At 72.6% G+C, this 56,376-nt stretch carries 51 protein-coding genes and 2 pseudogenes (1 of these 53 only partly in view); 23 read left to right on the forward strand and 30 right to left on the reverse strand.

What is annotated here, in order from left to right; all coding sequences use genetic code 11:
* Positions 1-191 precede the first annotated feature (191 nt).
* The gene (locus BU204_RS24805) at positions 192-824 is read left to right on the forward strand and encodes a response regulator (protein ID WP_075128224.1); all 633 of its coding nucleotides are present in this window, start codon (positions 192-194) and stop codon (positions 822-824) included.
* A gap of 28 nt (positions 825-852) precedes the next feature.
* Here BU204_RS24805 and BU204_RS24810 read toward each other — a convergent pair whose 3' ends face one another.
* The 3 genes and pseudogenes from BU204_RS24810 to BU204_RS24820 form a co-directional block, all read right to left on the reverse strand.
* Entirely contained in the window at positions 853-2,577 is a 1,725-nt protein-coding gene (locus BU204_RS24810) for a sensor histidine kinase (RefSeq protein ID WP_075128159.1), read from the reverse strand.
* Between the two features lie 58 nt (positions 2,578-2,635).
* Positions 2,636-3,748: an acetate/propionate family kinase gene (locus tag BU204_RS24815; RefSeq protein ID WP_075128160.1), complete on the reverse strand. Its 1,113-nt coding sequence runs from the start codon at positions 3,746-3,748 to the stop codon at positions 2,636-2,638.
* Between the two features lie 9 nt (positions 3,749-3,757).
* A pseudogene (locus BU204_RS24820) lies at positions 3,758-6,125 on the reverse strand (phosphoketolase family protein).
* A 173-nt stretch (positions 6,126-6,298) separates the two neighbouring features.
* On the opposite strand from BU204_RS24820, the gene BU204_RS24825 reads away from it, so the two are divergent.
* Positions 6,299-7,564, forward strand: coding sequence for a serine/threonine-protein kinase (locus tag BU204_RS24825; RefSeq protein WP_083661602.1), 1,266 nt, complete (start codon positions 6,299-6,301; stop codon positions 7,562-7,564).
* A 189-nt stretch (positions 7,565-7,753) separates the two neighbouring features.
* Here BU204_RS24825 and BU204_RS41990 read toward each other — a convergent pair whose 3' ends face one another.
* From BU204_RS41990 to BU204_RS24840, 3 genes are read right to left on the reverse strand one after another with little or no spacing between them, the layout of a single operon-like run.
* On the reverse strand, positions 7,754-7,885 hold the full coding sequence (locus BU204_RS41990; RefSeq protein WP_269844658.1) for a hypothetical protein: 132 nt from the start codon (positions 7,883-7,885) through the stop codon (positions 7,754-7,756).
* Positions 7,882-8,385 (reverse strand): hypothetical protein, encoded by a 504-nt coding sequence (locus BU204_RS40875; protein ID WP_075128161.1) that lies wholly within the window; start codon positions 8,383-8,385, stop codon positions 7,882-7,884. The genes BU204_RS41990 and BU204_RS40875 overlap by 4 nt, the downstream gene beginning before the upstream one ends.
* Positions 8,382-9,080, reverse strand: coding sequence for a hemerythrin domain-containing protein (locus tag BU204_RS24840; protein WP_083661604.1), 699 nt, complete (start codon positions 9,078-9,080; stop codon positions 8,382-8,384). The genes BU204_RS40875 and BU204_RS24840 overlap by 4 nt, the downstream gene beginning before the upstream one ends.
* A gap of 110 nt (positions 9,081-9,190) precedes the next feature.
* Between BU204_RS24840 and BU204_RS24845 the strand changes: the two genes are divergently transcribed.
* Positions 9,191-10,795 (forward strand): RecQ family ATP-dependent DNA helicase, encoded by a 1,605-nt coding sequence (locus BU204_RS24845; RefSeq protein ID WP_075128162.1) that lies wholly within the window; start codon positions 9,191-9,193, stop codon positions 10,793-10,795.
* Positions 10,796-10,850: 55 nt separating this feature from the next.
* On the opposite strand, the gene BU204_RS24850 is transcribed toward BU204_RS24845, so the two are convergent.
* On the reverse strand, positions 10,851-12,092 hold the full coding sequence (locus BU204_RS24850) for a glycosyltransferase (RefSeq protein ID WP_075128163.1): 1,242 nt from the start codon (positions 12,090-12,092) through the stop codon (positions 10,851-10,853).
* 124 nt (positions 12,093-12,216) lie between these two features.
* Positions 12,217-13,422 (reverse strand): ANTAR domain-containing protein, encoded by a 1,206-nt coding sequence (locus BU204_RS24855; RefSeq protein WP_083661605.1) that lies wholly within the window; start codon positions 13,420-13,422, stop codon positions 12,217-12,219.
* A gap of 137 nt (positions 13,423-13,559) precedes the next feature.
* Between BU204_RS24855 and BU204_RS24860 the strand changes: the two genes are divergently transcribed.
* Positions 13,560-14,051, forward strand: a complete 492-nt coding sequence (locus tag BU204_RS24860; RefSeq protein ID WP_075128164.1) for a DUF4383 domain-containing protein — start codon at positions 13,560-13,562, stop codon at positions 14,049-14,051.
* A 20-nt stretch (positions 14,052-14,071) separates the two neighbouring features.
* Here BU204_RS24860 and BU204_RS24865 read toward each other — a convergent pair whose 3' ends face one another.
* Positions 14,072-15,295: a cytochrome P450 gene (locus tag BU204_RS24865; RefSeq protein ID WP_075128165.1), complete on the reverse strand. Its 1,224-nt coding sequence runs from the start codon at positions 15,293-15,295 to the stop codon at positions 14,072-14,074.
* Between the two features lie 112 nt (positions 15,296-15,407).
* Between BU204_RS24865 and BU204_RS24870 the strand changes: the two genes are divergently transcribed.
* Both BU204_RS24870 and BU204_RS24875 read left to right on the forward strand, forming a co-directional pair.
* Positions 15,408-15,797 (forward strand): ATP-binding protein, encoded by a 390-nt coding sequence (locus BU204_RS24870; protein ID WP_075128228.1) that lies wholly within the window; start codon positions 15,408-15,410, stop codon positions 15,795-15,797.
* 215 nt (positions 15,798-16,012) lie between these two features.
* Positions 16,013-17,230, forward strand: coding sequence for a cytochrome P450 (locus tag BU204_RS24875; protein WP_075128166.1), 1,218 nt, complete (start codon positions 16,013-16,015; stop codon positions 17,228-17,230).
* Between the two features lie 57 nt (positions 17,231-17,287).
* Here BU204_RS24875 and BU204_RS24880 read toward each other — a convergent pair whose 3' ends face one another.
* From BU204_RS24880 to BU204_RS24920, 9 genes are all read right to left on the reverse strand, one after another.
* Entirely contained in the window at positions 17,288-18,535 is a 1,248-nt protein-coding gene (locus BU204_RS24880; protein WP_233160578.1) for a cytochrome P450, read from the reverse strand.
* Positions 18,535-19,140 carry a GTP-binding protein gene (locus BU204_RS24885; RefSeq protein WP_075128167.1) on the reverse strand — a complete coding sequence of 202 codons (606 nt, stop codon included), beginning with the start codon at positions 19,138-19,140 and terminating at the stop codon, positions 18,535-18,537. The genes BU204_RS24880 and BU204_RS24885 overlap by 1 nt, the downstream gene beginning before the upstream one ends.
* Positions 19,121-19,483 carry a DUF742 domain-containing protein gene (locus BU204_RS24890; protein ID WP_075128168.1) on the reverse strand — a complete coding sequence of 121 codons (363 nt, stop codon included), beginning with the start codon at positions 19,481-19,483 and terminating at the stop codon, positions 19,121-19,123. Before BU204_RS24890 ends, BU204_RS24885 begins: the two co-directional genes overlap by 20 nt.
* The gene (locus BU204_RS24895) at positions 19,480-19,899 is read right to left on the reverse strand and encodes a roadblock/LC7 domain-containing protein (RefSeq protein ID WP_075128169.1); all 420 of its coding nucleotides are present in this window, start codon (positions 19,897-19,899) and stop codon (positions 19,480-19,482) included. Before BU204_RS24895 ends, BU204_RS24890 begins: the two co-directional genes overlap by 4 nt.
* Positions 19,896-21,314: a sensor histidine kinase gene (locus tag BU204_RS24900; protein WP_083661606.1), complete on the reverse strand. Its 1,419-nt coding sequence runs from the start codon at positions 21,312-21,314 to the stop codon at positions 19,896-19,898. The genes BU204_RS24895 and BU204_RS24900 overlap by 4 nt, the downstream gene beginning before the upstream one ends.
* 161 nt (positions 21,315-21,475) lie before the next feature.
* Entirely contained in the window at positions 21,476-23,635 is a 2,160-nt protein-coding gene (locus tag BU204_RS24905; protein WP_075128170.1) for a putative bifunctional diguanylate cyclase/phosphodiesterase, read from the reverse strand.
* 73 nt (positions 23,636-23,708) lie between these two features.
* Positions 23,709-25,406, reverse strand: a complete 1,698-nt coding sequence (gene ilvD, locus BU204_RS24910) for a dihydroxy-acid dehydratase (protein ID WP_075128171.1) — start codon at positions 25,404-25,406, stop codon at positions 23,709-23,711.
* 70 nt (positions 25,407-25,476) lie between these two features.
* Entirely contained in the window at positions 25,477-25,785 is a 309-nt protein-coding gene (locus BU204_RS24915) for an AzlD domain-containing protein (protein ID WP_075128172.1), read from the reverse strand.
* Complete coding sequence (locus BU204_RS24920) at positions 25,782-26,450, reverse strand: AzlC family ABC transporter permease (RefSeq protein ID WP_075128173.1); 669 nt, start codon at positions 26,448-26,450, stop codon at positions 25,782-25,784. The genes BU204_RS24915 and BU204_RS24920 overlap by 4 nt, the downstream gene beginning before the upstream one ends.
* Before the next feature lie 65 nt (positions 26,451-26,515).
* On the opposite strand from BU204_RS24920, the gene BU204_RS24925 reads away from it, so the two are divergent.
* Positions 26,516-27,088 (forward strand): CGNR zinc finger domain-containing protein, encoded by a 573-nt coding sequence (locus BU204_RS24925; RefSeq protein ID WP_075128174.1) that lies wholly within the window; start codon positions 26,516-26,518, stop codon positions 27,086-27,088.
* Positions 27,089-27,096: 8 nt separating this feature from the next.
* Here BU204_RS24925 and BU204_RS24930 read toward each other — a convergent pair whose 3' ends face one another.
* Positions 27,097-27,279, reverse strand: a complete 183-nt coding sequence (locus BU204_RS24930; protein ID WP_075128175.1) for a PspC domain-containing protein — start codon at positions 27,277-27,279, stop codon at positions 27,097-27,099.
* Positions 27,280-27,448: 169 nt separating this feature from the next.
* On the opposite strand from BU204_RS24930, the gene BU204_RS24935 reads away from it, so the two are divergent.
* The gene (locus BU204_RS24935; RefSeq protein WP_075128176.1) at positions 27,449-30,280 is read left to right on the forward strand and encodes a response regulator; all 2,832 of its coding nucleotides are present in this window, start codon (positions 27,449-27,451) and stop codon (positions 30,278-30,280) included.
* A 40-nt stretch (positions 30,281-30,320) separates the two neighbouring features.
* Here the strand turns inward: BU204_RS24935 and BU204_RS40220 are convergent, their stop codons facing one another.
* Positions 30,321-30,488: a hypothetical protein gene (locus tag BU204_RS40220; protein WP_158073506.1), complete on the reverse strand. Its 168-nt coding sequence runs from the start codon at positions 30,486-30,488 to the stop codon at positions 30,321-30,323.
* A gap of 185 nt (positions 30,489-30,673) precedes the next feature.
* Between BU204_RS40220 and BU204_RS24940 the strand changes: the two genes are divergently transcribed.
* Positions 30,674-32,272 carry an MFS transporter gene (locus BU204_RS24940; RefSeq protein ID WP_075128177.1) on the forward strand — a complete coding sequence of 533 codons (1,599 nt, stop codon included), beginning with the start codon at positions 30,674-30,676 and terminating at the stop codon, positions 32,270-32,272.
* 108 nt (positions 32,273-32,380) lie between these two features.
* The gene (locus tag BU204_RS24945) at positions 32,381-32,881 is read left to right on the forward strand and encodes an STAS domain-containing protein (RefSeq protein WP_075128178.1); all 501 of its coding nucleotides are present in this window, start codon (positions 32,381-32,383) and stop codon (positions 32,879-32,881) included.
* Here BU204_RS24945 and BU204_RS24950 read toward each other — a convergent pair.
* Entirely contained in the window at positions 32,809-33,342 is a 534-nt protein-coding gene (locus tag BU204_RS24950) for a 2'-5' RNA ligase family protein (RefSeq protein ID WP_075128179.1), read from the reverse strand. The genes BU204_RS24945 and BU204_RS24950 overlap by 73 nt on opposite strands.
* A 20-nt stretch (positions 33,343-33,362) precedes the next feature.
* A complete protein-coding gene (locus BU204_RS24955; RefSeq protein WP_075128180.1) occupies positions 33,363-33,908 on the reverse strand; it encodes a hypothetical protein in 546 nt (181 codons plus the stop codon).
* A gap of 64 nt (positions 33,909-33,972) precedes the next feature.
* On the opposite strand from BU204_RS24955, the gene BU204_RS24960 reads away from it, so the two are divergent.
* Both BU204_RS24960 and BU204_RS40880 read left to right on the forward strand, forming a co-directional pair.
* Positions 33,973-34,395 (forward strand): MarR family winged helix-turn-helix transcriptional regulator, encoded by a 423-nt coding sequence (locus tag BU204_RS24960; protein WP_075128181.1) that lies wholly within the window; start codon positions 33,973-33,975, stop codon positions 34,393-34,395.
* Between the two features lie 107 nt (positions 34,396-34,502).
* The gene (locus BU204_RS40880) at positions 34,503-35,402 is read left to right on the forward strand and encodes a hypothetical protein (protein WP_198942992.1); all 900 of its coding nucleotides are present in this window, start codon (positions 34,503-34,505) and stop codon (positions 35,400-35,402) included.
* A gap of 21 nt (positions 35,403-35,423) precedes the next feature.
* On the opposite strand, the gene BU204_RS24970 is transcribed toward BU204_RS40880, so the two are convergent.
* Positions 35,424-35,963 carry a DinB family protein gene (locus BU204_RS24970; RefSeq protein ID WP_075128182.1) on the reverse strand — a complete coding sequence of 180 codons (540 nt, stop codon included), beginning with the start codon at positions 35,961-35,963 and terminating at the stop codon, positions 35,424-35,426.
* 107 nt (positions 35,964-36,070) lie between these two features.
* A complete protein-coding gene (locus tag BU204_RS24975) occupies positions 36,071-37,093 on the reverse strand; it encodes an NAD(P)/FAD-dependent oxidoreductase (RefSeq protein ID WP_075128231.1) in 1,023 nt (340 codons plus the stop codon).
* Between the two features lie 88 nt (positions 37,094-37,181).
* Between BU204_RS24975 and BU204_RS24980 the strand changes: the two genes are divergently transcribed.
* Positions 37,182-37,772 (forward strand): helix-turn-helix domain-containing protein, encoded by a 591-nt coding sequence (locus tag BU204_RS24980; protein WP_075128183.1) that lies wholly within the window; start codon positions 37,182-37,184, stop codon positions 37,770-37,772.
* Here BU204_RS24980 and BU204_RS24985 read toward each other — a convergent pair.
* A complete protein-coding gene (locus BU204_RS24985) occupies positions 37,769-38,659 on the reverse strand; it encodes an aminoglycoside phosphotransferase family protein (protein ID WP_143229722.1) in 891 nt (296 codons plus the stop codon). The two genes, BU204_RS24980 and BU204_RS24985, sit on opposite strands and share 4 nt — an antisense overlap.
* Positions 38,660-38,695: 36 nt before the next feature.
* Here BU204_RS24985 and BU204_RS24990 point away from each other — a divergent pair, with 36 nt between their 5' ends.
* Entirely contained in the window at positions 38,696-39,205 is a 510-nt protein-coding gene (locus BU204_RS24990; protein WP_075128185.1) for a hypothetical protein, read from the forward strand.
* On the opposite strand, the gene BU204_RS24995 is transcribed toward BU204_RS24990, so the two are convergent.
* From BU204_RS24995 to BU204_RS25010, 3 genes are read right to left on the reverse strand one after another with little or no spacing between them, the layout of a single operon-like run.
* Positions 39,202-40,416: a hypothetical protein gene (locus BU204_RS24995; protein ID WP_143229717.1), complete on the reverse strand. Its 1,215-nt coding sequence runs from the start codon at positions 40,414-40,416 to the stop codon at positions 39,202-39,204. The genes BU204_RS24990 and BU204_RS24995 overlap by 4 nt on opposite strands.
* A gap of 57 nt (positions 40,417-40,473) precedes the next feature.
* Positions 40,474-41,133 (reverse strand): transcriptional repressor LexA, encoded by a 660-nt coding sequence (gene lexA / locus BU204_RS25005; RefSeq protein WP_143229718.1) that lies wholly within the window; start codon positions 41,131-41,133, stop codon positions 40,474-40,476.
* A gap of 55 nt (positions 41,134-41,188) precedes the next feature.
* Positions 41,189-41,911 (reverse strand): S1 family peptidase, encoded by a 723-nt coding sequence (locus BU204_RS25010; RefSeq protein WP_075128188.1) that lies wholly within the window; start codon positions 41,909-41,911, stop codon positions 41,189-41,191.
* A gap of 215 nt (positions 41,912-42,126) precedes the next feature.
* On the opposite strand from BU204_RS25010, the pseudogene BU204_RS25015 reads away from it, so the two are divergent.
* A pseudogene (locus BU204_RS25015) lies at positions 42,127-42,996 on the forward strand (NAD(P)-dependent oxidoreductase); the annotation flags it as partial.
* Positions 42,997-43,006: 10 nt separating this feature from the next.
* On the opposite strand, the gene BU204_RS25020 reads toward BU204_RS25015, so the two are convergent.
* Positions 43,007-43,831 (reverse strand): S1 family peptidase, encoded by an 825-nt coding sequence (locus BU204_RS25020; RefSeq protein WP_158073507.1) that lies wholly within the window; start codon positions 43,829-43,831, stop codon positions 43,007-43,009.
* A gap of 189 nt (positions 43,832-44,020) precedes the next feature.
* Between BU204_RS25020 and BU204_RS25025 the strand changes: the two genes are divergently transcribed.
* The 8 genes from BU204_RS25025 (at position 44,021) to BU204_RS25060 (ending at position 56,077) form a co-directional block, all read left to right on the forward strand.
* Positions 44,021-44,584: an RNA polymerase sigma factor gene (locus BU204_RS25025; protein WP_198942994.1), complete on the forward strand. Its 564-nt coding sequence runs from the start codon at positions 44,021-44,023 to the stop codon at positions 44,582-44,584.
* Entirely contained in the window at positions 44,581-45,762 is a 1,182-nt protein-coding gene (locus tag BU204_RS25030) for a CU044_5270 family protein (RefSeq protein ID WP_075128190.1), read from the forward strand. The genes BU204_RS25025 and BU204_RS25030 overlap by 4 nt, the downstream gene beginning before the upstream one ends.
* Positions 45,759-48,359, forward strand: a complete 2,601-nt coding sequence (locus BU204_RS25035) for a S8 family peptidase (RefSeq protein WP_075128191.1) — start codon at positions 45,759-45,761, stop codon at positions 48,357-48,359. The genes BU204_RS25030 and BU204_RS25035 overlap by 4 nt, the downstream gene beginning before the upstream one ends.
* A complete protein-coding gene (locus BU204_RS25040; protein ID WP_075128192.1) occupies positions 48,356-49,495 on the forward strand; it encodes a hypothetical protein in 1,140 nt (379 codons plus the stop codon). The genes BU204_RS25035 and BU204_RS25040 overlap by 4 nt, the downstream gene beginning before the upstream one ends.
* Before the next feature lie 79 nt (positions 49,496-49,574).
* Entirely contained in the window at positions 49,575-51,077 is a 1,503-nt protein-coding gene (locus tag BU204_RS25045; RefSeq protein WP_075128193.1) for a sensor histidine kinase, read from the forward strand.
* The gene (locus BU204_RS25050) at positions 51,074-51,721 is read left to right on the forward strand and encodes a response regulator (protein WP_075128194.1); all 648 of its coding nucleotides are present in this window, start codon (positions 51,074-51,076) and stop codon (positions 51,719-51,721) included. The genes BU204_RS25045 and BU204_RS25050 overlap by 4 nt, the downstream gene beginning before the upstream one ends.
* A gap of 68 nt (positions 51,722-51,789) precedes the next feature.
* Complete coding sequence (locus tag BU204_RS25055) at positions 51,790-52,887, forward strand: alpha/beta hydrolase family protein (protein ID WP_083661610.1); 1,098 nt, start codon at positions 51,790-51,792, stop codon at positions 52,885-52,887.
* Between the two features lie 52 nt (positions 52,888-52,939).
* The gene (locus BU204_RS25060; protein ID WP_075128195.1) at positions 52,940-56,077 is read left to right on the forward strand and encodes a BTAD domain-containing putative transcriptional regulator; all 3,138 of its coding nucleotides are present in this window, start codon (positions 52,940-52,942) and stop codon (positions 56,075-56,077) included.
* On the opposite strand, the gene BU204_RS25065 is transcribed toward BU204_RS25060, so the two are convergent.
* A protein-coding gene (locus BU204_RS25065; RefSeq protein WP_075128196.1) for an ABC transporter permease crosses the window boundary here: on the reverse strand, positions 56,061-56,376 show its 3' end. 431 nt of this gene lie beyond the right edge of the window; the window shows 316 of its 747 coding nt (coding positions 432-747); its start codon lies off the right edge, out of view — the gene reads right to left on this strand; its stop codon occupies positions 56,061-56,063. The two genes, BU204_RS25060 and BU204_RS25065, sit on opposite strands and share 17 nt — an antisense overlap.

A 56,376-nucleotide genomic window follows, 5' to 3' on the forward strand; every position in this document is an offset into this window, starting at 1 on the left:
CATCCCCATCGTCCGCCACAACCCCTGGCTGCGCTGAACACGACCCCACACCTCCGGCAGGGACCTTGGACCCTGCCGGAGGTGTCGATCGTCCGCGTCGGCGGGCCCGGTGCGGCGCTACGGTAGAGGCGAAACGTGTGACCAGGAAGCAACCGTGTTACCAGGAGGAGGCCGCTGTGGCGATCAGGATCATGCTGGTCGACGACCACGAGATCGTGCGTCGGGGGGTGGCCGACCTGCTCGAGGACGAGCCGGACCTCGAGATCGTCGGCGAGGCCGCCTCGGTCGCGGAAGCCCTCACCCGCGCCCCCCAGGTCAACGCGGACGTGGCGGTCCTCGACGTGCGCCTGCCCGACGGCACGGGCATCGAGCTCTGCCGCGAGCTCCGCTCGCGCCACCCCCAGCTCAACTGCCTCATGCTCACCTCCTACGCCGACGACGAGGCCCTGTTCGACGCGATCATGGCCGGCGCCGCCGGCTTCGTCCTCAAGCAGGTCATCGGCATGGACCTGATCAACGCCCTGCGGGTCGTCGGATCCGGCGGGAGCCTGCTCGACCCGCGCACCACCGCGTCGCTGATGAACCGCATCCGCCGGGAGCGCGAGGAGCACGATCCGCTGCACACCCTCACCGAGCAGGAGCGCGCGGTCTTCGACCTCATCGGCCAGGGCATGACCAACCGCCAGATCGGCGAGAAGCTCTTCCTCGCCGAGAAGACCGTCAAGAACTACGTGTCCCACCTGCTCAACAAGCTCGGCATGCAGCGCCGTACCCAGGCCGCCGTGCTCGCCGCCGAGCTGCGCGCCAACAAGCACGAGGGCTGATCAGGCAGGGCCGGTCACGCAGGGCTGGTCATGCAGGGCCGGTGAGCGGCACCCGCCAGACCAGCCGGGTGCCGCCGTCGGGTCCGGGGGAGACCGTCGCCGTCCCGCCACAGGCGGTGGCCCGGCGCTCGAGGTTGAGCAACCCGCTGCGGGCGACGTCCGGCGGCATGCCGACCCCGTCGTCGGTCACGTCCACGATCAGGTCGGCGCCGGCCTCCACGGTGACCGTGATGTCGCTCGCCCTGGCGTGGCGCACCGCGTTGCTGACGCCCTCGGCCAACACCGCGACGGCGTGCTCGCCGACCTCCGGCGGGACGAGCGAGTCCACCGCACCGGAGATCCGCACCGACGGCGACACCGGGACGTCGGCGCTCAGCTCGGCGACCGTGTCGAGCATCCGCCGGCGCAGGCTCGCCGGGCCGTCGACGCCCGCGGTGTGCAGGTCGAAGATGGAGGTGCGCAGCTCACGGACGGTCTCGTCGAGCTGCCCGACGACCTGGGTCACCCGGTTGCGGGCGTCCCGGTCGTTGATCCGGCGCAGGATTCCCTGCAGGCTCATCCCGGCCGCGAACAACCGCTGGATCACGTGGTCGTGCAGGTCGCCCGCGATGCGGTCCCGGTCGGCCAGCACGTCGAGCATCCGCTGCTGACGCTGCTTGTCCGCCAGCTCCAACGCGAGCGCGGCCTGGTCGGCGAAGGAGGCCAGCAGGCGCACGACCTCCCGCGCGAACGGCTCGTCACCCTTGCCCCGCAGCGCGATCAGCACGCCGCTGACGTTGGGGACGCTGCCCAGCGGGACCAGGTTGGCCGGGCCGAACTCGCGGAACCCAGAGGTCGCGTCCTGCATCAGTGCCGCGAAGTCGGCCACGATCCTCGGCTGTCCCTCATCGAGCACCTCCGCCATCACCGGGTTGGCCGCGGAAATGGTCAGGCCCAGCATCCGCTCCACCGTGTCGCCGGCGCTCGCCCGCACCGACAGCGTCTCCCGGTGCTCGTCGGTCAGCAGGATCAACGCGCAGTTCGACGCCGAGAGCTGCAACGTCCGTGCGGCGATCAGGTCCAGGGCGTCCTCTGTGGACCCCCCACCGAGCAGCAGCGAGTTCACCTCGCTCGAGGCCTGCTGCCAGCGCTCGCGCAACCGCGCCTGCTCGAACAGCCGGGCGTTCTCGACGGCCACCCCGGCCGCCGCGGCCAGCGCCTCCAGGACCACCACATCGTCGGCGGTGAACTCAGCCTCGCCCTTCTTCTCGGTCAGGTACAGGTTGCCGAACACCTCGTCACGCAACCGGATCGGCGTGCCGAGGAAGCTGCGCATCGGCGGGTGGTTCGCCGGGAAGCCGACCGAGGACGGGTGCGCGGTCAGATCCGGCACCCGCACCGGGTACGGGTGCTCGATCAGGTGCCCGAGCAGGCCCTTCCCCTCGGGCAGGTGTCCCATCCGCGCGCGGGTCTCGGCGTCGATGCCGACGTAGACGAACTCGGACAGCCCGTCCTCGCCGAGCACCCCCAGCGCCCCGTACCGCGCGTCGACGAGCTCGACCGCGGTCTCCACGATCCGCTGGAGCGTGCCCGCCAGCTCCAGGCCGGCGCCGACCGCCACCACCGCGTCCAGGAGCCCCTGCAGGCGGTCGCGGGTCTTGGTGATCTCGGTCAACCGGTCCTGCAGCTCGCTCAGCAGCTCGTCCAGCCGCAGGCCCGCCAGGGGCACGCCCACCGACGAACGCCGTGTCGGTCCGCTGGCCTCCTCAGCCATGCCTCGCTCCGCTCCGGGTACGCCAGGGTCCAGTCGAGATTCAGCCTATCGATCCCGGTCAAGCCGCCCCGTCGCCCCGCAGTGCCGCGCGCACCTGGCGGGCTATCTCGCTGTCCTCCCTGGCCAAGACGACGAACGTGCGCACTGCGGCGCCGGGCGCGGTGACCTCGACGTCGCCGCCGTCCCCGGTCGCGGCGCCGTTGGCGTCCTCGTCGAGCGCCACCCCGAGGAAGCCGAGGCCGGCGGCGGCCGCCGCGCGGACCGGCGGCTGGTGCTCGCCGATCCCGCCGGTGAACACGAGCGCGTCGAGGCCGTCCATGGCCGCGGCCATACCGGCGATCTCCCGGCGCAGCCGGTGGACGTACACGTCGAACGCCGCCACCGCGTCCCGCTCCCCCGCCTCCACCCCGCGGTACACCTCACGCAGGTCTCCGGAGCCGCCGGTCAGACCGGCGAGGCCGGACTCGGGCTCGAGCGCGTCGCCGAGCTGCTCGACGCCGAGCCCGGCGTGGCGCAACAGCCAGAGCAGCAGGCCGGGGTCCACGCTGCCCGACCGGGTGGCCATCACCAGCCCTTCCAGCGGGGTGAAGCCCATCATCGTGTCGACCGAGCGGCCGGCCCGGACCGCCGCGAGCGAGGCGCCGGCGCCGAGGTGGCAGCTCACCACGCGCGCGTCGGCGCGGTCGAGCAGCTCGCCCGCGCGCCGAGCGGCGTGGGCATGGGACAGACCGTGGAAGCCGAAGCGCCGTAGGCCCCACCGCCGCACCCACTCCCGGGGCAGGGCGTAGGTGGTGGCGGCGGCCGGCAGCTCCCGGTGGAAGGCGGTGTCGAAGCAGGCCACGGCCGGCACGTCCGGCAGCACCTCGGCCACGGCGTCGATCCCGGCCACGCCGCGCGGCTGGTGCAGCGGCGCCAGCTCGGTCAGCGCGGCGATCCGGTCGCGCACGTCCCCGGCGACCACCGTCGGGCCGGTCAGCTCGGCGCCGCCGTGCACGATCCGGTGGCCGACGGCGTCCACCCGGTCGAGCCCCGCCGCGAACCGCTCGATCTCCTCGGTCTCGTCCGGGCCGGACCACTGGCCGAGGTCCAGTGCGGCAACCACCTCGTCGGCCGGGTCGAGCAGCCGCAGCTTGAGGCTGGACGACCCGGCGTTCACCACCAGCACGTGCACCGCGCCGCCTCAGAACTGCCAGGTCCAGTCGCGGACCTCGGGCAGGTCCTCGCCGTGGTCGCGGGTCCACTGGTGGTGGCGGGTCCGCACGTCCTGCATCCGCTGGCGTAGCAGCGCGGTCCTGGCGCCGAGGTCCGGGACCCGGTCCAGCACGTCGATCACCAGCTGGAACCGGTCCATGTCGTTCATCACCAGCATGTCGAACGGCGTGGTCGTGGTGCCCTCCTCCTTGTATCCGCGCACGTGGAGGTTGCCGTGGTTGGTTCGCCGGTAGGTGAGGCGGTGGATGAGCCAGGGGTAGCCGTGGTAGGCGAAGATCACCGGCCGGTCGGTGGTGAACATCGCGTCGAACTCGCGGTCGGTCATCCCGTGCGGATGCTCGGTGTGCGGCTGCAGGCGCATCAGGTCGACCACGTTGACCACGCGGATCCGCAGCTCGGGCAGATGCTCGCGGAGCAGGGAGGTCGCTGCCATCACCTCGAGCGTCGGGGCGTCGCCGGCGCAGGCCAGCACCACGTCGGGCTGCCCGTCCTGCTCGTTGCCGGCCCACTCCCAGATTCCCGCGCCCCGGGTGCAGTGCAGCACCGCCTCGTCCAGCGGCAGCCAGTCCGGCGTCTCGTTCTTCCCGGCAACGACCACGTTGACGTAGTCCCGGCTGCGCAGGCAGTGGTCGCCCACCGAGAGCAGCGTGTTGGTGTCCGGCGGCAGGTACACCCGGATCACCTCGGCCTTCTTGTTCATCACGTGGTCGATGAAACCGGGGTCCTGGTGGGAGAAGCCGTTGTGGTCCTGGCGCCACACGTGCGAGGTGAGCAGGTAGTTCAGCGAGGCGATGGGCCGGCGCCAGGCCAGCCGCTTGCTGGTCTTGAGCCACTTGGCGTGCTGGTTGAACATCGAGTCGACGATGTGGATGAACGCCTCGTAGCAGGAGAACAGGCCGTGCCGGCCGGTCAGCAGGTAGCCCTCCAGCCAGCCCTGCACAGGTGCTCGGAGAGCACCTGTACCACCCGGCCGTCGCGCACCAGGTGCTGGTCGACCGGCAGCGACTCGCCCTGCCACTGCTTCCCGGTGACCTCGTAGACCGCGTCGAGGCGGTTGGAGGCCGTCTCGTCCGGACCGAAGATCCGGAAGTTGCGGGCGTCGGCGTTGCGCCGCACGACCTCCCGAAGGAACCGGCCGAGCCCCCTGGTCGGCTCCGAGGTCGTCGCCCCGTGCGCACCGACCTCGACGGCGAACTCGCGGAAGTCCGGCAGCGAGAGCGGCCGGAGCACGATCCCGCCGTTGGCGTGCGGGTTGCACCCCATCCGGCGGTCCCCCTCGGGTGCCTGGTCCACCAGCTCCGGGAGCGGCCGGCCGGCCTCGTCGAAGAGCTCGTCGGGCCGGTAGGAGCGCAGCCACTGCTCGAGCAGCGCGAAGTGCTCCGGGTTCTCCCGGACCGTCGACAGTGGAACCTGGTGCGCGCGCCAGGTGTCGGTGACCTGCACGCCGTCCACCTGGTCCGGGCCGGTCCAGCCCTTGGGCGAGCGGAGCACGATCATCGGCCAGCGCGGGCGCGCGCCGTCGCCGGAGCGGGCCGCCCGCTGGATCTCGGCGATCTCGTCGAAGACCTCGTCCAGCGTGGCCGCCATGTCCCGGTGCATCTGCTCGGGGTCGGACCCGGTGACGTAGCGCGGCGAGTAGCCGTACCCGCGCAGCAGTGCGTCCAGTTCCTCCTGGGGGATCCGGGCGAGCACGGTTGGGTTGGCGATCTTGTACCCGTTCAGGTGGAGGATTGGCAGCACCGCGCCGTCGTGCACGGGGTCGAGGAACTTGTTCGCGTGCCAGCTGGTGGCCAGCGGCCCGGTCTCGGCCTCGCCGTCGCCGACGACGCAGGCAACCACGAGATCGGGGTTGTCGAACACGGCGCCGTAGGCGTGGGCGAGCGAGTACCCCAGCTCGCCGCCCTCGTGGATCGAGCCCGGCACCTCCGGGGCGACGTGGCTCGGCACTCCGCCGGGGAAGGAGAACTGGCGGAACAGGGCACGCATGCCGTCCTCGTCCCGGCTGACGTCGGGGTAGGCCTCCGAGTAGCTGCCCTCGAGCCAGGTGTTGGCCAGCAGCCCTGGCCCGCCGTGGCCGGGTCCGGTGACGTACACGACGCTGAGGTCGCGCTCCCGGATCAGCCGGTTGAGGTGGGCGTAGACGAAGTTGAGCCCGGGGTGGTGCCCCAGTGGCCGAGCAACCGGGGCTTGATGTGCTCGACCCGCAGCGGCTCGCGCAGCATCGGGTTGTCCAACAGATAGATCTGTCCGACCGACAGGTAGTTCGCCGCCCGCCAGTAGGAGTCGATCCGCTGGAGGACCCCCTGGTCCTGTGTCGCCACCGCCGCCTCGCTCATGTGTCGTCCCTTCCTCGTCGGCCCGCGACCATGTCCCGGTACCGATCAAGACGTTCCCATCGTCGCTGGCTTCATGCCACCGCGCTCGGGCCCGGACAGACAGGACCTTCGACTCTCCCCCGCAGGGGTGGCGCGGGCCCCGTTCCCGCCATCGGTGTGCCGACAATGGCCCCGTGTCGTCGAACTCCCACCTCGCCGCCCGGATGCTCGGCGACCGCTACCGCCTCGGCGCGGTACTGGGCCGGGGCGGCTCGGCCACCGTGTACGCGGCGACCGACGTCCTGCTCGGGCGGGAGGTCGCGGTGAAGGTCTGCCACCCCGCGGGCGACCCCACGCACCCGCACCGGTTCGCCGCGGAGGCACGCCTGCTCGCGTCGCTGTCCCACCCCGGACTGGTCCCGGTGCACGACGTCTGCCTGGAGGGGGACCAGCCCTACCTGGTGATGCGGCTGGTCCGCGGCAGGACGCTGCGCGACCTGCTCGACGACGGCCCGCTCGAGCCCGCGGTGGTCGCCCGGCACGGCGCTCGGTTGGCCGGTGCGCTCGCGCACGTCCACGCCCACCACATCGCCCACCGCGACCTCAAGCCGGCCAACGTGCTGGTGGACGAGTCCGGTGACTGCTACCTCGCCGATTTCGGCATCGCCAGGGCGGTGGGCGCCCCGCACCTGACCGTCAGCGGGGAGCTGGTCGGCACGGCCGCCTACCTCGCCCCCGAACAGGTGACCGACACCGAGACCGGCCCACCGGCGGACGTCTACTCCCTGGGGCTGGTCCTGCTGGAGTGCCTCACCGGGCGGCCGGAGTTCACCGGGACCACCGTGGAGGCCGCGTTCGCCCGGCTCACCCGCGAGCCCAGGATCCCCGACCACGTCCCGCCGGCCTGGCGCTCGGCCCTGCGCGCGATGACGGCGACCGAGCCGGGACGCAGGCCCGGCGCCGCCCGCTGCGCCGAGCTCCTCGCCGCGATCGCCGCGGGTGCGGAGTCGAGGCCGAGCCGGCCGGAGCGGGCACGGCTTCGGCCGGCGCACGCCGGCCTGCTGGCACTCGTCGCGACGATCGCGTCGCTGGTCGCCGCCGGGTCGCCGGCCGTTCCCAGCCGCCCGGTGGCCGAACCGCCGCCGGTGGGCGGCGCGCCGTCGGGCCGGGAGCGTGCCGCCGACCGCGCCCCGACCGCGGGTGAGCAAGCGCCAGGCACCGGCACCACCGGCCCGGTGCCGCCCGGCACCGGGTCCATCCCACCGCCCATCCCACCGCCCCCCGCCGGAAGCGGCGGTGGCAGCGGCGAGCCGGCCAAGCCGGCCGAGCCGTCCCGGGGACCCGGCACCACCAACCAGGCCGGGAACGGCAAGGCGAAGACCAAGGCGAAGACGAAAACCGCGACGAAGAACAAGGCGAAGACCAAGGGGAACGGGAAGACGAAGGCGCGGGGCGGCTGACCGCCCCGCGCCGACACCGTCAGGCAACCGCGCGACCGGGTCGAAGACCGACCGCACGCACCCGTCCTTCTTGTGCGGGGTTGGTGTTTCGTGTTGTCCAGCACCTGCCGCAGCTGATGAACGAGGCGACGACCACCCGGCCGCCCACCCTGTGCCGGCCGGCCTCCATAGCCGGGATGTACCCGCCGATCAGGTGCAGGTCCGACCGCAGGTCGTGCTCAGCCCGACCCGCAGGATCACGTCCTGGTCGTTGCGGATCGCCGGGTCCGGCACGGTCTCGGTGGACAGCTTGTTCACGCCCTGCCAGCAGAGTGCTCTCACAGTCGTCCCTCCCCACCCGCGCGCCGGGGGGCGAAGCGCGGCAGCGCGCCGCCGGGCGTCGGCTTGCCGGTGGTCGGCGCGTCCGGCTCGATCACCTCGCCGGTCTCGATCCTCGACTTCACGTCGCGCAGCATCCGGCGCAGCTCCTGGTGGGGGTCGTCGCCGCGCAGCCGGGACGCCACGCCGCCGTCGGCGTGTGGTATCCGGGCCGCGAGCTCGGTCCCGCGTTCGCCGGGAGCCGGCGTCAGCCGGGTCTCCACGCCCGGACCCAGGTCGGGCAGGGCCTCCGCGACCTGGTCGTGCGGCGCGTTCACGGTGACCACCAGCCACCGCGGCTCCTCGGTGGGCCGCTCCGCCCCGTTCTCCGCCGTCCGGTCACCGAGCGTCCGCCGCTCACCCCCCTGCCGCTTCGCGCCGACTCTCCTGGCGACGGCCCGTCCCGCGGCGATCCCCGCGGCGACCCCCGCGGCGACCAGGGCTCCCGTACGCAACACGCTCATGTCCGGCTCTCCTTACCGATGGCCTTGCCGGCCAGGTCCTTGGTTCGGTCGAACAGCGAGAGCAGCGGGCCGACGAGCGCGTTGCGAGTGGCCGACTCGACACCGGCGTGGGGGTGGGTCGGCGCGGCCGCCTCGGCGGCCCGCACCAGCGGAACCAACGCCCTGAGCTCGACCGCGGGCACCTGCTCCCGCAGCCGCGCGAACTCGTGGGTCTCCTCGTTCCGCGCGTGCTCGAGCACCTCATCGCGCAGCCGCGCGAGGACGGCGGAGAACTCGGGCGAGGCGGGCCCGAGCTTCTCCAGCGCCGCCAGCGTCCGCTTGGCCGTGTGCTCCTCGGCCAGCCGCTCGTCGATGACCGCACGACCCGAGCGCAGCGTCACCCGGGCAAGCGGGTGGACGAGCTGCTCCTCGGCGGTCTCGTGCACGGCCAGCAGCCGCACCAGGCGTTCGAACGCCTCCCGCCGCACGGTCCCGTCGCCGCGCTCCACCTCGTCGAAGAGTGCGGCGATGGCCCGGTGCTGGTCGGTCAGCAGATCGACGACGTCCCGGCCGCTCCCGGGTTCGTCGCTCTCGTCATCGCCGTCCTCGTCCCCGGCCTGCCGCTCCGCCACGCGACGCTCGGCCTGCTCGCCTTCCTCCCGGCCGCCCTCGGCCGGCTCCTCGGGGTGCGGGGTACGACCGCGGTCCTCGGTCATCGCTGTCCTCCATTCCGTCTCGACTCGCCGGTCGGGTGCCCGCTTAGGGCCGAACGAACCCCGGCGGGTGCCCGCTGTTTCCCCGCGGCGCCCGGTGGTACCTGGTTGCGGTGACAAAGCAGACCCGTGAGCTCCGGCGCCTCGCCGAGGAGAATTTCGGCTGGTCCACGCTGCGCGCCGACCAGGTCCGTGCCATGGAGCAGGTGATGTCCGGGCACGACGTGTTGGCCGTGCTGCCGACCGGAGCCGGCAAGTCGGCGATCTACCAGGTGCCCGCGCTCCTACTGGAGGGCACGACCGTGGTCGTCTCGCCGCTGATCGCCCTGCAGCATGACCAGATCGAGGGTCTTGCCGACACCGCCGCGCCCGAGGCCGTCGCGCTCAACTCGACTCTGCGCGAGGGTGAGCGCGACCAGGTGTGGGAGGCCGTGCGCGAGGGCGCGGCCGAGTACCTGTTCCTCTCCCCCGAGCAGTTGGCCGACGACGAACGGCTCGCCGCGCTGGCCGAGCTCGACATCGACCTGTTCGTCGTGGACGAGGCGCACTGCGTCTCGGGCTGGGGACACGACTTCCGCCCCGACTACCTGCGGCTGGGATCGGTGATCGAGCGCCTCGGCCACCCGAGGGTGATCGCGCTGACGGCGACCGCGGCGCCTCCCGTCCGTGCCGACATCGCCGACCGGCTCGGGCTGCGCGACCACCGGGAGGTCATCGCGAGCTTCGACCGGCCGAACCTGCACCTGTCCGTGGAGCGGTTCACCTCCGACGCCGACAAGCGGTCAGCCGTGCTCGACCGGGTGCGGACCTGGGCGGGCCGGACCGGGCTGGTCTACGTCGCCAGCCGCCGGGACGCCGACGACCTCGCCGAGGAGCTCGTGCGGTCCGGGGCGCGCGCCGCCGGGTACCACGCGGGCATGAAGGCGGCCGACCGGGAGCGGGTGCACCAGGACTTCCTGGCCGGCGAGCTCGACGTGGTCGTGGCGACGTCCGCGTTCGGGATGGGGATCGACAAGCCGGACGTGCGGTTCGTCCTGCACGCCTCGGTGCCCGACTCGCTGGACGCGTACTACCAGCAGATCGGCCGGGCGGGCCGGGACGACGACCCGGCCGAGATCATCCTGTACTACCGACCGGAGGACCTCGGCCTGCAGCGGTTCCTCACCAGCAGCGCACCCCCGGAGGACACCCTGCGCGAGGTGGTGGCCGCAGCGGCCGGCGGGCCGGCCGGCGGCGTCAGGCCGGAGTCCGGTGCCCGGTACACCAGGGCGGTGAACCTGCTGGAGCAGGCCGGCGCGGTGGCCGTCGACGACGGGCTGGTCCGGTTCGTCACCGACAGCTCTCCCGAACGGGCCGTCGCCGACGCGGTCGAGGTCGCCGAGAGCCACCAGCGGATGGTCCGCTCGCGGCTGGAGATGATGCGCGGCTACGCCGAGACGACCGGCTGCCGCCGGCAGTTCCTGCTCGGCTACTACGGCGAGGAGCTGGCCGACCCCTGCGGCAACTGCGACACCTGCGACGCGGGCACAGCCGAGCGCCAGGTCCCCGGAACCACGGACTTCGCCCGCGACGAGGTGGTGGCACACCAGGAGTGGGGCCGCGGCGTCGTGATGTCGGTCGAGCAGGACCGCCTGACCGTCCTGTTCGACCAGGTCGGCTACAAGACCCTGTCCCTCGCCGCCGTCCTGGAGAACGACCTCCTGTCCACCCCCGCCTGAAACCGCCCGCGGGTGTCCGCGAGCCCGAGGCCCGCGGACACCCGCGCCGGATGCGTCAGCGGTGGGCGGACCGGGTGGCGAACACGGGGCCGCCCGAGCGTTCCGACCGCGCGGCTGCCTGCTCCACGCACTGCTCGTAGACCCGCACCGTGTCCTCCGCGATGCGCCGCCACGGGTACCGCGACTCGGCCCGGTCCCGCCCGGCGGCGCCGAGGAACGACCGCTTGACCGGATCGGTGAGCAGCCCGTTCAGCGCGGCCGCGAGCGTCCTGGGGCGCCGGGGCGGCACCAGCAGCCCGGTCACGCCGTCGACGACGGTGTCCGCGAGAGCACCCACCGAGGTGGCCACGACCGGCACGTTGCACGCCATCGCCTCCAAGGGCACCAGCCCGACCGGCTCGTACCACGGCACGCAGGCGGCCAGGTCCGCCGAGCGCAGCAGGGCCGGCAGCCGGTCCCGGGGCACCTGCCCGGTCAGCTGCACCCGGTCGGCGACGCCGATCCGTTTCGCCAGCTCCCGCAGCCGGACCGCCTCCGGGTCCTCGCCGAGCGCCCTGCGTTCGGGTCCGCCGACGATGACCAGCTCGGTGTCGGGCACCAGCGGCAGCACGGCTACCAGCTCGGCGAGGCCCTTCCTCGGGAGCAGCCGCCCCACGGTGACGATCCGGTGCGGCAAACGCTTGCGCGTCGCCGGACCGTCCGGCACGAACCGGTCGATGTCCACTCCGGACGGGATCACCGTCGTCCTCGTGCTCGGCACCCCGATCCGCCCGAGCTCACGCACCTCCTCGGCGGAGGTGGCGACGACCCGAGCGACCGAACGAGAGATGAGCCGCTCGCTGCTGACCCGCTTCGTCGGGTCTGGGTCGGCCGGCTTCCGGTGCCGCCGTGCCACGGCGCCGAGGCCGTGGTTGGTGTGCACGACCGGCACGCGTCGCGCCGGGTCGGCGAACAGGGCGGGCAGGCCGGAGGTCCAGTAGTGGGAGTGCACGACGTCGGGCGGCGAGTCCCGCCACTGGTCGGTCAGGTACTGCGTGAACGCCCCCATGTGGGCCACGAGCTCGTCCTCGGCGAGGCGGCGGATGGGGCCGGCGGGCACGGGCACGATCCGGTAGCCCTCGTCGCTCTTGGTCGGTGCCTGCCGGCGGCCGTCACGCCGGGTGTACACGGTGACCTCGTGCCCGGAACGGGCGAGAGCCGCGGACAACTCGCCGACATGCACGCTCAGGCCGTTCGCCTCACCCGCCCCCGGTCCCGACTGCGGTGTGAAACGGTCGCAGATCATGGCTATGCGCATAGTGTGGCTGTCCCATCGTGTGGAACCTCTGGATCAGCACACCACCTGTTGGCTTAAGTGAGTGGGCCGTACGACGTATCCCGGTTTGCCATCCACGAGCGAGATAAACCTGGGGTGACATGTACTACTTTGAGTGACTACCCGTCTCGCGCGCCTCCCGGTGGAGGTGCTCGAGCACATCGAGGGTGGTAGTCCGGACGTGCCACACCAACCACGTCCCGGCCTCGGCGCAGATGCGCTCGAGCTTCCGCTCGGCCGCCGGTGCGAGCGTCGGCACGTGGTCGTGGTGGTGGGTGACGACCGTCCCGGTGCAGAGACCGGTCGCGCCGCGCAGCGGGTCACACCGCACCGAGCGCACCCCCGTGGCGAGCATCACCTGCCGGACCTCCTCGGTGAAGGCCGGATCGGTCGCGAGCTCGGTCGCCACGGCTCCGGCGCCGACCCGGAACGCCGACGGGCAGACCGTGCCCGCCGCGCCGGTCCGGTGGAAGAACCGCACCACCTCAGGCGGTAGGCCGCGGTGCCGCTCGAGCACCAGGCCGCCGCGGGCGGGGTCGGTCAGCCAGACCGTTCCGGCGGAGGCGGACAGGCACGTCAGCGCCGCGTCGAGCACGAGGTCGAGCAGCGCGGCGCGGTCGGCCGGCTGCCGCACCGCGAAGGTCAGTGGCGGCGAGGGCGGGACGAGCCGGCCGGGGAACCAGAACATCGCCTTCGGGGAGGACGGCGGCGGTGCGGCGAGGAACGCGTGCGCGACCGTGCGCACCTTCGTGTTGTGCCGCTGGGACACCTCGCGCAGCAGTGCGTTGGTCGTGCTCACGTCGCGCAGCCCGTACCGCTCCTGGAGCACGCCGAGCGCACGGGCCACCAGCGGCCGGGTGCGCAGCTTCTCCCGCAGGTCGTGCACCTGGTTGCGCAGCCGCGCGAGCTCCGCGCACCCGTCCTCGCCGGCGACGCCGGCAAGGGCGGCGCCGGCCGTCTCCACGCTGCCGAACAGCTCGAGGACGTCGGCCTGGATCGCCTCGAGCACCCTGCGCAGCGGCCCGAACCCGGTGACGACGAGCAGCCGGCGGCCGCTCTGCGACAACCGGTCGACGAGCCGGCTCAGCACGCCGGTCCCCGCGACCGAGAGCACCGACACGTCCCTCAGGTCCAGGATGGCGTCGGCCGAGCCGTCCACCAGTCGGACAAGCTCGACCTCGAGCTCCCCGCAGGTGGCGATGTCGACCACCCCGGCCACACGCAGTACCAGCGCCCCCTGCACGGGGGACGCCGAGGTCAACCGCCAGGACGAGTGGTCCCGCACGACCTGCTGCTCCGGCGCCCGCGCCACCCTGAGCGACCTCCTCCGCTCGGCGAACAGCCCTCCCTGCCCTCCCGGCCCTCGGTGTCCCCGACGCTAGCGAAACCCCGGGAGAACGCCGAGGCGGAACGAGGATTGCCCCCCGAACGGGTGGGCATCCCGGCGCCATGAGCGAACACATCCCGTACTCGGAGACGACGACGCCGATGCGCCGGCAGGAGCCGGGACGGCTGGTGGCGATGGTGGTCGCCGCGGTCTTCCTCGCCGTCGGCGTGCTCGGCTTCGTGCCCGGCGTCACCACCGACTACGACCGGATGGCCTTCGCCGGCCACCACTCGGGAGCGATGTTGCTCGGGGTGTTCGCGGTCTCCGTGCTGCACAACCTGGTGCACCTTGCGTTCGGTGTGGCCGGGTTCGTCCTCGCCCGGAGCGCGAGCGGCGCGCGGGTCTTCCTCCTCGGCGGCGCGGCGGTCTACGCGGTGCTCTGGGTGTACGGGCTCGTCGTCGACCACGGCGGTCCGGCGAACGTCGTCCCGGTCAACGACGCGGACAACTGGCTGCACCTGTTCCTGGCGGCCGGCATGGCCGGCCTGGCATTTCTGGTCGGCACGCCGCGCCGGCCGACCAACACGCCGATGTACGCGCCCGACCCGGACTGACCAGCGAGCCGGGCCCGCGGTCACCGCGCCGACGGCACCAGCACGACGCCGCTCGCCGGACGCGCCGGCACCCGGCGCAGCGAGATCGTGAGGTCCTGCTCCGGCACCTCGTAGCTCAGCGCGGCCAGCCGGGGCACGACGGCCTCCAGGACGGCGATCGTGAACGACTCCCCCGGGCAGCGGTGGTTGGTACGCGGGTCACCCGCACCCTGCGGCACGAGGTCGAACTGGCCGATCTCGCGGCCGGTGAAGCGCTCCGGCCGGAACACGAACGGGTCCTCCCAGACGCGGCTGTCGTGGTTGTGCCCCCACAGGTCGAGCAGCACCATGGCACCGGCGGGGATGTGCTCGCCGTGCCAGCTGAGGTCACGTACCGCCCGCCCGCCGATGAACGGCGCGAACGGGTAGAACCGGCGCAGCTCCTGGACGAACTCGGTGACCCCGTGCCCGGCGGCGAGCGCGTCGCGGTACTCGGGCCAGCGGTGCAGCGCGTGCCCCGCGTAGGCGACGAACCAGCAGACCGCGACGGTCGGGCGGATCACGTTGAGCAGCTCCACGGCGGCCAGGCGCGGGTGCAGCCCCTCCCCGTTGATCTCCCGGTGGGTGGCGACCACCTCGAGTGCCGACCCGGGGTTGGCGGCGACCGCCCCTGACCGGACCCGGGAAACGACCCCGGAGAGCCACGCCTCGCGCCGGCGTCGAGCCGCGCGGGCCCGCCAGTGCCGCGGCCCCGGCGTCGCGAACCCGTCGACCATGGCGACCAGGTCCCGGGCGACCGGCGCGACCTCGTCGTCCTCGAGCGGTACGCCGGCGAAGGCGCAGACCGCCCGGGTGATCACCCGGCTCGCCTCGTCGAACAGCACCACAGGCTGCCCGGGGGGCCACGCCCCGGCCGTCGCCTCCCAGGCCTGCGCCACGGCGTCGGCGAGTGCGGCGGTACTGGCCGGGGTGGCCAGGGTGAGGAAGATGTCCTTGCGGCACCGGTGCGCGGCGCCATCGAGCGTGTGCACCGCCCCGCGCCCGAACAGGGTGGCCTGGATGGGGCCGGGGATCGCGGTGTGCCGGCGGATGTGCGACTCGTCGTAGAAGAAGCGGGCAGCGTCCGGTCCACACAGGCCGACCGCGCGCTGGCCGAGTACCCGGGTGTGCACCACACCGGTCCCGGCCCGGCGGTTGGGCATCCACCCGTAGCCCTCCAGCAGAACGGCCAGCGAGCTGTCGAGCACACCACGGGGCTGTCGCATCCCGCTGGTTTGCCCGGCCGACCGGGCCCGAAACGTGGCATGGCCGTGGCGGGCGCGGGTACCCGGCACGGGCATCAGAGCAGTGGCACACACGACCGACCGGGGGTTCTCGATGAGGACGCGTTCGACACTCCATCGCCGGCGAAGGGCTTCGGCGCAGGTCGCGACCCGACTGCGCCACGAGCTCGCCGAGTGGGCCCGCCGCACCGGCGCCTCGGCCGACATGATCTGCGACATCGTGCTCAGCACGTACGAGGCCATGGCCAACGCGGTCAAGCACGCCTACCCGCCGAACACCGTCGGCCCACTGGAGCTGCGCGCCGAGCTCGACCGGGACACGATCGTGATCACCGTCGTCGACCACGGGTGCTGGCGCCAGCCCGACCGGCACGCCCCCGCGCGCGGGCTCGCGTTGATCCGCGCCCTGTCCCACCGGGCCGCGGTCGTCCCCGGTCCACATGGCACCGCCGTGCGGATGAGCTGGCCCACCTCGACTCCGTGACGGCTGTCCGGACCGGACATCTACTTCAGATCGTGCACAATCGAACATTCCTTCGGCTGGGCGGTGCGGCTTTCGAGTCACATCCGGCATTTCAGCCACGCTGCGTCACACGCATTACGCCAACCGCCTGAATTCCCGTTCACGGGCAGGTAGACGGGGCGATGATCGCTAGCCTGGATGCGCCGAATCCCCCACCCCCTGCCCGAGGGAGCGTCATGACCACGGCCCGCGAGGCGCCGGACATCCTGTCCCCGGAATTCGCGATGGACCCCTACCAGGCTTATCGCGTCATGCTGGACACCTCACCACTGCTGTGGCACGAGCCCATGCAGAGTTACATCATCTCGCGGTACGAGGACGTCACCCGGGCGTTCCGGGAGCCGGTGTTCACCACCAGCAACTACGACTGGCAGCTGGAACCGGTGCACGGCAGGACGATGCTGCAGATGAGCGGGCGGGACCACGCCGTGCGGCGCGCGCTGGTGGCGCCGGCGTTCCGCGGCAACGTGCTGGAGAACACCTTCCTCCCGGTCATCGAGCGCAACGCCCGCGAGCTCATCGACACCTTCCGCGACCGCGGCGAGGTGGACCTGGTCAGCGAGTTCGCGACCCATTTCCCGATCAACGTGATCGTGGACATGCTGGGGCTGAACCGCGACGACCACGAGCGTTTCCAGCGGTGGTACACCTCGATCATCGCGTTCCTGGGGAACCTGAGCCAGGACCCCGACATCGCCGAGGCCGGGCTGCGCACCCGTACCGAGCTCGCCGAGTACATGATCCCGATCATCCGGGAGCGCCGGGAGAACCTCGGCGAGGACCTGCTGTCGACGCTGTGCGCGGCCGAGGTCGAGGGCACCACGATGAGCGACGAGGACATCAAGGCGTTCGTCAGCCTGCTGCTCGCGGCCGGCGGGGAGACCACTGACAAGGCAGTCGCCAGCCTGTTCCGGAACCTGCTCGACCACCCCGAGCAGCTGGCCGCGGTGCGCGAGGACCGAAGCCTCATCCCGCGCGCGTTCGCCGAGACCCTCCGGTACACACCCCCGGTTCACATGATCATGCGCCAGCCCGCGGAGGACGTGACGCTGTCCGGGGGGACCATCCCCGCCGGCAGCACGGTCACCTGCCTCATCGGCGCGGCCAACCGGGACCCGCGGCGCTTCGCCGAACCGGACAGGTTCGACATCTTCCGCGAGGACCTGCCGACGAACACGGCGTTCTCGGCCGCGGCGAACCACCTCGCCTTCGCGCTGGGCCGACACTTCTGCGTCGGCGCCCTGCTGGCCAAGACCGAGATCGAGGTGGCGGCCAACCAACTGCTCGACGCCATGCCCGACCTCGAGCTCGCCCCCGGTGCGGCGTCGGTCGAGAAGGGCGTGTTCACCCGCGGCCCAGCGTCGCTGCCGATCCGCTTCACACCCGTCCGGTAGTCCTCCTCGTCACCCGGGGGATCGGGCCGGTCCCGGTCCCCCGGCACGGCGACTCCGCTACACCGCGGTGAAACGCACTGGCAGTGAGGTCAGGCCGCGCATCCAGATCGAGGGGCGCCAGGTCAGCGACTCCGCCGGCACGGCCAGCATCAGGTCCGGCAACCGGTCCAGCAGTACCTCGATGCTGGTCCTGGCGATCACCTCGGCCAACTCCGGCGCCGGGTACGGGCAACCGTGCTCCCCGTGTCCGAAGGACATCTGTGCCCGGTTGCCGACCGCGCCCCCGGCGTCCTTGCGCACGTGCGGGTCGTTGTTCGCCGCGGCCAGGCCGAGTACGAGAAGGTCACCGGTGCGGATGCGCTGGCCGCCGAGCCGGGTGTCGCGGGTGGCGAAGCGGCCGATGAAGTTCTGGGTGGGCGTGTCCTGCCAGAGCACCTCGTTGAGCGCCTGCCCGACGCTGGCCCGGCCGCCGGACAACGTCGTGGCGAACCGGACGTCGGTCAGCATCAGCCGGATCGTGTTGCCGATCCAGTACGTGGTCGGCTGGTGCGCCGCGGCCATCACCACGAGCAGGTCGAGCACGATCTCGTCGTCGGTCAGGCCCGACGGGTGCTGGAGCAGTCGCGACGGCACGTCCGGGCCGGGTGCGACCCGCTTGTCCGCGACCAGCCGCGCCATCGCCTGCTGTACGCGCCCGTAGGCGTCCAGCGACTCCTGGCCAGAGGAGTCGATCGACAGGCCGAGGTCGCGCACCATGCCGGGCATGTCCGCGGTGGGCATCCCACACATGGCGACGGCGGCCCGCAGCGGGATCCGCTCGGCGTACTGCGCCATCAGGTCGGCCTCGCCGGTCCCGGCGAACTCGTCGATGAGCTGGTCGGCGATGCGCTCGCACTGGGTGCTCAGCTCGAACTGGTCCACGGCGTCGAGCGCGTCGCTGATCGCGCCGGCGCGGCGCCGGTGCTCGGTCCCCTCGGTGAACATCACCGACGGGTTGTGCACGACGTAGGCCGCCAGCGGCCAGTCCTGCGGCACCTGGCTCCAGGCGTTCCAGCGGCGGGTGTCCCTGGCGAACAGCTGCGAGTCGGTCGTGACCTGGTGCACCTCGCGGTAGCCGCAGACGAACCAGGCCGGCACCTCGCCCTCGAGCAGGACCGGCGCGACCGGACCGTGCTGCCGGCGGATCTCCGCGTACAGCGCACCGGGGTCCTTCTCGAACTGTGGACCGTAGAGCCGCACCGGGCCCGGCGGCAGGGTCGCCACGGGCTCGGTGACGGGGTCGGTCGTATGCCGCAGATCGGTCATCAGAGGGTCTCCCGTGCGGAGGTCAGGGCGTAGAGCCGGTTCACGAGGGTGATCAGCACCCGCTTGGCCGAGTTCCGGTCGCGCGCGTCGCAGTCGATCAGGGGGACGTCGTCGGCCAGCGACAACGCCTCCCGGACCGCCGCGAGGTCGCGCGTCGACCCCGGAAAGTTGTTGCGCGCCACGATGAACGGGGTTCCGTGGTGCTCGAGGCGGTCGATGGCGTACCAGGAGTCCTCGATCCGGCGGGTGTCGACGAGGACCACCGCACCGAGCGTGCCGGCGAACAGGCGGTCCCACAGGAACCAGAACCGCTCCTGGCCGGGGGCGCCGAACAGGTACAGCACCAGCTCCTCGTCCAGGCTGATCCGCCCGAAGTCGAAGGCGACGGTCGTCGTGTACTTGCCGGTCGCCCCGCTGTTGTCGTCGACCCCCGCCCCCGCCTGCGTCATGATCTCCTCTGTGGACAGAGGACGGATCTCGCTGACCGAGCGGACCAGCGTGGTCTTACCGACACCGAAGCCGCCGACGACGACGATCTTGAGGCCTTCGGTCGCCGTGCTGCGCAGCGGCACCCGGCTCTGCTGGTCAGAGATTGTGGAGTCCAACGAGCACCTTCCTCAGGAACGCGGCGTCGGGCAGCTGGGCGGCGCCTGCGCGGGTCGCGGACGGGTTGCGGGAGGAGATCTGGTTGGCGGCGAGCATGTCCGAGAGCAGGATCTTGACCACGCTCACGGGCAGGCCCAGCTCGGCCGAGATCTCGACGACAGCCGTCGGGGACCGGCAGATCTGCAGGATCCTGGCGTGCTCGGACTGCATCCCCGGCACCGGTTCGGCCTTGCTGACGATCAACGTGACCAGATCCAGGTCGTCGTTGTCCGCCCGGCTCCGACCGCGGGTGACGGTGTAGAGCCGGTCCGGGTCCTCGCCCTCGAGCTCCCGCCTGATCATGGGAGTCGGCCGCCAGGCACGGAGTGCCGGGGCGGGGCGGTGAGGAACTCGCCGATCTGCTCGACGAGCTCGTTCATGTTGTGCCCGATCAGCCCCACGTCGGCGTCCTCACCCGCGAGCACCGCGAGGTGGGCACCGGCGCCGGCCTCGACGATGAACAGGATGCCGCCGTGGAACTCGGTCATCGACTGCCGGACCCCGCCGGTCCCGTCGCCGAACTCCATCGACGCGCCCTGCGAAAGCGCCTGCACGCCCGCGGCGATCGCGGCCAACTGGTCGGCCTTGTCCATCGTCAGCCCGCTGGTGTGGCAGAGCTTGAGCCCGTCGCGGGACAGCACGAGCGCGTGCGTCGCGGCGGGCGTCTTGTCCAGCAGGTTCTCCAGCAGCCACTCGAGGTTCGGGCTCGTCGTGGTCATCGGGACTCATCCTCCAGTGGAGCGGACGGGCCGCTGTCGTCGTGGTGGCCCGTCCGGCCTCCCTGTCGGAAGGCGCTGAACCGGGCGCCGAAGTCGTTGCGGGGGCGCGGCGGGCTCGGCGGAGCGGACTCGGCCGGCCGCGTGCTGGTGGCGAGCGTGTGCCCGCGGGGCCGCTTGGGCAGTACCGGCCGCGGATCGCCGTCGAGCACCGCGGTGGCCGCGCCGCCGCCCTGGGCGGGTACGGCCGCCGAGGCGGCGATCTCGGCCTGCGCGACCGGGGGCGCCTCGACGATCGCGGGCTGCGGCGCGGTCGTGGTGGTGTCCCAGCGCGGGTGCACGATCAGCTGGTTCGGGATCCGCACGACGACACCGGTTCCGCCGCGCGAGGACGGCCGGAAGAACACGTGCAGCTGGTGCTTGCGGGCCAGGACGCCGACGACGGCGAGGCCGAGCCGGGTGCCGGAGAGCTTCGCGATGTCCAGCGCGGCGGAGGTGGACACCGCGGCCTCCGCGCGCTCCAGGGCCTGCGGCTTCATCCCCAGCCCGCCGTCCTCGATGGTCACCACGACGCCGGTGTGCAGTTCCTCGACGTAGACGTGCACCTCCTCCGACGGGGCGGAGAACCGGGTCGCGTTGTCCATCAGCTCGGCGAGCGCGTGCATGACGTCCTCGGCCGCGTAGCCGGCGATCGCGGCGGTGCTCGCCGAGTGCACCCGCACCCGCTGGTAGGCGCCGATCCGTCCCATCGCGCCGCGCAGGATGCTCTCCATCACGATCGGCTTGGTCCACCGACGGCCGGAGCGGGCGCCGGTCAGCACGGCGATGCTGTCCGCGAGACGGCCGGTCTGCGCCGTACTGTGGTCGAGCCTGAGCAGATCACCGAGGACCTCCTCGGAGTGCCGGCTCTCCATCTCCCGCAGGTCGGCGAGCATGCTCGTGGCCATCGCCTGCACCCGCCCGGCGGCGCTGGCGCACGCCGCCATGGCCGCGGCACGTCTGCGCTCGCCGGCGCTGATCTCCCGGGCGACCATGGCCAGGATCTGCCGGTGGACGGGGCTGACCTGGCGCGGGGCCTCGCTGATCACCGTGTCCGCCGAGGCCCCCTCGCGCAGCCGCCGCGCGGCGGCTGGCAGCAACTCCTCGGCCAGCACGGCGAACTCGGCCTCGAGCTTTCTCGCCTCGTCGCGGGCGCTTCGGGCCTGCCGCCCGCGGTGCGCGGCGACCGCCACGGCCACGCACAGCGCCAACGAGACGGTCCCGCCGAACACGGCGACGACCAGCCGGTCGCCGGCGGGCACCTGGAGGGACACCCACAGCGTCGCTCCACCGGTGAGCACCAACGCCGCGAGCAGGAATAACAACGCGTCGGCCGTCGGCCGTCGATCGGTGTGGGTGTGGTCGGGTCGAGGTGACATCGTGATACCGGTTCCTCACGTTCGGCTAGTTCGACAAGATATCGGACGGGGCACCGACCATGCCCGTCGTACCCGCCGAGATGACCCTTTCGTCCTCAATGGACTGAAAACGGGCATTTCCCCGCCGGTGTCCGAATTCCGCTCCGCCCCGAACCGGCTGTTCAGGCCAGCGGGATCGGTTCGGCCTGGACCGTCTGGAGGAACTCGGACGGTGGTACCGGACGTCCGAAGTGGTATCCCTGTGCCAGCGCGCAACCGGCGGAGGCGAGGAACCGCGCCTGTTCCACGGTCTCCACGCCCTCACCGACGACGGGTGTGCCGAGCACGGCGGCGAGGTCGAGCACACAGCGCACGATGCCGGCCGCGGCGGGTGCGCCGCCCAGCCGGCCGGTGAACGAGCGGTCGATCTTGATCAGGTCGAACGGGTGGCGCTGGAGGTAGCTCAGCGACGAGTAGCCGGTCCCGAAGTCGTCGAGCGCGACCCGCACCCCCAACGCCCGGATGCGCCGCAGCACCTCCAGCGCGGAGGGCCGGACGAGCGCGGACTCGGTGAGCTCCAGGGTGAGCCGCTCCGGCGCGAGACCGGTGTCCCGCAGCGCCGCGTCGACGGTGTCGACGAAGTCGGCCGTGTGCAGCTGTCGCGCCGAGACGTTGACGCTCATGCCGATCTCGATGCCGTCGCGGTGCCAGCGCACGGCCTGTCGGCAGGCAGCGCGCAGCGCCCAGGTGCCGAGCGGGACGATCAGGCCGGTCTCCTCGGCCAGCTCCACCAGCGGGGCCGGCGGTAGCAGCCCACGTTCCGGGTGCTGCCAGCGGATCAGCGCCTCCGCGCCGCTGACCGTCCCGGTCCGGAGGTCGACGATCGGCTGGAAGTACAGCACGAACTGCTCATCGACGAGCGCCTGCCGCAGTTCCGCCTCGTCCTGCTGGCGACGGAGCAGCGCGGTCCGCAGCTCGGCGTGGAAGAGCTGGAACCGGTTGCCACCGGCGCGCTTGGCCGTGTACATCGCGGTGTCGGCGTCGCGGAGCAGGACGTCGGCCGACTCCTCGGCATCACCGGAGGCGAGCGCGATACCGATACTGGCCGGGATCGCGAGCTCGGCGAGCACGCGTTCGGCCAGCTCTCCGGCCCGATCCTGGTCGCCGTCCTCGACCAGGACGGCGAACTCGTCACCGCCGAGGCGGCCCACGACGCCCGCCGACCCGACGGCGCTGCCGATCCGCCCGGCCGCCTGGACGAGGAACTGGTCGCCGACCGGGTGCCCGTGCGCGTCGTTGACCTCCTTGAAGTCGTCGAGGTCGATCAGCAGCAGGGCCGGGCGCCCCCGGTCCAGCGCGGCTCGCAGCAGGTCGGTGAAGTGCGCGCGGCTGGCCGCCCCGGTGAGCTCGTCCCGCTCGGCCCGCCTGCGCAGCCGGTCGGCCAGCTCCCGCTGCGCGCTGACGTCCACACACGCCAGCAGCACCGCCTCACTGCTCCGGCGGCCGGGCCGCGAATCGGCGGACGGTTCGGGGAGTTGGGCGGAGTGCACCGCGATCGTGCGGACGGACCCGTCGGTGCGCCGGTGGCTCCACTCGACCGGTTCACCCTCGCTCGCGGAGGCCAGGCACCGCGCGAGGCAGCCCCGCTCGCACCGGGCGAGGTCGCTGCCGTGTGCACAGCGCACCGACCGCGGACCGTCGCCGGTCCACTCGAACAGCTCGGCCGCGCGGTCGTTGAACATCGTCACCGTGTCCTCGCCAGCCTGGCCGGGATCCAGCACGACCAGGGCGACCGGCGTGGTGCGCAGGACGACGTCGAGTCGTTCGTTGGCGGCGGCGACCTCGCCGTAGGCCGTCCTCGCCGCACCGAGGGCGCGGACCGCGTCGGACAGCGCGAGGGTGCCGATCACCAGTCCCAGCAACGGGAACAGGGCCGGCGCGATCTGGTACGGGTCGGGGTTGACGCCGGCGAGCAGGACGTAGAGCGCGGCGAGCAGGTAGGCGGCGAGGGCGGGCATCGCTCGGACCAGGTAGGGCCCGAGCTCGCCGCGGACCGCGCGGCGGGCCGCCAGCCCGAACAGGAAACCGAGTGCTGGCTGGGGGTTCGGCAGCGCGAGGCAACCGAGGCCGATCACCGCGGTCTCCACGCCGACCAGCCACCAGGATCCGGGCGCCCGTCGGGAGATCCACCAGACGAGGACGACCAGGACCAGCACCGCGACCGCGACCCGCAGTGCGATCGGTGCCGCCCCGGCGAGCACGCTGGCCGCCAGGCCCACGGTGGTGAACCAGGCGAAGGCGTCGGTCAGCCACCGCGTCCGCCGCAGCCCCGTGTCCGCCACGTGTCTCCGATCCCCACCCACCGACCTCGACCTGCGGGAGGGTAATGCAGCTCACTCCGCGAGCACCAGCACGTCAGACGGGTCGACGCACCTCCGGCAGGGCCGGGTTGGTGGTCGCACCGGTACTCGCACTGCCCACCTGTGCCTCGTACTTCGCGAGCACGCCGGTGCGGAACGGGTTGGGCGCCGGGCTCCAGGCAGCGGCCCGGGCGGCGATCTCCTCCTGCGACAGGTCGACGTCGATGCGGCGGGCCGCCACGTCGATCGTGATCGTGTCACCGTCGCGCACGGCGGCGATCGGACCGCCCCGCGCGGCCTCCGGCGCGACGTGCCCGGCCATGAACCCCCTCGTAGCACCACTGAAGCGGCCGTCGGTGATCAGCGCGACCTCCGGTCCGAGCCCCGCGCCCTGCAGCGCACCGGTCACCGCGAGCATCTCGCGCATCCCCGGCCCGCCGGCCGGGCCCTCGCCGCGGATCACCAGCACGTCGCCCGGCCGGATGTCGCCGGCGAGCACGGTCGCCATCGCCGCCTCCTCGCCCTCGAACACGCGGGCCGGACCCCGGTGCCACTGCCGCTCGTGGCCGGAGAGCTTCACCACCGACCCGTCCGGCGCGAGGTTGCCCCGCAGGATCGCGAGCCCGCCGGTGGGCTTGAGCGGACGGTCCAGTGGCAGCACGACCTCCTGCCCCGGGGTCTCCGCGGCCGCGGCGGCGGCCTCGCCCAGGGTGGCACCGGTGACCGTCGGCACGTCGGGGTCGAGCAGTCCGCCCTCCAGCAGCCGCGCCACGAGCAGCGGCACGCCCCCGGCCGCGTACAGGTCGGTCGCGACGAACCGGCCACCCGGCTTCAGGTCGCAGACCAGCGGGGTCTTGCCGCTGATCTCGTCCACGTCGTCGAGGGTGACGTCGACGCCCATCTCGGCCGCCACGGCGAGCAGGTGCAGCACCGCGTTGGTCGACCCGCCGGACGCGGCGACCGCCACGAGCGCGTTGCGGATGGAGGCCCGGGTGATCACGTCGTGCGGCCTGAGGTCCTCGGCGAGCACCCGCATCCCGAGCCGGCCGGCCTGCTCGGCCACGCCGCTCTTGGCCTCGTCCTGCGCCGGGACCATGGCCGAGCCCAGCGGGCTGATCCCCATCACCTCGAACACCATCGCCATCGTGTTCGCGGTGAACTGCCCGCCGCAGGCGCCGAGACCCGGCGAGGCGAGGCCTTCCAGCTCGGCCAGCTCGGCGTCGGTGATCCGCCCGGCGGAGTGGGCGCCGATGGCCTCGAACACGTCCTGGATGGTGACGTCCTGACCGCGCCAGCAGCCGGGGCGGATGGAGCCGCTGTAGAGCAGGACGCTCGGCAGGTCGAGCCGGGCCATCGCCATGACCACGGCGGGAATCGTCTTGTCGCAGCCGGCGACCCCGACCAGCGCGTCGAAGCGGTGCCCGCGCGCCACCAGCTCGATCGAGTCGGCGATCACCTCGCGCGAGACCAGCGAGGTACGCATGCCGTCGGTGCCCATCGTGATCCCGTCGGAGATCGCGATCGTGTTGATCTCCATGGGGGTTCCGCCTGCCGCGCGCACTCCGTCCTTTATGGACTGGGCGAGGGTGCGGTGGGTGAAGTTGCACGGCATGGTCTCGGTCCAGCAGTGGGCGACGCCGACGAACGGGCGGGCGAGGGCCTGTTCGTCGTACCCCATCCCCCGCAGGTAGGCCCGGGCCGCCGCGCGGGCCGGACCCTCCACAAGAGACCGTGACTGGTGCCTGAGGTCCATGGCGTCTCCTCACCCCGGTGCGGTGCACGGTGGTTCCACCGTAGCGCGACCGGGGCCGCGCCGCGTCCCGTCAACCGAGGGCCACCCGCAGCACCGCGGTCACCACCACGCCGGCGAGAACCGCCACGAGCACCGGAGCTCGGCACGCCCGCGCCGCCACAACGCCACCCAGGCCGACGACCAGCGTCCAGTCCAGGCCGCGCCACCCCGGGCCGGCCACGTTCACCACGACGAGCCCGGCGAGCAGTACCGGCGCGAGCAGCGCGACGACCCCGCGAGCCCGCCCGGACAGCTCCCGGTCGCCGAGCACGGCCGGGCCCACCGCCTTCATCGCGAAGCTCAGCAGTGCGACGCATCCGATCGCGAGCCAGATGGTCACCGGTCCTCCCGCGGGGTCGCCAGCCCGAGCAGCGCGGCGGCGCTGGATCCCAACAGCGCCACCCCCGCCGGCAGCAGCAGGACCAGCCCGCCCGCGACCGTGGCGCCGAGCCCGGCGGCGGCCCGGGCCCGGCCGGAGGAGCGCAGCTCGTCGAGCAGGAGCACCAGGAAGAACGCGGGGAACACGACGTCCAGACCGAGGTCGTGCACCAGTCCCTCCGGCGGCGCGAGCACCACGCCGAGGGCGGTGCCGGCCACCCAGGCCGGCCACTGCACGGCGGTGGCGCCGAACAGCAGGTGCCGGTCGAAGCGTCCGCCGCCCCGGTGGGCCGCCACCCAGGAGCCGTCCACCACCGCCTGCCCCTCCAGCGCCCGCCGGAGCCGACCGCCCCGCAGGTCACCGGAGACGGCGATCCCCATCGGGACGAACCGCCCGTTGATCAGGCCGGCCGCCGCGATCGCCGCGGCCACGCCGCCACCCCCGGACATCACCGTGACCAGGGCGAACTGGGCGGAGCCGGAGAACACGACAAGCGAGCACACGATCGGCGCGACGACGCCCCACCCGGCGGACCTGGCGAGCGCCCCGAACGTGACCGCCAGCACGAACGAGGCGAGGGCGAGCCCCAGCCCCACCCGCACGCCCGTGACGAAGCTTCGGTCCATGCCCGGCAACCTAACAGGTGCACCAGGCTTACAGGCATTAGAACAGCGCTGGCTACGCTCCCGGTATGGACGACGGGGCGCTCGTCGGGGGGCACGTGGCGCTGGACTTCGCGAACACCACAGCCTGGCGACTGGACGTGCGGCGGGCGGCGGACCGGGTAGCCACCCCGGCGGCGCTGCTGGACTTCGCCGCCACGACCGGCCTGGTCGAGCCGCTGCCGGAGGACCGACCGGCCCCCGACGACGAACAGGCCATGCGGGCGGTACGGCGCCTGCGGGCGGCCCTGCAACATCTGCTGGACGCCGCCGTCGACGACACCCCGGCGTCGCCCGCGGACCTGGAGGCCGTGCGGCGTGCCTACCTCGACGCCTGGCGCCGGGCCGAGCTCACCGCGCTACCGCTGCACCCGGAGGTCCGGGTCACCGGCACGGCCGACCTGGTCCACCCGCTCGCACTGGCCGTGGTCGACCTGCTCTCCGGGCCGCTGGACCGGCTGCGCCGCTGCGCGGGCCCCGGCTGTGGCTGGTTCTTCCTCGACCGCAGCCGGAACCTGAGCCGGCGTTGGTGCCGCAGCGAGGACTGCGGCAACCGCGCCCGGGCGAGGCGGCACTACGCCCGGACGACCACGGACCGGTAGGCGAGAGCTCAGTACCGCTTGGGCATCAGGGCCCACAACACGATGTAGGCCACGAACTGGGGGCCGGGCAGCAGGCAGGACAGCACGAACAGCAGCCGTACCTTGCTGGTCTTCCAGCCGTAGCGGGCAGCGAGCCCGGCGCACACGCCCGCGATCATCTTCTGGCTCTGGGGTCTGGTCAATGTGGTCATAACTCCACCGTCCCCGTACTCGACACCCTCGGCATCGTTGACATCCCTGAGTTACCCCTGAGCCCGGTGCGATAACCCTCCGGGTTCGTTCCAAGCCGTTCGGGACGCCACCCCCGCGGTTCACTCTTTCCGGGCTTTCTGTGGAGGGACCTGCCACCACTGTGCTCACATGGGACGTACCGCCGGGGAACGGAGGCTGGGCAGGGCGTCCGGCGGACGGGAGTGCGAGGACGTGGTGGCAGGCCAGCGGCGATGGGGATGGACGGTCGGACGGCTGCTCGCCACCGGCTACCTGCTCGCCATCGCCGGCCTGCTGACCGTCGGGATCAGCTCCTACCTGCGGATCGGCGCGCTGCTCGCCGACCGCCGCCCGGTCGACCACACCTACGACGTCCTCACCGAGCTCTCCCTGCTCCGCAACCAGGTCCTGGAGGCAGTCCGCGGCGAGTTCGGCTTCCTGCTGACCGGGGACGAGGCATTGCTGGCCCCCTACCAGAACGCGGCCGTGACCATGGAGTCCTCCATCGCGTCGCTGCGCCGGCTGACCGCGGACGACCAGTCGCAACAGATCCGGATCAGCGGTCTGCACGCCCTGCTCGACGAGTACCTCGCCGACCTGTCCGACGCGGTGGACCAGCGGCGGCGCGAGGGCATGGCCGCCGTCCCCGAGGTGCTCGCGGCGACCGACGCCGACGAGGACACCGCCCGCCTCGAGCGACTGTTCGACGAGATCCGACAGCACGAGCGCGAACTGCTGGCGCAGCGTCAGGCCACGAGCGAGCGCAACGCGAACGTGACCCGCGCGCTGGTCCTGTGGACGACATTCGGCGTCGCGGCCCTGGCTGGGCTCGGCGCCTGGTGGTTCACCCGCAAGGTGACCAGACCGGTGGTCAGGGTGACCCAGGCGGCTCGGCGGGTGGCCGCCGGCGACCGGGACGCCCGGGCCGAGATCGCCGGCCCCGTGGAGCTGCGCGAAATGGCCCTCGCCGTCAACGCGGCGACCGAGGCGATGGTCGAGGCGCGGGACCAGGCGGTCACCGCGGCCCGCACCAAGACGGCCTTCCTCGCGACGATGAGCCATGAGATCCGGACCCCGCTCAACGCCGTGATCGGGGTGACCGGTCTGCTGATGGACACCCGGCTCGACGAGGAGCAGCGCTCGCTGGTCACCACCGCCCGCGACAGCGGCGACGCACTGCTGGAGATCATCAACGAGATCCTCGACTACTCGAAGATCGAGGCCGGCGAGCTCCGCCTGGAGGACTCCTCCTTCGACGTCATCGAGTGCCTGGACAGCGCGCTGGCCCTGGTCGCGTTGCAGGCCGCGGCCAAGGGACTCGAGCTGGTCGGGCTCGTCGAACCGTCCTGCCCGCACGTCGTGCGCGGCGACGCCACCCGCTTCCGCCAGATCCTCGCCAACCTGCTCAGCAACGCCGTCAAGTTCACCGAGACCGGCGAGATCGTCGTGACCGTCGACGCCCAACCGCTGCCCGGCCCCGAGGACGAGGAAGGGCAACGGGAGCTGCTGCTCCAGGCCACGGTCCGGGACACCGGCATCGGCATCCCCGAGGAGAACATGGAGGACGTCTTCCGCTCGTTCAGCCAGGTCGACGCGTCCACCACCCGGGTGTACGGCGGGACCGGCCTCGGCCTCGCGATCAGCCGCCAGCTCGCCAGGGCGATGGGCGGCGACATCACCGTGGCCAGCACGCCCGGGATCGGCTCGACGTTCACGGTCACCGCACGCGTGCGGACCTGCCCCACCGTGCAGCACCGCGCGACCAGCGATGTGCTTGCCGGCCGCACGGCGCTGGTCGTGGACGACAACGACACCAACCGCAAGGTGTTGCGCACCCAGCTGACCAGCTGGGGCATGCACTGCGTGGACGCGGGGTCGGCCCAGCAGGCGCTCGCCCTGCTCGATGCCGGGACCCACATCGACGTCGGGATCCTCGACATGCACATGCCCGAGGTCGACGGGGTGCGCCTGGGTGCCGAGCTGCGTGCCCGGCCGGACACCGCGGCCCTGCCGATGATCCTGCTCAGCAGCATCAGCCAACGCTCCGACCAGTACGGCCGCATCTTCGACGCGAGCCTCACCAAGCCCACAAGGGTGTCGACGCTGCGCGCGACGCTGAGCAGGGTGATGTCACGGGGCGACGGGACCCGCGCGGGCCCGCCCCAGCCGGCCGCACCTGGGAGCCCGCCGGAACCCGACGGCCAGCTCCACGTGCTGCTGGCCGAGGACAACCCGGTGAACCAGAAGGTCGCCCAGCTCATGCTGACCAAGCTCGGTCACCGGGTGGACGTCGTCGGCAACGGGATCGAGGCCGTGCGCGCGGCGCGGAAGACCGCCTACGACGTGGTGCTGATGGACGTGCACATGCCCGAGCTCGACGGCCTGGCCGCGACCCGGCTCATCCGAAGCCAGGTTCCCGAGGACCGTCAGCCGCACATCATCGCGATGACCGCGAGCGTGCTGGTCGAGGACCGGACCGCGTGCAGCGCGGCCGGGATGGACGACTACCTCGCCAAGCCGGTCCGTCCGTCCGACCTCGCCGCGGCGCTCGCGCCCATGCTCCCCGTGCGGCTCGAGTCCGGCGGCGGCCCGTCGAACGGGAGCGCACACGACCTGGAGTCGTCGATCCGGGCCCGCCTCGACGACCTCACCGGGCCCCACCCCTCCCCGGAGGAGAGGGCGCTGGCCAGCGAGCTGATCGGCACGTTCATGTCGAGGACGCCCGGGACCATCGACCTGATCGCGCAGGCGGCATGCCGGGGCGACGCGGCGGCGGTGGCCATGCACGCCCACGCGCTCAAGGGCTCGGCGGCCAACATCGGCGCCGACGCACTGTCCGCGCTCGCCGGCGAGGTGGAGGTCGAGGCTCGTGGCGAGCGACTGCCCGAGCCGTCCCTGGCCCGGATGCGCGAGGAGTTCGAGCTGGTCCGCCCGGTCCTGTCAATGTTGAGGACCGAGCTCGACTCGACACCTACCGGCTGATCCGGGCCGGGACGGCCGTCACACCATCACCGGCGGAGGGTCACTGGGACACCATCATGACCACGGCCGGCCGGGCGCCCATGCTGTCGTCGTCGTCGCCGTCATCGTCGTCGCCCTCGTCGTTGCAGGCCGCGAGCAGCGGCAGCAGCGCGAACGCGGCGAGCGTGGCGAGCAGGCGGGGCGAGCGGCGGCTGGGATCGAGCGCCATGGTCGTCTTCCTTCCCGTGGGCGACATGTCGGACTGGTCCTACACGTACCCGTTCGGGGGTCCCGGTGAACATCGATCGGGAGCCGAGCAACGGAACCGCTCGAGATTCCTCCGCCGAGCATGTCGATCCACGGCCTCGCGGTCCGACGTCATGGTGACGGTGTCGATCACGAAGAGGACTGGCGATGAACACGCGAACCGAGAGCGGGGCGGCGGCCGGCCGCCGGGAGTGGGTCGGCCTGGCGGTGCTGGCGCTGCCCACCCTGCTGTTGTCCCTGGACATGAGCGTGCTGCACCTCGCGGTGCCACACCTGGCCGCCGACCTGCGGCCGACCAGCACCGAGCTGCTGTGGATCATCGACAGCTACGGGTTCATGGTGGCGGGCTTCCTGGTCACGATGGGAACGCTCGGTGACCGGATCGGACGCCGGAAGCTGCTGATGTTCGGCGGCGCCGCGTTCGGCCTGGCGTCGGTGGCCGCCGCGTTCGCGCCGACCCCGGCCGTGCTGATCGCCGCGCGGGCGGTGCTCGGGGTCGCCGGAGCGACGCTGATGCCCTCCACGCTCGCGTTGATCAGCAACATGTTCCGCGACCCGAGGCAGCGGGGCACGGCGATCGCGGTCTGGATGAGCTGCTTCATGGGCGGCATGGTGCTCGGCCCGCTGGCCGGCGGCCTGATCCTGTCGGTCGCATGGTGGGGCGCGGTGTTCCTGCTCGCGGTCCCGGTGATGGTGCTGCTGCTCGCCGTCGCACCCCGGCTGCTGCCGGAGTACCGCGACGAGCGGACCGGACGGCTCGACCTGGCCAGCGTCGCGCTGTCCCTGGGCACCATCCTGCCGATCGTCTTCGCGCTCAAGGAGATGGCCAAGGAGGGACCGGACGCGCGTACGGTGCTCGCGCTGGTGGCCGGGCTCGCCGTCGGTGCGGTGTTCGCCCGGCGCCAGCGGACCCTCGCCGACCCGATGCTGGACCTGAGCCTGTTCCGCAACCGGGCCTTCGCGGCCGCGGTGAGCATCATGCTGGTCGGCGCACTGACCATGGGTGGGATCTTCCTGCTGGTCAGCCAGTACCTGCAGCTGGTCGAGGGGCTCACGCCGTCCCAGGCCGGGGTCGCCCTGGTGCCGCAGGCGCTGGCCGTCGTCGTCGGCTCGCTCATCGCACCGCGCCTGGCCCGCCGGTTCCGCCCGGAGTTCGTGCTCGGCTTCGGCATGCTGGTCGCCGCCGCGGGAATCCTGCTGTTCACCCGGCTCGAGAGCGGTGACGGGGTCGTTCTGGTCGTGCTCGGCATGTCGGTCGCCGCCTTCGGGATGGGGCCGCAGGGCGTGCTGTGCACCGAGATGGTGGTCGGCTCGGTCCCACCGCGCCGGGCCGGGGCGGCCTCGGCGATGTCGGAGACCAGCGGCGAGTTCGGCATCGCCATGGGCATCGCGGTGTTCGGCAGCATCGGCACCGCGGTCTACCGGAGCGAGGTGAGCCTTCCCGGCTCGCTGCCCCCGGACGCCGCGGCCCAGGCCCGGGACGGCCTGGCCGGCGCCGCCGACGTGGCCGAGGGGCTCGACGGCCGCCTCGCCGGGGACCTGCTCGCCTCGGCGCGGGACGCCTTCACCAGCGGCCTGCACACGGCCGCCACCGTCGGCGCGATCGTCGTGGTGACCTTCGCGGTGATCGGCATGGTCGCGCTCCGCGGCCGCCACCACGGCGGTCCCGCCCAGACCACCCCGGCGGGGGAGCCGGAGTCGGCGCGCCCCGCCGAGGCCGGCGTCTCACCGGTCCCGTCGGAGTAGCCACGGGTCCGGCACCTGCGGGTTTGCGCGTTTGTCCGCGGAAGCGCCCGGGTATTTCCTCGTCAGGTCAGCCCAACCGGGGCGCTGACACGGTGTTCGGGAGGGTGGATGACCGCGGCCACGATCCTCGACCGCTCGACACCGAGCGACGGCGGGCCCACCGACGGGAACTCGACCTTGACGATGTCCCGATCACGCGGCGAGAACCCCATCCTGGTGTTGGCGCTGGGCGGCGAGCTGGACGTCTCCACCGCGCCCGCTCTCCTGCGGTATGCCGGTAGCACCCTCACCGGCAGGAGGCGCACGAGGACCGTCGTCCTGGACCTCACCGAGCTGGCGTTCGTCTCCGCGGCGGGCCTCCGTGCGGTCAACATGATCTGCGCGGCCGCCGGCAAGGCCGGCCTGCGGCCGATGGTCGTCGCCCCGTACTGGGGAGCGGCGGGTGGGCTGCGCGAGACCGGTGAGGGGGCGGTGCTGGGCGAGGTGTTCGACACCCGCCGCGCGGCCATCGCCGCCGCGGCTCCCGCCGACCGGTTCTACCGCGGCCGCCGGCCGGCCAGGGCGAAGCGGCGCAGGACCGCGAGGGAGACGTCGGCCGTTCCGGCCTGACCGTAGCGGGTCTCGGTGAGGCACACCTCCCGTACGGCCACCTCCAGGTCCACCCGGCGCCCGGCGAGCACCGCCCAGCACCCGGCACCCCGCCGCGAGGTCCTCGGGTGGACCAGCGTGACGTGCGGCGGGACGTCCGCGGGGGTCATCGGCGCGGTCAGCAGAGCGTTCCTGAGCGCGGCCCAACCACCGTCGAGGTCGTCCACGGCGACGAACACCCCGCCGGCACCGTCCGCCTCCGCGACCACCGCACCCAGCCGCAACCGGAACGGGGTCGTCGTGGCAAGAGAGGACTCCACGCGCCGCAGCAGCAGCGGCTCGTCCGCGACCTCCTCCGGGTAGACGACAGTCAGGTGCGCCGGCACCACCGCCGCCATCACCGGGTCCCATCGCTGCCGCCACTCCTGGACCGGCCCGGTCGCCGTCGCGTCCAGAAGCACACAGAGATGGCGCCGCAGCATGAGCGGACCCTACCCGCGGCTCATCGCGCTTCCTGGGCGTCGACTCGGGACGTCCGATGTGGACTATCAGTACCGGCCGGGACCGGTTCGCCCGCGACCTGCCGGATCACCCCGACCCACCACACCAGGGTGAACGCGATGATCGTGGGGTTCTTCAGGAACAGCAGCACGGCCAGGTAGGTCTGCGCCCCGGACTCGGAGAACAGTCCGCCAAGGCTCTCCAGCCCCACGTCGAAGACCAGGAACGCCGCCGACAGCAGCACCACCTGCCAGACCAGGCTCGGCCAGTGGCGGGTGAGGAACGCACGCGCGGTTGACCAGCGCAGCCGCACCCCCTGGGTCGCGTAGCGCCAGACCAGGACCAGTAGCGCCAGGCGAACGAGCGCGACCAGCACCTCCGACGCCACGGCGAGCCCCTCGGGCACCTCGTCGGTCCAGTTCACCACGACCAGCCGCTGCACCGACGCCACCAGGGACAACCCCACGATCGGGCGCCAGTGCCGGCGGAAGAACCGCGCGGCCCACCTCGGCACCGACCAGGCCAGCTCGAGTTCCGAACCTCTCATGTCACCCCTCCTAGATTATTTTAGTTCAGTGTACTGAAATATCTGCAAGCGTAAAGTGTCCCCCATGAGCGGGAATGACGTGGGTCGGGAGCTGAGCACCGCCGTCGTCGCGTTCCATGAGGCGGTCGGCGCGCGGCTGGGGGTCACCGCGGTCGACCAACGGGCCCTGGCGCTGCTGAGCGCCAGGGGTCCCATGTCGGCCGGCGAGCTGGCCCGGGAGATCCACTTGACGCCGGGAGCGGTCACCGGTGTCGCGGACCGGCTCGAGCGGGCGGGGCTGGTTCGCCGCGAACCCGACCCAGCCGACCGCAGGCGCGTGGTGATCAGCGCGATCCCGGGGGCGTTCGGACAGGTGTTCGCCGGCCTGAGCGCGGCGATGGCGGAGGTCGCGACGCACTTCACCCCGCGCGAGCAGGAGGTCGTCGCCGAATGGGTCACCCGGACGATCAAGGCGTTGCGGGAGGAGACAAAGCGGCTCCTCCGCTAGGAGTGTCTATTGTGGAACAAACGGTTCCCGTTCGCGGGCGGTCGTAACGCGCCGGGAGTTTCGGCGATGCACTGAGACATCACGTCCTCGATGGGCTGGGGTGCCTCATGGTGGAGAACTCGTCGGCTGGCCTGGTCATGCTGGGGTCCGAGGTGTCGGTCACGGTCACGGGCGAGGACCAGCACCAACCCGCGCTCGCCCAGTACCGTCCCGGGTCGACGGTCGCCGTCGAGCTGGGCTGGTGTGCCATCCGCTCCGGGAAGTACCGCGGCGAGCAGGCGATCGAGGTCAGGCTGGACGGACGACGGGTCGGCGAGCTGACCCACCTCATGACGCGGCGGTACGGCCCACTCGTCGCGCGCGTGATGGCGGCGGGTGGACGACCGGGCTGTGCGGCGACCATCCACTCGGCGGCGGCGGGGCTGGAGATCACCCTGCGGCTACCCCGGAACGGCGACGGACCGGTTCCCCTCGAGGAGCCGACGGTCCTGCTCGGCGGCGTGCCGGCCGAGGACACCGCACCGCGCCGGCGCAGGCTCATCCGGCCGTTGGGGATCGCGGCCGCTGTCATCACGCTCGTCGTCGTCCTCGCCGCGATCGGCGACGACGAGAAACCCGGTGTCGCCGGCGGCCCGGCCACGACGACAACGTCCGTGACCAAGCCCCAGGCGCCCCCGCCCGCGCCGAGCACCACCACCGCGGCACCGAAACCCGAACCCGAGCCGATCACGCCCGAACCGCCGGCGACCCCGAAACCCGAACCCGAGCCGGTCAGGCCCGAACCGCCGGCGGCACCGCCCCCCGCACCAAAGCCGGCTCCCGCTCCCGCGCCGGCGTCCGCCTGCCACCCCAACTACGGCGGCTGCGTCCCGGTGGCCGAGGACGTCGACTGCCTCGGCGGCCGCGGCAACGGGCCCGAGTATGTGCAGGGCCCCGTCGAGGTGATCGGCGCCGACGTCTACGACCTCGACAGCAACGACGACGGCGTGGCGTGCGAGCGGAACTGAGCTGTTCCCCCGGCGCGCCGGTTACTCCCCCGTGCTCCCGTCCACCCACTCCCGGATGAGGTCGGCGTGGCCGTTGTGCCGCGCGTACTCCTCGATCATGTGACACAGGATCCAACGCAGGCTGGGCGCCTGGCCGTCCGACCACTGCCGCTCCGCCAGCCGGTCCAGCCCACCCGCGGCCAATGCCTCGGCGACCAGGGAACGGGACCGGGCCACCGCGTCCTGCCACAGCCCGCGGAGCGCCTCGGGCCCGTCCTCGGCCGCCGAGTGCCAGTCCCAGTCCGGGTCGGCCCGCCAGTCCACCGCGTCCCACGGCGGCTGCTGCTCCTGCCCGTGCAGGGACCGCGAGAACCACCAGTCCTCGACGAAGGCCAGGTGCTTGAGCATCCCGCCGAGCGTCATCGAGGAGGCGCCGACCGTCGCCGCCAGCCCGGCGGCGTCGAGCCCTTCGCACTTCCACGCCAGCGTCGCCCGCTGGTACTCGAGGAAACCCAGCAGGGTCTCCACCTCATCGGCGGCGGGCGGCGGCTCGGGCCGGCCGTACTCGTCCACGTCGGTCATGGCGCGGCAGTCTAGGTGCCACCGCGGCCACCGCCACCGCTCGCCGGTGCTGGTCGACCCGCTGCACCGGGCCGGACGGCACGAGCCAGCGGTGCGACCCCGGCGGGTCAGAGGCCGTGGCGCCGGTCCCCCGCCACCAGCTCGGCCACCCGCGCCTCGGACTCGGCCGAGAACGGGCTCCGGTAGGCGGCTACCGCCCGCCGGGTCTCCTCGGCGACGAGGTCGGCGTTGATCGCCGCTGCCGCGACCGCCCCGCCCGCGGCGGCGCCACCGACCTGGGCGGTCAGGTCGCTGACGTTGCCAGCCACCCACACCCCCGGAACCTCGGTCAGCCCGGTCGGGTCGGCGGGGATGTGCACGCCCACCCCGCGCGGGTGCTCCACGGCGTGCAGGCCCAGCGGCTCCAGGAAACCGGTACGCGCCACCATCCGCGTCCCGACGGCGACGACCTCCCGGTCGACCACCGTGCCGTCGGCCAGCCGCACCCCCACCAGACGATCCTCGACGACCTCGAGCGAGGCCACCTCGCCGGTCACGACCGCCACGCCCCGCGCCGCAAGCTGCTCCGCCTCCTCACCGGTGGGCGGCGCGGCGGTGTGGGAGAAGAAGGTGACCTGGGCGCTCCACTGGCGGAACAGCAACGCCTGGTGCACCGACATCGGTCCGGTGGCCAGTACCCCGATCGCCCGGTCGCGGACCTCCCAGCCGTGGCAGTACGGGCAGTGCACGACGTCGCGCCCCCACCGGTCCCGCAGCCCCGATACCGGGGGCAGCTCGTCGACCAGGCCGGTCGCCACCAGCACGCGGCGCGCGCGGAGCGTCCGGCCGTCGGCGAGCGACACCGCGAACCCGCCGGCCGGGTCGCGGTTCACCGCCGCCACCGCACCGTCCACCACCCGACCGCCGTAGCGGCGGACCTCCGCCCGCCCGCGTTCCAGCAGCTCCGCGGGCAGCATCCCCTCCCGGGCGAGCAACCCGTGCACACCGTCGGCCGGGGCGTTGCGCGGTGCGCCCGCGTCGACCACCACCACCGAGCGTCGGGCCCGCGCCAGCATGAGCGCCCCGCTCAGCCCGGCGGCGCCACCACCCACCACGACGACGTCACACCCGTCGACCAGCCTGTCCGGCATTTCTGTCATCACGACCACCTCCACGGCCACCATGCGCCGGAGCGGCTCGAGAGAGCAAACTGTGTTGCCGATATGGCAAGCTGGTCGGATGGATGACGACCTCGACCAGGCACTCGGCGCCGTCGGCCCGCGGTTGCGGACCCTGCGCCGGCAGCGCGAGACCACGCTCGCGGATCTGTCGGCGGCGACCGGGATCTCGGTGAGCACCCTGTCCCGCCTGGAGTCCGGCGCCCGGCGGCCCACTCTCGAGCTGCTGCTCCCCCTGGCCAAGGCGCACGGCGTCACGCTCGACGAGCTCGTCGACGCCCCGCCCACCGGCGACCCGCGCATCCACCTGCGCCCGATCCGTCGCTTCGGGATGACGATGCTGCCGCTCACCCGCCGAGCCGGCGGCATCCAGGCCTACAAGCTGGTGATCCCGGCCGGCAGCCAGCGCCGGGAGCCCGACCCGCAGACCCACGAGGGCTACGAGTGGATGTACGTCCTCAACGGACGCCTGCGGGTCATCCTCGGCGAGCACGACCTGGTGCTGGTGCCGGGCGAGGCGGCCGAGTTCGACACCCGGGTCCCGCACTGGTTCGGCGCGGCCGACGCCGACCCCGTCGAGTTCCTCAGCCTGTTCGGCAAACAGGGCGAGCGCGCCCACCTTCGCGCCCGCCCGAAGAAGGACGAATCCTAGGCACGGTCGTCCAGCAGTCGTTCGACAGTGCGCCGCCCCATCCGGCTCATGACCGGGTTGCTCTGCGCGTAGTACCAGACAAGTCCGAGCGCCTGTTCGAAGGCCCACGCCCGCCCGCGCTCCCACTCGAGCTCCCCGCACCCGAGAGCGGCGCGGAACACGGCGCGGGGGCCGCGCTCGAGCAGGTGCCAGGCGCCGACGAGGTCGAGCGCGGGGTCCGCCGGACCGAGACCACCGACGTCGATGACCCCGGTGAGGCGCCCCGCCGACACCAGCACGTTCGTCGGGATCAGATCCCCGTGGCACATGACGTCGTCGGTGTCGCGCGGCAGCTCCCGGAACCCGGCCCACAGCCGGCGCAGCCGCGGCACGTCCAGGAGCCGTTCGCTGCGGCGAAAACAGGTCTCCATCCACCCGTCGTGCGATGCCAGGTCGCCACCCCGGCCCGCCCCGTCGAACGTCCGTCCACGCCGGTCGATCCCCCGCACGCCGTGCACGAACTCGGCCAGGTCGTGCGCGAATTCCTCCGACCGCCCCGGATCCTCGTCGGTGGCCACGGTTCCCGGCACCCACGTCTGTACCGCCCACGGGAGCGGATACCCGGCTCCCGGTTCCCCCAGCGCGATCGGCTCCGGTGTCCGGAACCGCGTTCGCCCCGCCAGCTCCCCCGCCCTGGCTGCCTCCTCCCGCAGCCGTGCCCGCGTCGCCTCGACGTCGCCGTCCTCGAGCGGGAACCGCGCGGCGTAACGCTCGCCGATCCGGAAGATCGCGTTGACCGTCCCGTGTGCTCCGACCGGCGTGACCGGCAGCGAACGCCACTGGGGGAACTGCTCGGACACGAGCGCCCGCACCACCTCGAGCGGGATCTCCAGCTGACCGACATGCATTGTCACAACCGCAGCATCACATGGAATGCTGACCGTATGGAGCGGACCCCGGCACGCGCGGACGTGGAGACGATGGCGCGGCGGACCGCGCTCGCCCATGCCGTTCAGGAAGACCTGGCGGCGGCAGGGCTGCCGGTCGACACGGGAACGACGGCCTTCCACGCCGCGGTGGGTTCGGGGGCGTCGGTGTCGGTCAGCGAGCTGGCCGACGAGAACGGGGTGTTCGTGCTGTGGCGGACCCACCACGTCCTGCGGGCCGCCGTGCTCACGGCACTCAGCGAGGGCCGCGAGCACGACAGCCCCGCCGTGCACCACAGCGGCGAGGCCCAACGGGCAATGCAGAACGCGATGGCCGAGATTCTCACCGCGACCGGCTGCACGGTCATCAAGGACTTCGACGACATGTCCCCGTTCGTGCTGAAGGTCGTCGACCGCACACCCCCGACCGGCCCCTCCTGGCAGGCCTGGCTCGACGCCCAGAGCGACGCCCTCGCCGCGGCGAGGGCTGAGACCATCCGCCGCCATGCCGAGAAAAGAACACCCTAGGCGCGATCACCCGCCAGATCTCCGCCCAGCCAGCAGACCCACGTGGCGAGGTCGCGCTTCTTCGCCCGCACGAGGCGCGGCTCGTAACGTTCGGGATCGATCTCTCCATATCCGTGACGCACGACGCCGTTGTAGATGACGTCACTGACCATGAGCACGGCCGGCGCGGCACGGAGGGCGAGACATTCGCGCAGTTCGTCGGAGTCCACAAGCCAACTGGCCTCGTTGAGCGCGCTCCCGAAGAAGTCCGAGCCGTCCCACAGAAGCTCTCCCGCGTGCAGCACGGTCCGGAGCCTCATGCGCTCTCCCGGCGCCGCCGCGTCGTTGTAGCGAACCAGGCGCCGAACGAGCGCGGCGACCAGCGGCCCGGCCAGGCGGTTCTTCGCCACCTCGGGCAGGAAGAGCACCCGCCAGCCGTCTCCGGTGTCCTTCGCGGTGAACGCCTCCGGTGCCACCCCGATGTCGGCGACCGCGCCGAACACGATGGACCGCAGCTCGGCGCGGTGCCGCCATTTGACGTCGTCGGGCCGGGAGTCGGAGTCCTCGATGTCGACGAGCAGGATGCTGCGGTGGAGCAGGTCGCCCGGCCCGTCGACCGGGCCGGAGCGGGGTTGCGGCGAGGGACCGGTGACACCGGGGATGTAGATCCACGCGGGAAAGCTCGTGCCCTTGAACTCGACGGTGACAGGTCGGTAGCTGGCGGGGTCGACACCGGGCAGCCCGGCCTCGATCACTCCGTCGCGAATGGGCGCGGATACACCGACGACCAGGTCGCCGAGCGCGAGGCTCGTCGCCGCCCGCACCTCCGCCGAGTCCAACAGACGGAAGACGCTCTCCACCGCGTCGCCGGCCGTTCCGCGCTCGTCGAAGAGGACCTCACCCGCGTGGATCGCCACCCGCAGGCGCAGCCGCTCCTCCCGACCGACGTTGTACTCACTCAACAGCGCGAACAGTCCGGGAACGAAGTCGTCGAGCAGACGGTTCTTCGGAAATCCCGGCCCGAGGACGACGAGAGCTCCGTCACCCCGGTCCTCGAAGTGGACAGCGCCGGGCTCACCGACACCGGCTCGGCGAAGTCCCTCGTTCAGGGCGCGGTAAAGCGCCGAACGGACCTCTACCCGGGCCGGGTTAGTGCGTCGGGTTGAGGCCGCGATGTCCACAGCGACGAGGGCCGTATGGACGGGCGTCAGGGCCTCTTCGCTACCGCTCACGTCGGTACCCTTCCGTGCGCCGGACGGTGGTACCCATTGTGCCGGTAGACAGGTCCCTCAGACGCTCCGCAGGACCGAGACGACGATGCCGAGCACGACGGCCTGGTCCCCGTCGATCACCTCGTAGGCGGGGTTCCGCGGCTCCAGGTACACGTGCCCGTTGCGGCGCCGGTACACCTTGACCGTGGCCTCGCCGTCGATCATCGCGGCGACGATCTGGCCGGAGTGGGCCTCGTGCTGTTGGCGGACGACGACCATGTCGCCGTCGCAGATGGCGGCGTCGATCATGGAGTCGCCGCGGACGCGGAGGCCGAACACGGTGCCGCGGCCGGTGAGCTCGCGGGGCAGCGTGAGCATGTCGTCGACGTGCTCCTCGGCGGCGATCGGGACACCGGCGGCGATGTCGCCGACGACCGGCACGGTCACCGAGTCCTGGTGGGGATCCACTCCCGACTCCCGCCGCAGGAAGACCCGCACGTCGATCGGCCGCGACACCGTGTCGCTGCGCCGCAGGAAACCCTTCTCCTCCAGGCTCGCCAGGTGCCTGGACACCGACGACGACGAACGCAGGCCGACGGCGTCGCCGATCTGCCGCGTACTCGGCGAGTACCCGTGCCGGACCACCCAGTCCCGGATCACGACCAGGATCCGCTGCTGACGCGGCGGCAGGCTCGAGGCGTCCAACTGCTCGAAGACATCGTCGTCGTAGTCGATCACCGACGAATGATAGAGGCCGGGTGCTCCACATGGGAGCACCCGGCCCCGGCCCTCGTCAGACCCCGGCCACCGACCTGATCCAGCTTCGGTAGTTGGTGACGTTCGTGTACGCGGTCCGGGTGGCCCGGTCGCTCGTCGACGCCACGCCGACCTGGCGGCCGGAGGCGAACATCGGGCCGCCCGAGTCGCCGCCCGCGGTGATGCCGTCCACGCGGGACGCGCACACCGCGACCCCGCCGGTGTAGTCCGAGCACCGCACCGAGGTGACCCGGACGTTGGCGTACTTGAGGTAGCGGGACTGGCAGTTGATCTCGGGCTGGTTCGTGCAGGTGGCGCCCCAGCCGTAGACCTGCACGGTCTGCCCGACGGCGACGTCGCTGGAGGTGCCCAGCGGCGCGTAGGTCGCCGTGACGCTGCGGTCCAGGCGCGCGATCGCGAGGTCCGCGCTCGAGTGGCGGGTGATCGTGGTGGCGTTGGCGACAGTGCCGCCGCTGGTCTGGTCCAGGCTGCCGATCCGGAACGAGTAGCTGCCGGACCCGGACACGCAGTGCCTCGCGGTCAGGACGTAGGTGGGCGCGATGATCGTGGCCGAGCAGTTCTGCTGGCCGTTGACGAACAGCCGCGCCGCCCAGGGGGCGTTGCTGGCCGTACTGCCACCGATGATCATCGGGGTGGCGCCTGGCTCCTCGGCCGGCGGGGCCGCGAGGGCGTGGGGTGCCGCCGCCGCCAGGGCGAGCGCCGCCCCGACCACCGCTGTGGCAACTCTGAGGATCTTCATGGTCAGCTTCTCGATTCTGCGGTTCGAGAACCGCGTGCAGGGGTGAATCGGGAATCCGCGTAACGCGGCGAACGGTGACGGTACGAGGTCAACCGGTCACCGCTCGCCTTCCACAGTCCCATCGCGGCGAACCCGCAGGCAAGCGGCGGTGTTTCCCATCGTTCACACATCACCGCGGCCGACTTTCTTGACCTCCAGCGAGCTGGAGGTCGCAGGATGCCGCCATGAGGAACGGCGACAGCAGTGCGGTGACCGTGCTGGGTACCGGTGCGATCGGGAGCCAGGCGGCGAGGGCCTTCCTTGCCGTGGGCCTGGAGGTCACCGTGTGGAACCGAACGGCCGCCCGGGCCGCGTCCCTTGTCGACGAGGGCGCGGTGCGGGCGGGCACCGCGGCCGAGGCGACGGCGAGCAGCCCGCTGGTCGTCGCGTGCCTCACCGACTACCCGGCGGTGACCGCGACGCTGTGGGAGACGCGGGACGTGCTGCGGGGGCGGACCTTCGTCGCCCTCGTGACCGGCTCACCGGAGGAGGCCCGCGCCGCCGCCGAGCAGGCGACCGCGGCCGGCGCCGACTACCTCGACGGCGGACTGCAGAGCGGGCCCGAGGCGATCGGCACCGACACCGCGACGATCTTCTACAGCGGCCCGGCCGAGGTCTTCGACAGGCACCGCGGCACGCTCGCGGCGCTCGGCCCGGCCCGGTTCGCCGGTACCGAGCCGGGGGCCGCGGCGTTGCGGGACCTGGCCCTGTTCGGCCTGTGGTACGACGCCCAGCTGGGATACCTGCGGGCGTTGGAGACCGTGCGCGCGGCCGGAGCCGACGTCGAGGCCTTCGCGCCGATGGCCGCCGCCCAGCTCGGCCACGTCGTGGCGGACGCGGAGAACACCGCCCGCGAGGTCGCCACCCGCGCCTTCCCGCGAGGCCCGGCCGATCTCGGGGAACACGAGTCGGTGCTGACCAAGCTCGTCGAGCTGCGGTCGGACCTGCGCCTGGGCACGGGCGACCTCGAGACAGCCCTCCGCCTCGTGCGAAACCGCATCGCACGAGGCGGAGGGAACGAGGGTCTGACCGCGATCCTCGACTGACCGGCAGCGATCAGGCGGGGAACCAGGGCCCGGCGATGAAGGCGCCGACGTCCTCATGGGACAGCTGGGAGTAGACACCGGGGAAGCCCGGCGCACCGCAGCCGACGCCCCAGCTCGTCACGCCGATCTGGACGACGCGCGTCGAGTTGGGCACGGCGGCGAACAGCGGACCGCCCGAGTCACCCTGGCAGGTGTCCTTTCCGGTCCGTCCGGCGCAGATCTCGAACTCCGGCACCACCGCGCCCTCGTAGGAGACCTGGCACTCGTCGTCGGACACGATCGGCACCCGGACCTCCTGCAACCGGTCCGGGCCGACGAACACGCCGCCGCCGGGGAACGGGTCCTGCTGCACCACGTTGCCCCAGCCGATCCCGGTCACCTGCCGGCCCGGCCGCTCCAGCGCGTCGGTGCCCGGCGTCACCAGCTGCACCGGCGCGATGTCGGTCACCGGCTCGTCCAGGAGCAGCACCGCGACGTCGGGGACGAAGGCGCCCGCCGACGGCTCGTAGTCGGGGTGGACGAAGATCTCGCTCACGTTCCGGATGCGACCCTGGCCCTCGTTCGTCAGCACCGTCCGCCCGACGATCACCGACAGGTCCTCGAGCTGCTCGGTCGGGAAACCGTCCACGCAGTGCGCCGCGGTGAGCACGGCGAACGGACCGATCAGCGTTCCGCCGCAGAAATGCCGGTCGTAGGCGGTCGGCCCCGACGGCTCGTACTGCAGAGTGACCATGAACGGGTACTTGCCGTCCGGCACGTCGGTACCGCCGACGACCGGCGGCGGCGCGGCGCTCGCCATGCCCGTGGTCAACGCGAGACCGGCCACCAGAGCCACGGCACCCGCGACAAGACGTCTGACTAACAATTCGTCCACCCCCATGACGGACACAGAGCCCCCGATAAGAACTGTGAGAGTAGAGGACCGGTTCGGCCGTGCCAAGGGGCCGGAAATTTGCCGACCTTCGGTAAGAACCTCGCCCCCGCGACCACTACCTGGTGAAACCACGAAAATCACGCGGAAGGAGTGGTCGCCATCGACCCCGAAGAACGGCTCCGGCGCATGTACGACGAGGCCTACCACCGGCTGCTCGGCTATGCCCTCGGATATCTGGACCGGGCGAGCGCCGAGGAGATCGTCAGTGAGGCGTTCCTGGTCGCCTGGCGCCGGATCGACGACGTCCCGCCCCGGGAGCTGCCGTGGCTGCTCGGGGTCGCGCGGAACCTCATCCGCGAGCGGTACCGGGCCGACCAGCGGCTGCGGGACCTCTGCGCCGAGCTCAGCACGAAGGCGCGGACCGACCGCGCCACCGTCGGCGACATCGCCGAGGACGTCACCACCCGCGCCGCCGCGCTGCGAGCCCTCACCGAACTGAGCCACGAGGACCGCGAGCTGCTCACCCTGCTCGCCTGGCACGGCCTGACCAACCGCGAGGTCGCTCAGGTCCTGGGCTGCCGCACGGCGACGTTGCTGGTGCGGGTGCACCGAGCACGACACCGGCTGCGAGCCGCGATGGGGCCACCCGACGAGGTGGCCGACCACGAGAACCGCACCCATCGGTTGCCCGACCTCGCACAGGAGCTCTCATGAAGAACCGCACCACTGGGGACCCACTCGCCGGCACGAGGCCGCCCTTCATCCCGGACCCCGGTGAGCCGGTGGACCCGGACCGACGTGAGCGGGACCTGCGCGCGATCCTCGCCCAGCCCCGGGAGGTGGCCCCACGTCCCTCCCCCGCGCCCATGCGCCGGCGCGTCCGAACGCTCACCGCGGCGGCCGCCGCCGTGCTCGTGGCCGCGGTCGTCGTCGCGAACACCCCGTCTTCCGAGCCGTCGGAGGCCGGCCCGGTCGAGTCACCCCGGGAGGTGCTGCTGGCCGCGGCCGACGCCGCGGCCGACGCCCCGGCTCCCACCGCGAGCCGGTACTGGTACACCCGCACGCGGTCGCACCGCGTGGAGCTCGTGCCGGCGGCCGCGGGACACGCGGCCTACCACGTGGTCGTCGGGCTCGGCGGGGAGTCCTGGGTTTCCCGCACCCGTGCCGACCCCGGCGTCGGGCTCACCCTGGACGTCACCACGCGGCCGTTGACCGACCGGGACGACGCGGAGTGGAAGAAGGCGGGCAAACCACTCGGTGGTCCGCTCATCCCCACCGATCCGAACACCGGTGAACCGGCTCTCGGGTTCTCCGTCGAGCCAGTGCGAGCCGGCGAGCTGAAATTCTTCCTCGCCGAGAGGGAGATCCCGCTCAGCGAGGTGCTGGCGCTGCCGACCGACCCGGCCGGGTTGACGGCCTACCTGCGGGACCGATTCCGTCGCGCGGCTCTGGGTCGCGTCGATCCCTCGACCGAGAGCCACTGGCTGGCGTGGGAGGCCGCGAGGTTGCTCAGCGGGGAGATGCCCACGACCCGGGAGACGCGCGTCGCGGCGTACACGATGCTCGCCGACCTGCCCGGGCTTCGCACCATGAACCGTACGGAACTACCGGACGGGGCCGTGGTCGGCGTCGCCGCCGAGGAGCGCACGGGCCCCCATGCCGATGTCGTGACCAACGGTGTGGTCGAGCTCCAGCTGATCATCGACCCGGCCACCGGGCTGCTGAAGGAGAAGCGCGACGTCGTCGTCGAGCCGGGTACCGGGACGAGCCGCGTGCCGGTCGGGACGGTGACCTACAGCGAGACTGTCGTGCAGGGCCACTGGGTGGACACCGACCCGGTTCTGCCCCCCGGTACGGACCTGGACCAGCTGGTGAAGGAGGCCGGCGAATGAGCGGGGCCGAACGCCTCCGCGCGCTCATCGCCACGGCCGCGGTGCTCGCCGTGGCGGCCGCGGGGCTGACCAGCACGTCGGTCTCCGCCGTTCCGCCGACCTCGGCCGGCACACCGGCCGACGGTCCCCGCTCGACGGTCACGCTGATCACCGGTGACCAGGTGGTCACCGCGGGCCGTGGTGCGGAGCTGCGGGTGGTCTCGGTGCGGCCGGGACCGGGCCGGGACCGGATCGGTCACCTCACCGCGACCAGCAAGGGTCGGGTGTTCGTCTACCCTGCCGACACCGTCGAGCTCGTCCGCTCCGGACGGCTGGACCAGCGGCTGTTCGACGTGGCCGGCCTGGTGGCGATGGGCAACGACGACGCGCACCGGCCCGACCTGCCGCTGATCCTGAAGCGTTCCACCGGCACGCGGGCCGCGGCACCGCGCGGCGCACGGACCAGCCGGGAACTGCGGGGACCGGGCATGACGGCCGTGACGCGCCCCCTGACCGAGGCGACCACGTTCTGGCGGTCGGTCTCGGCCCGAGACACCCCCCGGCTCGCCGGGGGCACCGAGCGGATCTGGCTGGACGGCGTCGCGAAGGTCTCCCTCGACCAGAGCGTGCGCCAGGTGGGCGCCCCCGAGGCCTGGCAACGCGGGCACACCGGCAAGGGTGCCCGGGTCGCGGTGCTGGACACCGGCTACGACCGGGACCACCCGGACCTGGCCGGGAAGGTCGTCGCCGAACGGGACTTCACCGGCAACCCCGACGGCGTCGTCGACGGCCACGGGCACGGCACCCACGTCGCGTCCACGGTGGCGGGTTCGGGTGCCGCGTCGGGCGGGCGCAACCGCGGTGTGGCGCCGGACGCCGAGCTGCTCGTCGGCAAGGTGTGTGGCGACGAGGGGTGGTGCCAGGAGTCCGCAGTGATCGACGGCATGACGTGGGCCGCGGAGCAACAGGTCGACGTGGTGAACCTGAGCCTGGGCGGAGGCCCGACCGACGGAACCGATCCACAGTCGACGGCGGTGAACGAGCTGACCGAGCGGTACGCGACGTTGTTCGTGGTGTCCGCCGGAAACTACGGCCAGGCGGAGACGGTGTCCACACCGGCAGTGGCGGACGCGGCGCTCGCGGTGGCCTCGGTGACCAAGCAGGACGTTCCGTCGGGCTTCTCCAGCAGGGGACCGCGAAGCGGGGACCACGCGCTCAAGCCGGACATCGCCGCCCCGGGCACCGACATCGTCGCCGCCCGGGCGACCGGCGCCTTTCCCGACCTGGCGGTGGACGAGAACCACGCCCGGCTGTCCGGCACCTCGATGGCCGCACCGCACGTCTCGGGCGCGGCCGCGATCCTGGCCGCCGCCCACCAGGACTGGTCGGCCGATCGACTCAAGGCGGTGCTGATGGGTACCGCGGCGCCGGTGGGTGACGCCTCCGTCTACACGATCGGCACCGGCCGGTTGGACGTGGCGGCGGCCGACCGGGCCACGGTCCGGGCCGACCGGGGCAGCCTCAGCCTCGGCTCGCTCGGCGACGAGCCGGTCAGCCAGAAGCTCAGCTATCACAACGACGGCGCCAAGCCGGTCACGCTCACGCTACGGGGGGCCCTGACCGACAGGTTCGGTGAGAAGGCGCCGGACGGGTTGCTCGCCGTCGAGCCGAGCTCGGTCACGGTGCCCGCCCACGGCACCGCGAGCACCACGGTCACGGTCGACCCCGCCGCGGCCCGCCCGGGCCTGTTCGGCGGCCGGATCACGGCCAGCGTCAAGGGACACACCGCGATCACGACCGGGCTCGGCGTCAGCGTCGAGGCGGCGCCGCGCACGCTCACGGTCACCGCCCGGGCCGCGAAGGACGAGTTCGCGGGAGCGGGTGCTGTCGCACAGAACCTGGATTCCGGTGAGGTGGTCGTGTTCTGGGTCGACTCCGAGGAACCCACCCCGGTAGAGCTGCCCGCCGGGCGGTACCGGTTGACCGGAATCGTGGACGGCTCCGTGCCCATCCCGGGCGCCGAGCCGGAGAGCCTGGTCACCAACACCACGTTGTTCGCCGACGAGATCGACTTGTCCCGCACCGACGCCGACCTCGTCGTGGACTCCACCACGGCCCAACCGGTCAACCGCAGCGTCGACGACCCCGCCGTGCGCCAAGGCGCCGGTGAGACCGGCGTCAGTCTGGCGTCGGCGAGAACGAGCGAGGGGCCGGCCGGTATCGGCGCCACGACGTTCAACCTGCACGACGTTCTTCTGCTGCCCAGCAAGAAGATCGACGGGCTGCTGCTCCACGACGGCGCGGCCTGGCAACAGCCCGTACTGTCCGCCACCCAGGTGGGCACCGGGCGCGAGTTCCGGTTGTGGGACCCCGCCCGGGTCGACTTCCTCGGCGACATCACGGCGCCGCTGGTCGACGTCGGAGCGGCCGGTCCCGAGGACGTCGCGGACATGCCACTGAACGGCGCGATCGCCCTGTTCACCCCGCCTGCCGAACTGTCCACCGACGAGATCGAGCGTCGCCTCGCCGCGCTCGGCGAGGCGGGCGTCGCCCTTGTGGTACTCGGCGGGGGGATCTGTGGACGAGCCTGCCACCGACCACCGGCACCACGCCGGTGATCTGGGCGCACTACCTCGACCGGCTCGACCTCCAGGAGGCGCTCGCCGCCGGACCGGTGTCCCTTCGCATCCGCGGCATCGCGACCAGCCCGCACGGTTACCTCACCTACCACCAGGTGGAGGACCAGCTCCCGGCCGGCATCACCTGGTCGGACCGCCGCGACCGGATGGCGACGGTGGTGACCCCGCTGCACGATGCGCAACCGCACCGGAGCGCCCGGCCGCTGACGGCGTACGTGATGACCGACCGGGTGTACCTGCCGAACCTCACGACGGAGGTGCGGCCCCCCGGGAGCACCACCCTGTACGTCACCCCGGGGGTGCCCTTCGCCTTCGAGACCATGGCGACCTGGCCGATCACCGCGGACCCGAGGGATGTCCCGGTGGGGTGGCAGACCTCGAAGCCGCGCCGGTTCGAGCGCGGTGAGCGGACCGAGATGCCCTGGCTGAAGGCTCCCTACGGCCCGGCGTTGAGCACGACGACCACCGGCACCGAAGGCGAGACGTTGCCGCTGGCCTACCGCTCCGGCGACAAGCTCAACCTCAACCTGCCGATGTTCACCAACAGCCCGGGAACCGGACGACGCGGCTGGTACGACCCGGGCACCGACACCGGCAGCACCACGCTGTCCCGGGACGGCAAGCGGATCGGCCACAACGACGTGCCCGGGATCGCCGGGTTCGACCTGCCGGCCGGACCCGGCCGGTACGAGCTCACCGTGGACGCCGGCTACCGGCTGCCGGGCTGGCCGCTGGCCACCCGGGTGACCGAGAAGTGGTCGTTCACCTCGAGCGGCGAGCGCGCCGGGCCGCTTCCGCTGCTGGACGTGGAGTACGACCTCCCGTTGGACCTGACGAACGCGGCGCCGGCCGGAAAGGAGCTCACCGGCGCCGTCCAGGTTGCCCAGCAGGTCGGCGCCGAACGGACCGGGATCACCTCGGTCCGGCTCGAGGTGTCCTACGACGACGGTGCCATCTGGCAGCGGGCGGTCGTCGACCGCGACGGCCCGAGGTGGTCGGTGCGGATCCCGGCCGGAGCGTCCGGCCGTGAGTTCGCCTCGCTCCGCACCACCGCGACCGACACGGCGGGCAACAAGGTCACCGAGACGCTCGTCCGCGCCTACCGCCTGACCTGACCCCGTCCGCACCGCCGGGGTCGACCGTCTCCACGGTCGACCCCGGCATTCCCCGTTTCGCGCTCGGTAGGGTGCCAGTATGGCAGCCCTGCTCGCGGCGCGGCGGCGGTCGTGGCTGGTCGGCGCCGCGCCGGTGCACCGGTGGCGGGCGGGGGTCCTCCCCTTCCTGCTGATCGCGGTGCCGCTGGGGATCGAGCTCGCCGGACGGTGGACGGAGCTGGTGGTCAGCCTCGTCGTCGCCGGAGCCTGCGTCGTCGCGTTCGGGCGGTTCCCGGTGGCGGTCCTGTCGCTGGCCGTGGCCGGGGTGCTGGTTCCGACGCTCGTCCTGTCCCCCGTCGCGACCAGCCCGGTACGCGGGTGGCCCTTCGCCGCCGCCGGGGTCTTCGGGTACCTCACCGGCAGGCGGCTCGCCGGGCAGCGGCCCGCGGTGACGGCGTTGGCCGGCCTGCTGCTCGCCGGGCTGCCGGTCGGCGTCCTGGTCGACGTGGGGCAGCGCGCTGGCTTCGGCGTGCTGTTCGGGCTCTACGACTGGTTCGTGCTCGTGCTGGTCCTGCTGCTCACGGTGGCCCTGCCGTGGCTCGCCGGCCGGTACCGGCGCCAGCGCGCCGAGCTGCTCGTCGCCGGGTTCGAGCGGGCCGCGCTCCTGCAACGGGCGCGCATCGCCCGGGAGATGCACGACTCGTTGGGCCACGAGCTGGGGCTCGTCGCGTTGCGCGCCGCCGCACTGGAGGTCTCCCAGCGGCTCGACGAGCCGACCCGCGCCCAGGCCGGTGAACTGCGCGCCGGGGTCACCGCGGCGACCGAGCGGCTGGGCGAGATCGTCGGGCTGCTCGGCGAACCCGAGCGCACCGACCTCACACCCCTGGTCGCCCGTGCCGTCGCCGCCGGACAGCGGGTCGAGCTCGACGCGCCCGCGGAGCCGCCGGAACACCTCGCCGGCGCGGTCCACCGAATCGTCCGGGAAGGACTCACCAACGCGGCCCGGCACGCGCCGGGAATGCCGGTGACCGTCGCCATCGACGTCGACATCGACGTCGCGGAGCGGACGACGGTGACCGTCACCAACGGGCTAGTCGACACCGGGGGGTCGCGCGGCAGGGGGTCGGGCCTTGCTGGGTTGCGGGAGCAGGTCGAGCTGCTCGGCGGCACGCTCGAGGGCGGTGTCCACGATGGCCGGTTCGTTCTCGAGGCGACGCTGCCCCACGACCCGGCACGCCGGCAGCCCACGCGAGAACGGCCGAGGCTGTGGCGGTTGCTACGGGTGCCGCTGCTCGCGGCGGCTGTCGTGGTGGCGCTCGCGTTCGGGCTGTACGCCCTCGTGGGGTCGGACAACCGACTCGACCCCGCGGTGTACCAGAAGCTCCACATCGGACAGCCGCAGGAGTCCGTGGAGAAGGTGTTGCCCCGCTTCCAGATTCTCGGGGACCCGGAGCGGATGTTGTCCGCACCTCCGCCGGCCGCCGACTGCCGGCACTACTGGGCCGAGGTGCAGACCGACGAGCGGCTGTTCTACCGGCTGTGCTTCCTCGATCGTCGGCTCGCGGTCAAGGAGACCGTCCCGAGGGACGCGGTGTCGCGGTGATTCGGATCCTGCTCGCCGAGGACGAGCCGCTGACCAGGGCCGGCATCCGCGCCGTCCTCTCCGGTGACCCGGAGTTCGAGGTCGTCGCGGAGGCGGGGAACGGGCGTGAGGCGGTGGAGCTGGCCCGGGCCCACCGTCCGGAGGTCGCTCTGCTCGACATCGTCATGCCCGTGCTCGACGGTCTCACCGCCGCGGCCGAGATCACCCGGACGGTGCCGGAGACCGGCGTCCTGATGCTGACCACGTTCTCCGCCGACGAGCACATCGCCGCCGCGCTCGACGGGGGCGCACGCGGGTTCCTGCTCAAGAGCGGCGACCCCCGTGAGCTGTTCGCCGGTATCCGCGCCGTCGCCGGTGGCGCCGCCTTCCTCTCGCCGACCGTCGCGCACCGGGTGATCCAGCAAGTCAAGGCCGACCGGCTGACGAGTGCCGCCCGAGCGCGGCGGCTCGTCGGCGAGCTGACCCCGCGTGAGCGCGAGGTGCTCGCGCTGGTCGGCGCCGGGCTGCCCAACGCCGAGATCGCCCGCCGGCTGCATGTGGTCGAGGGCACGGTGAAGGTGTTCGTCACCTCGATCCTGCGGCGCCTCGAGGTGGCGAACCGGGTGCAGGCCGCCATCGTCGCCCACGAGGCCGGGCTCGTATGACCTTCGGCTAGTCTGACCGTCCCCGTTCGACAGATGTCCTCTCCGCCGACCGCGACGAGGCTGGCGGCATGATCACGATGACCTTCGCCGCCGCGCTGACCACCGTCGCGCTGGCCGCCGGGCTCACCCCCGCTGCCGCGGCACCGGCCGAGCCCGACCCCGTCCGGCTCGCCCTGCCCGCCCCGACCGGCCCCTACCCGGTGGGCACCGCGGAGCTGCACCTGACCGACGAGGACCGCACCGACCCGTGGACCGGCCGCCCCCGGGAGCTGATGGTGTCGCTGTGGTACCCGGCCGCGCCCAACGGCCCCCGAGCACACCAGTTTCCGCAGGCGGTGACGGCCTTCTACGACCGGAGCGCCGGCGTGCCACCCGGCACGGCCGACTTCGCGGGGACCGTCACGCACTCGCGGACCGGCGCCACCCCACTGCCCGGCAGGCGTCCGGTCGTGCTCTACTCCCCCGGCGGCGGCCACTCGCGCTTCCTCGGCACGACGCTCGTCGAGGACCTCGCGAGCCGCGGCTATGCCGTGGTCGGCGTCGACCACACCCCGGTGAGCCCCGTCCAGTTCCCCGACCGCCTCGAGCTGCCGCGCCCCGGCGTGGACGCCGGACAGGTGCTGCGCGAACGGGTGCGGGACGTGTCGTTCGTCCTGGACGAGCTGACCCGGTTCCCCACCCTGGACCTCACGCGGGTGGGCATGGTCGGCCACTCGATGGGCGGCTTCACCACGGCCGAGGCGATGCTGACCGAGGACCGCGTCGACGCCGGCGCCAACCTGGACGGCAGCATGGACCCGCGGTTCGGCCAGGCGGCGGTTCGCGGCGTGACCCGTCCGTTCCTGCTGATGGGCGCCGGGCTGTCCGGCGGTGTCCCGCACAACCACGCCCACAGTGACGACTGGGCCCGGTTCTGGTCTGCCTCCACCGGCTGGCGCCGCGACCTCTACCTCCCCACCGGCGAACACATGAGCTTCACCGACGCCCAGGTCCTCCTCCCCCAACTCCCCGGCGACTTCACCGCCTCGATCGGCACCGTCGACCCCCGCCGCGGCCTCGCCGCGCAACGGAGGTACCTGGCCGCCTTCTTCGACCTCCACCTCCGCGACCGCCCCACATCCGTCTTCGACCACCAGCTGTACCCCGAAGTGCAGATCATCGCCTGACCGCCGGTCACGCGCTGGAAGGTCGGCGGGTGGCCGATGGCAAAATCAGCCTGTGCAGGTCGGGATGCTGGGGCCGTTCGAGGTCCGTACGGACGACGGCGGTGTCGCCGACGTGCCGGGCGCCCGGCTGCGCGGGCTGCTGACCGCCCTGGCGCTGCAACCGGGTCATCCGGTCCCGAAGGCCACGCTGATCGACTGGATCTGGGGCGAGCACCCGCCCGCCGACGCGGCGAACGCCCTGCAGCGTCTGGCGTCCCGGCTGCGGAAGATCCTGCCGGCAGGTGTCGTCGAGGGGCAGCCCGACGGCTACCGGTTGCGAGTGGACCCCGACGCCGTCGACGCCGTGCGGTTCGAGCGCCTCGTCGGCCAGGCCCGCGACGGTGCCGGTCCCCGCCGGGTACACCGGCTGCGCGAGGCCCTCACACTGTGGCGCGGGGCCGCCATGCAGGACGTCGGCCTGTCGGAGAGCGCGGCCTTCGAGGCGGCGGTCACCCGGCTCGAGGCCCTGCGCCTGACCGCCATGGAGGACCGGTTCGACGCGGAGATCGACCTCGGGCACGGGGCGGACCTGGTCACCGAACTGACCCACCTGGTGGCCGTGCACCCGGTCCGCGAACGGCTCGTCGCCGCGCTGATGCGTGCGCTCGCCGCCGCCGGTCGCGACTCCGAGGCGCTGCTCGTCTACCAGCGCGCGAGAGAGGCCCTGGCCGAGGCGCTGGGGGTCGACCCGTCGTCGGAGCTGTCCGCACTGCACGTCGCGTTGTTGCGGGGCGAGCTGGGACAGCGGCAGGAGAACCGGAAGACCAACCTGCGGGCCGAGCTGACCAGCTTCGTCGGCAAGGACGCCGATGTCGCGGCGCTGCGGGACCTGGTCGCCGACCACCGGCTCACGACCGTGATCGGGCCCGGTGGCGCGGGGAAGACCAGGCTGGCCACGGAGACGGCGCGCTCGCTGCTCCACGAGCTGCCGGACGGGGCCTGGCTGGTGGAGCTCGCGGCCATCGGCGCGGACGGGGACGTGGCGCAGGCGACGCTCGCCGGGCTCGGCCTGCGCGAGTCACTGCTCGACGTGTCGCCGAACGCCGAGCTGACCGACCGGCTCATCGCGGCGATCCGCGAGCGGGAGGCGCTGCTGGTCCTGGACAACTGCGAGCACGTCATCGATTCGGCGGCGGCCTTCGCCCACCGGCTGCTCGGCGAGTGCCACCGGCTGCGGATCCTCGCGACGAGCAGGGAACCGCTCGGCATCACCGGCGAGGCGCTGTGGCCGGCCGAACCGCTCGGCATGCCGGAGAGCGACGCCGCGCCCGCCGAGATCGCCTCCTCGCCGGCCGTCCAGCTGCTGCGGGACCGGGCTGGCGCGGTACGCAAGGACCTCGCCGCCGACGCGGAGACGCTGGCGACGATGGCCCGCGTCTGCCGGGCGCTTGACGGGATGCCGCTGGCGATCGAGCTGGCCGCGGCCAGGCTGCGCACGATGTCGCTCGACCAGCTCGCCATCCGGCTCGACGACCGGTTCCGCCTGCTGACCGGCGGTAGCCGTACCGCCCTGCCTCGGCACCGGACGCTGCGGGCGATGGTCGACTGGAGCTGGGAGCTGCTGACCGAGGCCGAACGGATGGTCCTGCGCAGGCTCTCGGTGTTCTCCGGTGGGGCGAGCCTGGAGGCCGCAGAACGGGTGTGCGGCGGCGATGCCGTCCCGCCGGAACAGGTGCTGGAGTCGCTCACCGCATTGGCCGAGAAGTCACTGCTGGTCACCGAGGGCGGCAACGCACCGCGCTACCGGATGACCGGAACGGTCAAGGAGTACGCGCAGCTGCGGCTCGCGGAGGCCGGGGAGTCGGACCTGGCGCGCCGGGCGCACCTCGCCTACTTCACCGAGCTCGCCGAGACCGCGGAGCCACACCTTCGCCGGGCCGACCAACTGAAGTGGCTCGCCACGCTCGAGGCCGACCACGACAACATCGGTGCCGCGATGCGCGGCGCCCTCGCGGCCGGCGAGGCACACGCGGCGATGCGGCTCGCGGTGGGCTCCGGCTGGTACTGGTGGCTCGCCGGCCACAAGACCGAGGGTCTCGAGCTGATCATCGCGGCGACGAGGACACCCGGCGAGGTACCCGACGACGTCCGTGCCGTGGTGTACGCGCTCGTCGTGCACTTCATGACCACCGGTCCCAGCGGTGAGCACCAGGTGGCGGAGTGGATCCACGAGGCGTACCGGTTGAGCCGGCACAGCCGCTCCCGGCACCCGCTGATGGGGCTGATCGCCCCGCTCGAGCGCATGTTGCAGGCGCCGGACTCGTCCCTGCTCGCGTTCGAGTCGCTGTTGGACGACGAGGACCCCTGGGTTCGCGCGATCGCCCGCCTGCACCTCGGCAAGATGCGGGTCATGCTCGGCCAGGGCGGTCGGGAGGCGGACGAGTACCTCGAGAGGGCGCTCGCCGAGTTCCGCGCGCTCGGCGAGCGGTTCGGAATCTCGTTCGCCCTCACCGAACTGGCGGACCGGATGGCGACGCGGGGCGAGTTCGCCGGCGCGTGCGAGCACTACGAGCAGGCGGTCGTGGCGGTCGGCGAGGTCGGGGCGACCGAGGACGTCATCCGGTTGCGGTCGCGCCAGGCGCAGCTGTACTGGCTGCTGGGTGACAAGGAGGCCAGCGCGACCGCCCTCGCCGACGCGCAACGGCATGCGGAACGGGTCACCTGGCCGGGTGCGCTGGCCCTGCTGGCCCTCTCGCGGGCCGAGCTCGCCCGGTGGCGTGGCGACGTCGAGGAGGCCCGCCAGCAGCTCGACGTCGGGACGGCCCTGCTGGGAGCGGACGCGCACCAGGCGCACATCCGCGCGGTCGGGCACAGCATGCTCGGCTACCTCGCCGAGGACCTCGACGAGTCCCGGAGCCACCACCGCGCTGCCTGCCTGGCGGCCGCCGAGGCGGGCAGCGCCTACGTGGTCGGGCCGGTGCTCGTCGGGGTCGCGGACCTGGCGCTGCGCGGTGACCAGCCCGAGCAGGCGGCACGGCTGCTCGGGGCGAGCGCGGGTGTCGGTGGGCTGATGGACCGGTCACAACCGGACGTGACCCGGATCGAGCAGGTCGTGCGGAACCGCCTCGGCGACGAGCGGTTCGCCGAGGCGGTTCGGGAGGGAACGCGGACGAGCTGGTCTCAGCTCGCCGAGGTCACGCTCGCTTCCTGAACGTGGCCACCGCCCACACATAACCCACCACCGCGATCCCGGCACCCCAGGCCACCGCCGCGACAATGTCGCCGGTGGAGGGTGTCCCGTTCAGCAACCCGCGCACGCTCTCGATGATCGGCGTGAACGGCTGGTACTCCGCGAACTCCCGCACGCCGGCGCCCATCTTCTCCGCCGGCACGATCGCACTGCTGAAGAACGGCAGCATGATCAGCGGAACCGTGGTGAACCCCGCCGACTCCGCGGTTTTCGCGACCAGTCCCAGCGCGACCGTGAGCCAGCCGACCGCGACGACCGTC

Origin of the sequence: Actinophytocola xanthii (assembly GCF_001921205.1) — a bacterium.
Classification (GTDB): domain Bacteria; phylum Actinomycetota; class Actinomycetes; order Mycobacteriales; family Pseudonocardiaceae; genus Actinophytocola; species Actinophytocola xanthii.

Excerpts from the sequence above, each read along its gene's own strand:
- BU204_RS24805 (WP_075128224.1), top strand. The coding sequence starts at position 192 with ATGCTGGTCGACGACCACGAGATCGTGCGTCGGGGGGTGGCCGACCTG.
- BU204_RS24810 (WP_075128159.1), bottom strand. The coding sequence starts at position 2,577 with ATGGCTGAGGAGGCCAGCGGACCGACACGGCGTTCGTCGGTGGGCGTG.
- BU204_RS40875 (WP_075128161.1), bottom strand. The coding sequence starts at position 8,385 with ATGAGCGTGTTGCGTACGGGAGCCCTGGTCGCCGCGGGGGTCGCCGCG.
- BU204_RS24840 (WP_083661604.1), bottom strand. The coding sequence starts at position 9,080 with ATGACCGAGGACCGCGGTCGTACCCCGCACCCCGAGGAGCCGGCCGAG.
- BU204_RS24850 (WP_075128163.1), bottom strand. The coding sequence starts at position 12,092 with ATGCGCATAGCCATGATCTGCGACCGTTTCACACCGCAGTCGGGACCG.
- BU204_RS24860 (WP_075128164.1), top strand. The coding sequence starts at position 13,560 with ATGAGCGAACACATCCCGTACTCGGAGACGACGACGCCGATGCGCCGG.
- BU204_RS24865 (WP_075128165.1), bottom strand. The coding sequence starts at position 15,295 with ATGCGACAGCCCCGTGGTGTGCTCGACAGCTCGCTGGCCGTTCTGCTG.
- BU204_RS24870 (WP_075128228.1), top strand. The coding sequence starts at position 15,408 with ATGAGGACGCGTTCGACACTCCATCGCCGGCGAAGGGCTTCGGCGCAG.
- BU204_RS24875 (WP_075128166.1), top strand. The coding sequence starts at position 16,013 with ATGACCACGGCCCGCGAGGCGCCGGACATCCTGTCCCCGGAATTCGCG.
- BU204_RS24880 (WP_233160578.1), bottom strand. The coding sequence starts at position 18,535 with ATGACCGATCTGCGGCATACGACCGACCCCGTCACCGAGCCCGTGGCG.
- BU204_RS24890 (WP_075128168.1), bottom strand. The coding sequence starts at position 19,483 with ATGATCAGGCGGGAGCTCGAGGGCGAGGACCCGGACCGGCTCTACACC.
- BU204_RS24895 (WP_075128169.1), bottom strand. The coding sequence starts at position 19,899 with ATGACCACGACGAGCCCGAACCTCGAGTGGCTGCTGGAGAACCTGCTG.
- BU204_RS24900 (WP_083661606.1), bottom strand. The coding sequence starts at position 21,314 with ATGTCACCTCGACCCGACCACACCCACACCGATCGACGGCCGACGGCC.
- ilvD (WP_075128171.1), bottom strand. The coding sequence starts at position 25,406 with ATGGACCTCAGGCACCAGTCACGGTCTCTTGTGGAGGGTCCGGCCCGC.
- BU204_RS24920 (WP_075128173.1), bottom strand. The coding sequence starts at position 26,450 with ATGGACCGAAGCTTCGTCACGGGCGTGCGGGTGGGGCTGGGGCTCGCC.
- BU204_RS24925 (WP_075128174.1), top strand. The coding sequence starts at position 26,516 with ATGGACGACGGGGCGCTCGTCGGGGGGCACGTGGCGCTGGACTTCGCG.
- BU204_RS24930 (WP_075128175.1), bottom strand. The coding sequence starts at position 27,279 with ATGACCACATTGACCAGACCCCAGAGCCAGAAGATGATCGCGGGCGTG.
- BU204_RS24935 (WP_075128176.1), top strand. The coding sequence starts at position 27,449 with ATGGGACGTACCGCCGGGGAACGGAGGCTGGGCAGGGCGTCCGGCGGA.
- BU204_RS40220 (WP_158073506.1), bottom strand. The coding sequence starts at position 30,488 with ATGGCGCTCGATCCCAGCCGCCGCTCGCCCCGCCTGCTCGCCACGCTC.
- BU204_RS24940 (WP_075128177.1), top strand. The coding sequence starts at position 30,674 with ATGAACACGCGAACCGAGAGCGGGGCGGCGGCCGGCCGCCGGGAGTGG.
- BU204_RS24945 (WP_075128178.1), top strand. The coding sequence starts at position 32,381 with ATGACCGCGGCCACGATCCTCGACCGCTCGACACCGAGCGACGGCGGG.
- BU204_RS24950 (WP_075128179.1), bottom strand. The coding sequence starts at position 33,342 with ATGCTGCGGCGCCATCTCTGTGTGCTTCTGGACGCGACGGCGACCGGG.
- BU204_RS24955 (WP_075128180.1), bottom strand. The coding sequence starts at position 33,908 with ATGAGAGGTTCGGAACTCGAGCTGGCCTGGTCGGTGCCGAGGTGGGCC.
- BU204_RS24960 (WP_075128181.1), top strand. The coding sequence starts at position 33,973 with ATGAGCGGGAATGACGTGGGTCGGGAGCTGAGCACCGCCGTCGTCGCG.
- BU204_RS40880 (WP_198942992.1), top strand. The coding sequence starts at position 34,503 with ATGGTGGAGAACTCGTCGGCTGGCCTGGTCATGCTGGGGTCCGAGGTG.
- BU204_RS24970 (WP_075128182.1), bottom strand. The coding sequence starts at position 35,963 with ATGACCGACGTGGACGAGTACGGCCGGCCCGAGCCGCCGCCCGCCGCC.
- BU204_RS24975 (WP_075128231.1), bottom strand. The coding sequence starts at position 37,093 with ATGCCGGACAGGCTGGTCGACGGGTGTGACGTCGTCGTGGTGGGTGGT.
- BU204_RS24980 (WP_075128183.1), top strand. The coding sequence starts at position 37,182 with ATGGATGACGACCTCGACCAGGCACTCGGCGCCGTCGGCCCGCGGTTG.
- BU204_RS24985 (WP_143229722.1), bottom strand. The coding sequence starts at position 38,659 with ATGCATGTCGGTCAGCTGGAGATCCCGCTCGAGGTGGTGCGGGCGCTC.
- BU204_RS24990 (WP_075128185.1), top strand. The coding sequence starts at position 38,696 with ATGGAGCGGACCCCGGCACGCGCGGACGTGGAGACGATGGCGCGGCGG.
- BU204_RS25010 (WP_075128188.1), bottom strand. The coding sequence starts at position 41,911 with ATGAAGATCCTCAGAGTTGCCACAGCGGTGGTCGGGGCGGCGCTCGCC.
- BU204_RS25030 (WP_075128190.1), top strand. The coding sequence starts at position 44,581 with ATGAAGAACCGCACCACTGGGGACCCACTCGCCGGCACGAGGCCGCCC.
- BU204_RS25035 (WP_075128191.1), top strand. The coding sequence starts at position 45,759 with ATGAGCGGGGCCGAACGCCTCCGCGCGCTCATCGCCACGGCCGCGGTG.
- BU204_RS25045 (WP_075128193.1), top strand. The coding sequence starts at position 49,575 with ATGGCAGCCCTGCTCGCGGCGCGGCGGCGGTCGTGGCTGGTCGGCGCC.
- BU204_RS25055 (WP_083661610.1), top strand. The coding sequence starts at position 51,790 with ATGATCACGATGACCTTCGCCGCCGCGCTGACCACCGTCGCGCTGGCC.